This window comes from Streptomyces sp. NPDC002403, from assembly GCF_053593015.1.
In genome coordinates this window covers 91664-148129 of the sequence record NZ_JBSFBQ010000015.1, presented here as the reverse complement: position 1 = coordinate 148129, position 56466 = coordinate 91664, and the positions used below count along the sequence as shown (strand labels likewise).

53 protein-coding genes (1 of these 53 running past the window's edge) are annotated in these 56466 nt (G+C 71.1%); 25 read left to right on the top strand and 28 right to left on the bottom strand.

Going from position 1 to position 56466, the window contains the following annotated elements; genetic code table 11:
• From ACWCPY_RS19040 to ACWCPY_RS19030, 3 genes are all read left to right on the top strand, one after another.
• Positions 1-210, top strand: the 3' portion of a protein-coding gene (locus tag ACWCPY_RS19040) for an LLM class flavin-dependent oxidoreductase (RefSeq protein ID WP_451266332.1). 906 nt of this gene lie to the left of the window's left edge; 210 of the gene's 1116 nt are visible here — the last part of the coding sequence; its start codon lies off the left edge, out of view; it ends in the stop codon at positions 208-210.
• Positions 211-233: 23 nt separating this feature from the next.
• Positions 234-887 carry an FMN reductase gene (locus ACWCPY_RS19035; protein ID WP_451266378.1) on the top strand — a complete coding sequence of 218 codons (654 nt, stop codon included), beginning with the start codon at positions 234-236 and terminating at the stop codon, positions 885-887.
• 119 nt (positions 888-1006) lie between these two features.
• The gene (locus ACWCPY_RS19030) at positions 1007-1429 is read left to right on the top strand and encodes a universal stress protein (RefSeq protein ID WP_266417079.1); all 423 of its coding nucleotides are present in this window, start codon (positions 1007-1009) and stop codon (positions 1427-1429) included.
• Positions 1430-1522: 93 nt separating this feature from the next.
• Here the strand turns inward: ACWCPY_RS19030 and ACWCPY_RS19025 are convergent, their stop codons facing one another.
• Positions 1523-1933, bottom strand: a complete 411-nt coding sequence (locus ACWCPY_RS19025) for a hypothetical protein (protein ID WP_451266330.1) — start codon at positions 1931-1933, stop codon at positions 1523-1525.
• A 119-nt stretch (positions 1934-2052) separates the two neighbouring features.
• Between ACWCPY_RS19025 and ACWCPY_RS19020 the strand changes: the two genes are divergently transcribed.
• The 3 genes from ACWCPY_RS19020 (at position 2053) to ACWCPY_RS19010 (ending at position 6095) form a co-directional block, all read left to right on the top strand.
• Positions 2053-2949, top strand: a complete 897-nt coding sequence (locus tag ACWCPY_RS19020) for a hypothetical protein (RefSeq protein ID WP_451266328.1) — start codon at positions 2053-2055, stop codon at positions 2947-2949.
• Positions 2950-3064: 115 nt separating this feature from the next.
• The gene (locus tag ACWCPY_RS19015) at positions 3065-4015 is read left to right on the top strand and encodes an NADP-dependent oxidoreductase (protein ID WP_451266326.1); all 951 of its coding nucleotides are present in this window, start codon (positions 3065-3067) and stop codon (positions 4013-4015) included.
• Between the two features lie 157 nt (positions 4016-4172).
• Positions 4173-6095 (top strand): FUSC family protein, encoded by a 1923-nt coding sequence (locus tag ACWCPY_RS19010; RefSeq protein WP_451266324.1) that lies wholly within the window; start codon positions 4173-4175, stop codon positions 6093-6095.
• Between the two features lie 33 nt (positions 6096-6128).
• Here the strand turns inward: ACWCPY_RS19010 and ACWCPY_RS19005 are convergent, their stop codons facing one another.
• Together ACWCPY_RS19005 and ACWCPY_RS19000 are read right to left on the bottom strand one after the other, a co-directional pair.
• Entirely contained in the window at positions 6129-6530 is a 402-nt protein-coding gene (locus ACWCPY_RS19005; RefSeq protein ID WP_451266322.1) for an RNA-binding S4 domain-containing protein, read from the bottom strand.
• Positions 6531-6586: 56 nt separating this feature from the next.
• Positions 6587-8230 (bottom strand): hypothetical protein, encoded by a 1644-nt coding sequence (locus tag ACWCPY_RS19000; protein WP_451266320.1) that lies wholly within the window; start codon positions 8228-8230, stop codon positions 6587-6589.
• Positions 8231-8599: 369 nt separating this feature from the next.
• Between ACWCPY_RS19000 and ACWCPY_RS18995 the strand changes: the two genes are divergently transcribed.
• The gene (locus ACWCPY_RS18995) at positions 8600-10150 is read left to right on the top strand and encodes a VWA domain-containing protein (RefSeq protein WP_451266318.1); all 1551 of its coding nucleotides are present in this window, start codon (positions 8600-8602) and stop codon (positions 10148-10150) included.
• On the opposite strand, the gene ACWCPY_RS18990 is transcribed toward ACWCPY_RS18995, so the two are convergent.
• Positions 10084-11295, bottom strand: coding sequence for a sensor histidine kinase (locus ACWCPY_RS18990; protein ID WP_451266316.1), 1212 nt, complete (start codon positions 11293-11295; stop codon positions 10084-10086). The two genes, ACWCPY_RS18995 and ACWCPY_RS18990, sit on opposite strands and share 67 nt — an antisense overlap.
• Positions 11292-11945 (bottom strand): response regulator transcription factor, encoded by a 654-nt coding sequence (locus ACWCPY_RS18985; RefSeq protein ID WP_329820461.1) that lies wholly within the window; start codon positions 11943-11945, stop codon positions 11292-11294. The genes ACWCPY_RS18990 and ACWCPY_RS18985 overlap by 4 nt, the downstream gene beginning before the upstream one ends.
• 148 nt (positions 11946-12093) lie before the next feature.
• On the opposite strand from ACWCPY_RS18985, the gene metG reads away from it, so the two are divergent.
• Entirely contained in the window at positions 12094-13734 is a 1641-nt protein-coding gene (gene metG, locus ACWCPY_RS18980; protein WP_451266314.1) for a methionine--tRNA ligase, read from the top strand.
• Positions 13735-13820: 86 nt separating this feature from the next.
• Here metG and ACWCPY_RS18975 read toward each other — a convergent pair whose 3' ends face one another.
• The 5 genes from ACWCPY_RS18975 to ACWCPY_RS18955 all read right to left on the bottom strand — a co-directional run bounded on the left by ACWCPY_RS18975 (position 13821) and on the right by ACWCPY_RS18955 (position 18247).
• On the bottom strand, positions 13821-14402 hold the full coding sequence (locus tag ACWCPY_RS18975) for a Uma2 family endonuclease (protein ID WP_451266312.1): 582 nt from the start codon (positions 14400-14402) through the stop codon (positions 13821-13823).
• 67 nt (positions 14403-14469) lie between these two features.
• Entirely contained in the window at positions 14470-15297 is an 828-nt protein-coding gene (locus ACWCPY_RS18970) for a L,D-transpeptidase family protein (protein WP_451266310.1), read from the bottom strand.
• Positions 15298-15552: 255 nt separating this feature from the next.
• Positions 15553-16044 carry a GerMN domain-containing protein gene (locus ACWCPY_RS18965; RefSeq protein ID WP_451266308.1) on the bottom strand — a complete coding sequence of 164 codons (492 nt, stop codon included), beginning with the start codon at positions 16042-16044 and terminating at the stop codon, positions 15553-15555.
• Complete coding sequence (locus ACWCPY_RS18960) at positions 16044-17555, bottom strand: ATP-binding protein (RefSeq protein ID WP_451266306.1); 1512 nt, start codon at positions 17553-17555, stop codon at positions 16044-16046. Before ACWCPY_RS18960 ends, ACWCPY_RS18965 begins: the two co-directional genes overlap by 1 nt.
• Positions 17552-18247 carry a response regulator gene (locus ACWCPY_RS18955; RefSeq protein ID WP_451266304.1) on the bottom strand — a complete coding sequence of 232 codons (696 nt, stop codon included), beginning with the start codon at positions 18245-18247 and terminating at the stop codon, positions 17552-17554. The genes ACWCPY_RS18960 and ACWCPY_RS18955 overlap by 4 nt, the downstream gene beginning before the upstream one ends.
• A gap of 134 nt (positions 18248-18381) precedes the next feature.
• Here ACWCPY_RS18955 and ACWCPY_RS18950 point away from each other — a divergent pair, with 134 nt between their 5' ends.
• Genes ACWCPY_RS18950 through ACWCPY_RS18935 form a run of 4 tightly spaced genes read left to right on the top strand, consistent with a single transcriptional unit; the run spans position 18382 to position 22026 of the window.
• The gene (locus ACWCPY_RS18950) at positions 18382-19044 is read left to right on the top strand and encodes a hypothetical protein (RefSeq protein ID WP_451266302.1); all 663 of its coding nucleotides are present in this window, start codon (positions 18382-18384) and stop codon (positions 19042-19044) included.
• Positions 19041-20120, top strand: a complete 1080-nt coding sequence (locus ACWCPY_RS18945; protein WP_451266300.1) for a peptidoglycan-binding protein — start codon at positions 19041-19043, stop codon at positions 20118-20120. The genes ACWCPY_RS18950 and ACWCPY_RS18945 overlap by 4 nt, the downstream gene beginning before the upstream one ends.
• On the top strand, positions 20117-20836 hold the full coding sequence (locus ACWCPY_RS18940; protein WP_451266298.1) for an ABC transporter ATP-binding protein: 720 nt from the start codon (positions 20117-20119) through the stop codon (positions 20834-20836). The genes ACWCPY_RS18945 and ACWCPY_RS18940 overlap by 4 nt, the downstream gene beginning before the upstream one ends.
• Positions 20833-22026, top strand: a complete 1194-nt coding sequence (locus ACWCPY_RS18935) for an ABC transporter permease (RefSeq protein WP_451266296.1) — start codon at positions 20833-20835, stop codon at positions 22024-22026. The genes ACWCPY_RS18940 and ACWCPY_RS18935 overlap by 4 nt, the downstream gene beginning before the upstream one ends.
• Positions 22027-22134: 108 nt before the next feature.
• Here ACWCPY_RS18935 and aspS read toward each other — a convergent pair whose 3' ends face one another.
• The gene (gene aspS, locus ACWCPY_RS18930) at positions 22135-23952 is read right to left on the bottom strand and encodes an aspartate--tRNA ligase (protein WP_451266294.1); all 1818 of its coding nucleotides are present in this window, start codon (positions 23950-23952) and stop codon (positions 22135-22137) included.
• Between the two features lie 162 nt (positions 23953-24114).
• Here aspS and ACWCPY_RS18925 point away from each other — a divergent pair, with 162 nt between their 5' ends.
• Positions 24115-26274, top strand: a complete 2160-nt coding sequence (locus ACWCPY_RS18925) for an ATP-binding SpoIIE family protein phosphatase (protein WP_451266292.1) — start codon at positions 24115-24117, stop codon at positions 26272-26274.
• A gap of 8 nt (positions 26275-26282) precedes the next feature.
• Here ACWCPY_RS18925 and ACWCPY_RS18920 read toward each other — a convergent pair whose 3' ends face one another.
• The 3 genes from ACWCPY_RS18920 to ACWCPY_RS18910 form a co-directional block, all read right to left on the bottom strand.
• Complete coding sequence (locus ACWCPY_RS18920; protein ID WP_451266290.1) at positions 26283-27368, bottom strand: AI-2E family transporter; 1086 nt, start codon at positions 27366-27368, stop codon at positions 26283-26285.
• 81 nt (positions 27369-27449) lie between these two features.
• On the bottom strand, positions 27450-28406 hold the full coding sequence (locus ACWCPY_RS18915) for a pirin family protein (protein ID WP_362441114.1): 957 nt from the start codon (positions 28404-28406) through the stop codon (positions 27450-27452).
• A gap of 142 nt (positions 28407-28548) precedes the next feature.
• Positions 28549-28989 carry an SseB family protein gene (locus ACWCPY_RS18910; protein ID WP_148836880.1) on the bottom strand — a complete coding sequence of 147 codons (441 nt, stop codon included), beginning with the start codon at positions 28987-28989 and terminating at the stop codon, positions 28549-28551.
• Between the two features lie 171 nt (positions 28990-29160).
• Between ACWCPY_RS18910 and ACWCPY_RS18905 the strand changes: the two genes are divergently transcribed.
• The 3 genes from ACWCPY_RS18905 (at position 29161) to ACWCPY_RS18895 (ending at position 35653) form a co-directional block, all read left to right on the top strand.
• A complete protein-coding gene (locus ACWCPY_RS18905) occupies positions 29161-30987 on the top strand; it encodes an acyl-CoA dehydrogenase (protein ID WP_451266288.1) in 1827 nt (608 codons plus the stop codon).
• A gap of 241 nt (positions 30988-31228) precedes the next feature.
• The gene (locus tag ACWCPY_RS18900) at positions 31229-32527 is read left to right on the top strand and encodes a M18 family aminopeptidase (protein WP_451266286.1); all 1299 of its coding nucleotides are present in this window, start codon (positions 31229-31231) and stop codon (positions 32525-32527) included.
• Between the two features lie 204 nt (positions 32528-32731).
• Positions 32732-35653, top strand: a complete 2922-nt coding sequence (locus ACWCPY_RS18895; protein ID WP_451266284.1) for an AfsR/SARP family transcriptional regulator — start codon at positions 32732-32734, stop codon at positions 35651-35653.
• A 41-nt stretch (positions 35654-35694) separates the two neighbouring features.
• Here ACWCPY_RS18895 and ACWCPY_RS18890 read toward each other — a convergent pair whose 3' ends face one another.
• Complete coding sequence (locus tag ACWCPY_RS18890; RefSeq protein ID WP_451266282.1) at positions 35695-37521, bottom strand: NHL domain-containing thioredoxin family protein; 1827 nt, start codon at positions 37519-37521, stop codon at positions 35695-35697.
• 64 nt (positions 37522-37585) lie between these two features.
• On the opposite strand from ACWCPY_RS18890, the gene ACWCPY_RS18885 reads away from it, so the two are divergent.
• Complete coding sequence (locus ACWCPY_RS18885) at positions 37586-38077, top strand: LURP-one-related/scramblase family protein (RefSeq protein ID WP_451266280.1); 492 nt, start codon at positions 37586-37588, stop codon at positions 38075-38077.
• Between the two features lie 32 nt (positions 38078-38109).
• On the opposite strand, the gene ACWCPY_RS18880 is transcribed toward ACWCPY_RS18885, so the two are convergent.
• Positions 38110-38907, bottom strand: a complete 798-nt coding sequence (locus ACWCPY_RS18880; RefSeq protein WP_451266278.1) for a carbon-nitrogen family hydrolase — start codon at positions 38905-38907, stop codon at positions 38110-38112.
• 184 nt (positions 38908-39091) lie between these two features.
• Here ACWCPY_RS18880 and ACWCPY_RS18875 point away from each other — a divergent pair, with 184 nt between their 5' ends.
• The gene (locus tag ACWCPY_RS18875; protein ID WP_451266276.1) at positions 39092-39916 is read left to right on the top strand and encodes a maleylpyruvate isomerase family mycothiol-dependent enzyme; all 825 of its coding nucleotides are present in this window, start codon (positions 39092-39094) and stop codon (positions 39914-39916) included.
• Positions 39917-40021: 105 nt separating this feature from the next.
• On the opposite strand, the gene ACWCPY_RS18870 is transcribed toward ACWCPY_RS18875, so the two are convergent.
• The gene (locus tag ACWCPY_RS18870; RefSeq protein WP_451266274.1) at positions 40022-41332 is read right to left on the bottom strand and encodes an MFS transporter; all 1311 of its coding nucleotides are present in this window, start codon (positions 41330-41332) and stop codon (positions 40022-40024) included.
• On the bottom strand, positions 41329-42024 hold the full coding sequence (locus ACWCPY_RS18865) for a GntR family transcriptional regulator (protein ID WP_451266272.1): 696 nt from the start codon (positions 42022-42024) through the stop codon (positions 41329-41331). Before ACWCPY_RS18865 ends, ACWCPY_RS18870 begins: the two co-directional genes overlap by 4 nt.
• A gap of 218 nt (positions 42025-42242) precedes the next feature.
• On the opposite strand from ACWCPY_RS18865, the gene ACWCPY_RS18860 reads away from it, so the two are divergent.
• Positions 42243-43142: a D-alanyl-D-alanine carboxypeptidase family protein gene (locus ACWCPY_RS18860; RefSeq protein ID WP_451266270.1), complete on the top strand. Its 900-nt coding sequence runs from the start codon at positions 42243-42245 to the stop codon at positions 43140-43142.
• Positions 43143-43211: 69 nt separating this feature from the next.
• Here ACWCPY_RS18860 and ACWCPY_RS18855 read toward each other — a convergent pair whose 3' ends face one another.
• From ACWCPY_RS18855 to ACWCPY_RS18835, 5 genes are all read right to left on the bottom strand, one after another.
• Positions 43212-43646, bottom strand: coding sequence for a VOC family protein (locus tag ACWCPY_RS18855; RefSeq protein WP_451266268.1), 435 nt, complete (start codon positions 43644-43646; stop codon positions 43212-43214).
• A gap of 95 nt (positions 43647-43741) precedes the next feature.
• Complete coding sequence (locus tag ACWCPY_RS18850) at positions 43742-44338, bottom strand: hypothetical protein (RefSeq protein WP_451266266.1); 597 nt, start codon at positions 44336-44338, stop codon at positions 43742-43744.
• Positions 44339-44373: 35 nt separating this feature from the next.
• Entirely contained in the window at positions 44374-44952 is a 579-nt protein-coding gene (locus ACWCPY_RS18845) for a GNAT family N-acetyltransferase (protein WP_451266264.1), read from the bottom strand.
• Between the two features lie 132 nt (positions 44953-45084).
• Positions 45085-45939, bottom strand: coding sequence for a helix-turn-helix domain-containing protein (locus ACWCPY_RS18840; protein WP_451266262.1), 855 nt, complete (start codon positions 45937-45939; stop codon positions 45085-45087).
• Positions 45940-45954: 15 nt separating this feature from the next.
• Positions 45955-46713: a DUF6879 family protein gene (locus ACWCPY_RS18835; RefSeq protein WP_451266260.1), complete on the bottom strand. Its 759-nt coding sequence runs from the start codon at positions 46711-46713 to the stop codon at positions 45955-45957.
• A 256-nt stretch (positions 46714-46969) separates the two neighbouring features.
• Between ACWCPY_RS18835 and ACWCPY_RS18830 the strand changes: the two genes are divergently transcribed.
• Entirely contained in the window at positions 46970-47476 is a 507-nt protein-coding gene (locus ACWCPY_RS18830) for a hypothetical protein (RefSeq protein ID WP_451266258.1), read from the top strand.
• A gap of 71 nt (positions 47477-47547) precedes the next feature.
• On the top strand, positions 47548-48201 hold the full coding sequence (locus ACWCPY_RS18825) for a class I SAM-dependent methyltransferase (RefSeq protein ID WP_451266256.1): 654 nt from the start codon (positions 47548-47550) through the stop codon (positions 48199-48201).
• Positions 48202-48215: 14 nt separating this feature from the next.
• Here the strand turns inward: ACWCPY_RS18825 and ACWCPY_RS18820 are convergent, their stop codons facing one another.
• On the bottom strand, positions 48216-48398 hold the full coding sequence (locus ACWCPY_RS18820; protein WP_451266254.1) for a DUF397 domain-containing protein: 183 nt from the start codon (positions 48396-48398) through the stop codon (positions 48216-48218).
• Positions 48395-49282: a DUF5753 domain-containing protein gene (locus tag ACWCPY_RS18815; protein ID WP_451266252.1), complete on the bottom strand. Its 888-nt coding sequence runs from the start codon at positions 49280-49282 to the stop codon at positions 48395-48397. The genes ACWCPY_RS18820 and ACWCPY_RS18815 overlap by 4 nt, the downstream gene beginning before the upstream one ends.
• A gap of 239 nt (positions 49283-49521) precedes the next feature.
• Between ACWCPY_RS18815 and ACWCPY_RS18810 the strand changes: the two genes are divergently transcribed.
• Entirely contained in the window at positions 49522-50010 is a 489-nt protein-coding gene (locus ACWCPY_RS18810; RefSeq protein ID WP_451266250.1) for an ATP-binding protein, read from the top strand.
• Here ACWCPY_RS18810 and ACWCPY_RS18805 read toward each other — a convergent pair.
• Genes ACWCPY_RS18805 through pdhA form a run of 3 tightly spaced genes read right to left on the bottom strand, consistent with a single transcriptional unit; the run spans position 49997 to position 53572 of the window.
• Positions 49997-51397 carry a dihydrolipoamide acetyltransferase family protein gene (locus ACWCPY_RS18805; protein WP_451266248.1) on the bottom strand — a complete coding sequence of 467 codons (1401 nt, stop codon included), beginning with the start codon at positions 51395-51397 and terminating at the stop codon, positions 49997-49999. The genes ACWCPY_RS18810 and ACWCPY_RS18805 overlap by 14 nt on opposite strands.
• 10 nt (positions 51398-51407) lie before the next feature.
• Positions 51408-52388 (bottom strand): alpha-ketoacid dehydrogenase subunit beta, encoded by a 981-nt coding sequence (locus tag ACWCPY_RS18800; protein ID WP_451266246.1) that lies wholly within the window; start codon positions 52386-52388, stop codon positions 51408-51410.
• 2 nt (positions 52389-52390) lie between these two features.
• Entirely contained in the window at positions 52391-53572 is a 1182-nt protein-coding gene (gene pdhA / locus ACWCPY_RS18795; RefSeq protein WP_451266244.1) for a pyruvate dehydrogenase (acetyl-transferring) E1 component subunit alpha, read from the bottom strand.
• A 340-nt stretch (positions 53573-53912) separates the two neighbouring features.
• Between pdhA and ACWCPY_RS18790 the strand changes: the two genes are divergently transcribed.
• The 3 genes from ACWCPY_RS18790 to ACWCPY_RS18780 all read left to right on the top strand — a co-directional run bounded on the left by ACWCPY_RS18790 (position 53913) and on the right by ACWCPY_RS18780 (position 56353).
• Positions 53913-54572, top strand: coding sequence for a response regulator transcription factor (locus ACWCPY_RS18790; protein ID WP_362441958.1), 660 nt, complete (start codon positions 53913-53915; stop codon positions 54570-54572).
• Between the two features lie 143 nt (positions 54573-54715).
• Positions 54716-55159, top strand: a complete 444-nt coding sequence (locus ACWCPY_RS18785; RefSeq protein ID WP_451266242.1) for a pyridoxamine 5'-phosphate oxidase family protein — start codon at positions 54716-54718, stop codon at positions 55157-55159.
• A 192-nt stretch (positions 55160-55351) separates the two neighbouring features.
• Entirely contained in the window at positions 55352-56353 is a 1002-nt protein-coding gene (locus tag ACWCPY_RS18780) for a phosphotransferase (RefSeq protein ID WP_451266375.1), read from the top strand.
• Positions 56354-56466: the final 113 nt, after the last annotated feature.

Below are 56466 nucleotides of genomic sequence, written 5' to 3'. Positions count from 1 at the left end.
CTGTTCCTGATGGACCACGCGGGACTGCCGCTGAAGACGGTCCTGGAGCAGCTCGACATCCTCGGCGAGGAGGTCGTCCCGGTGCTGCGCAAGGAGTTCGCCGCGCTGCGCCCGGCCGGGGTCCCGGACTCCGCGCCCGTCCACCCGGCCGTCGCCGCCCGCACCGCCACTGCCGCCACTGCCACCGCTGCCGCCACGAAGGAGGCCTGACCACCGTGTCCACCACGTCCGGCGTGTTCGCGACCGAACCCCTGCGCATCGTCGCCGTGTCGGCGGGGCTGAGCAGCCCGTCCTCGACCCGGCTGCTGGCCGAGCGGCTGGCCGGTGCCGCCCGTGAGCGGCTGCTGGCCGAGCAGGACCGCACGGTCGAGGTCCGGGTGATCGAACTGCGCGACCTGGCCGTCGACATCGCCAACCACCTGGTCACCGGGTTCCCGCCGGCCGCCCTGGACACCGCGATCAAGGAGGTGGCGGAGGCGGACGGGCTGATCGCCGTCTCGCCGGTGTTCACCGCCTCGTACAGCGGGCTGTTCAAGTCGTTCTTCGACCTGATCGACAACACGGCGCTGACCGGCAAGCCGGTCGTCATCGCGGCGACCGGCGGCACCGCCCGCCACTCGCTGGTCCTGGAGCACGCGATGCGCCCGCTCTTCGCCTACCTGCGGGCCACCGTCGTACCGACGTCCGTGTACGCGGCCTCGGAGGACTGGGGCTCGTCCGGCGACGAGTACACCGACGGCCTGCCGTCCCGCATCCGGCGGGCGGGCGGCGAGCTCGCGGCCATGATCACGGGCGGCCGGGCGGCGTCCGGGGCACCGAGGACGCCCGGGCTGGACGACGAGGTCGTGCCGTTCGAACAGCAGCTCGCCGACCTCCGCCTGGACTGAGGGACCCGCCTGCGGAAACCTTGTCCGGGTTTGATTAGAGTTACACCGAAAGATGCGTCGTACGAGCCCGTCTCGTACGACGCATCCGCGCACTGAGCCGAACCGAGCTGGAGGCAGTGATGGGCAGGATCGTGGTGGGCGTGGACGGCTCCGAGTCGTCGGTCAAGGCACTGCACTGGGCCGTACGCCAGGCGGAGCTGACCGGTGACACGGTGGAGGCCGTCAACAGCTGGGAGTACCCCGCGACGAGCTGGGCGTCGATGATGCCCGGCATGCCGGAGGACTTCGACCCGCAGGCCCTGGCGACCGTGGCCCTCACCGAGACGCTGGAGGAGGCCCTGGGCGCCGAGGGCGCGGCGGCGGTCAGCAAGATCGTGGTGATCGGCAACCCGGCCCAGTCCCTGCTGGACCGCGCCGAGGGAGCCAGCCTCCTGGTCGTGGGGGCGCGCGGCTACAGCGGCTTCAAGGCGACCCTGCTCGGCTCGGTCAGCCTCCATGTCACCCAGCACGCACCGTGCCCGGTGACGGTCGTACGCGGCTGACGACGAGCCGGGCCGGCGGAACGGCCGCGGACATGAGGGCGGGCCCGCACCGATGGTGTGCGGGCCCGCCCTCGCGTCGTACCTGCGCGGCGCTCACGTCCGCTCGTGCGTGTAGAAGATGTAGAAGGTGGTGATGAACATGCCGAGGCCCACCGCCAGTCCCAGCATCGCGGACCGCAGCACGCTCGAATCGGTCAGCCCGACCAGCAGCCCGATCGCCGCCGCCGTCAGCGCGCCGTAGGCCACCGCCCGCACCAGGGGCAGCATGGTGTGCTGGATCCGGCCCAGCGCGAAGCACAGGACGGCGAGCACCGCCGCCGTGATCAGGCCGTACCAGAACTGCCGGTAGCCGGTCGCGCCGTTGTTGCGCAGGACGAACGAGGCGTAGAGGCCGTACGCCGCACCCAGCGTGACGGGGATCGCCCAGGAGAGCGCGCTGTGCCCGCGTGCGTGTGCCCTCGGCCCGGACCGTCCGCGAGCCGGCGTTGCTGCGTGTGTGGACATGGCGGAGTTCTCCTTCCGTGACTCCTTTTCCTTCCAGGGCACACCCGGCCGCGCCGCCCGGCAACTCGGATGGCGTACGGCCCGGGGCGCGGCGCCCGTCCGCGGGATTCCCTGGGAGGGTGCGGACGTATCTCTCGGCGGGTCTCTCGGCGGTACTGGTGGTGCTGCTCGCCGTCCTCGTCCCCGTCGGCGCGCTGTCCGCCTGGGTGGATCTGGAGATCGACAACACGGACCGTTACGTCGACGCGGTGGCTCCGCTCGCCTCCGACCCCGCTGTGCAGGGCACCGTCACCGACCTCATCACGGACGGGGCGATGAAACAGATCGACGCCGGACCGCTCCAGAACACCGTGCGGAACTTCCTGCACCAGGCGGTGCGGTCCTTCACCACCACCGACGCCTTCCAGGACGCGTGGAACGCCGCCAACCGCACCGCCCACGAGGCCGTCACCGCCGCCCTGAACGGCAACACCGGCGAGGCCGTGACCATCGACCTGGCGCCCGTGACCGAGCGGACCAAACAGAATCTGGAGGAGAACGGGGTGCCGTTCGCCGACCGGATCCCGGTCCAGCACACCGACATCACGCTCATCTCCGCCGACCGCGCCGACCAGCTGCGCCAGACCTTCCGCCTGCTGCGGACAGGCAGCATCCGGCCGGCCGTGGCCACACTCGTGGTCGCCGCCGGGGCCGTGGTCGTGGCCTGGGCGCGCGGCGGCGGCCCGGGGCGCAGGCGCTCCGGGCTCGCGGCGCTCTCCGCCACCGCCGTGGCCGGGCTCGGCCTCGCGCTCGGGGCGCTGCTGCTGCGCGCGGTGGTCGCGTACGCCCGAGGCCGGGTGCTGTCCGGGGTGCCGGACAGCGAGACGGCGGGGGCGGCTGCGGTGTACGACGCGCTCACGGGCTCGCTGCGCACGACGGTGTGGATCGTGTTCGCGGCGGGGCTGGCGGTGGCGCTGTGCGCGGTGCTGGTACGGCGGCGGGCGGCCCGGGGACGGCCCGCGCCGGGCACGGGATGACCCGGGCGCGGCGCCGCACGGCGAGGGCTCCCGGGCTCGACGTGCGGCGGTGGACGGGCCGGGGAAGAGTGGATCTCGTGACTGCCGGATCGGGGGCGACTGAGAGGTCTTCCGCATGCGAGCCATAGCCGTCGGCGCGTTCCGGGCCGACCCCGCACTGGTGGAGATGCCCAAGCCCGAGCCGGAGGCCGGAGAGGTACGGGTCAGGATCGAGTACGCCGCACTCAACCCGTCCGACTGGCAGGCCGCACAGGGGGCGCCGGACGACGGGCCGGCGCCGCGCGTGTTCCCGATGGTCGTCGGCGTGGACTTCGCGGGCCGGGTGGACATGATCGGCAGCGGCGAGAACCGGTTCCGGGTCGGCGACCACGTCTTCGGCCGGGTCGCCCGGCCGAACGCGGCCGGGGGCGGCACGTACTGCGACTACGTGTCCGTGCCCCAGGACTCCGCCATCACCGTCGTCCCGCCCGGCCTCCCCCTCCGGGCCGCGGCCGCACTGCCCTCCGCCGGGATGACCGCCGCCCAGCTCCTGGAGATCGCGGTCCTGCGCGGCCACGAGAGCCTGCTGGTCATCGGTGCGGCGGGCGGCGTCGGCAGCTATCTCACCCAGCTCGCCTCGGCCCGCGACATACGCGTGATCGCCGCCGTGCGCGGCGACGAGCACAAGCGGATGACCGAGCTCGGCGCCGCCGCCACGATCGACATCACCGACCGCCCCCTCGAAGCGGCGGTACGGGAGAGCTGCCCGGACGGCGTCGACGCACTGGTCGACCTGGCCTCCACCACCCCGGACTCCTTCGCCGCCCATGCCGCACCGGTCCGCCCCGGCGGGATCGCGCTCACCACCCGGGGCGTCGCCGCCGGGGCGGCCCTGCCCGCGGGCGTGACCGGCATCGACTTCCGGCTCGAACCCACCCCGGTCCTGCTGGACGTCCTGGCCGCCGGCGCCGTCGAAGGCGTGCTGCGGGTGCCCATCGACATCGAACTCCCGCTGGAGAAGGCCCCGCAGGCCCTCGACCGGAACCGGACGGGCGGCGCCCGCGGCAAGACCGTCATCGTGCTCTGAGCCCTCGGACGGGTCCGGGGCCCGGACGGGCCGTCACCGCTGCGCACCGTCGGAGCACGGCTGCGTACCGTTGAAGCACGGCTCGAACAGCGCCGGGATCCGCACGATTCAGGGGGACGCGTTGACCGATACCGAGGCCCCTTCCGGACGACGCCGCGTGACGCCACCCCCCTGGCTGCTGAGCGGGCTGCGCCCGCAGTCGTCCACGCCCATCGCCTGGGCGGCGGTCGCGCGCGCCGCCGTCTCCCTGGCCACGCCGCTCGCCGTCGGCTTCGCGCTGGACCGGCCCGCGTACGGAGCGCTCGTCTCCATGGGCGCGCTCTCCGGTGTCATCGGCGACACCGCCGACGCGTACCGGATGCGCATCATCAACATCGCCGTGCCCCAGCTCTTCGGCGCGCTCGGCGTCATGCTCGGCACGCTGGTGTACGGAACCGGCTGGGCGGCCGTCGCCGCGCTGACCCTGGTCGGTCTGGTCTCCGGGATGATGTCGACGATCGGCGCCGTCGCCTCCGTGTCCGGGCTGCTCCTCCTGCTCAACGCGGTGGTCGGCGCCGGACTCCCGATGCCGCAACCCTGGTGGGTGGCGCCGCTGCTGCTCACGGTCGGCGGGCTGTTCGTCCTCACCCTGACCCTGCTGGCCTGGCCGCTGCGCCGGAAGCTCCCGGAGCGGGTCTCGGTCGCGGACACCTATCTCGCCGTCGCCGACCTGCTCGCCGCCGCGGGCACCGACGCGTACGAGGACCGACGGCACGCCGTCACCCAGTCCCTCAACACGTCCTACGACCTGATCCTGGCCCGCCGGGCCCGCTACCACGGCCGCAGCAACGCTGCGGTGCGGCTGCTCGCCCAGCTCAATGTCGTCATCCCGCTCGTCGAGGCGGCCCCCGCCGTCCATGTGCGCCGGTGCCCGCTCCCCGACGAGATCCCGGCGGCGGTACGCGAACTGGCCGCCGCCGTCGAGGAGAGCCGTACCGGCCGCCCCGAACTCACCCTGCCCGTACCGGACTCACCCGCCACCCGGGCCGTGGACAGCGCCCTGCGGCACGCGGCGGTCGTCGTGCACAAGGCCGACCCCGACCCGTACAACGTCGACGACCGGCTCGGCCGCCCGGCCGTGCTCGGGGTACGGATCCGGCGGGCCACCCGCGACGTACTGCTCTCCGGGGCCTCCTGGCGCTACGGGCTGCGCCTGGCCCTGTGCATCGGCCTGGCCCAGGCGCTGACCTCGCTGATCCCGGTGCCGCGCTCCTACTGGGTCGCGCTGACCGTCACGTTCGTCCTCAAACCGGACTTCGGCTCGGTGTTCTCGCGGGCCGTGCTGCGCTCGGTGGGCACCGCGGCCGGACTCGTGGTCGCCGCGCCGGTGCTCGCCGCGGTGCCGGTCGGCTGGTGGGACGTGCCGGTGATGGTGGTGCTCGCCGCGCTGATCCCGGCGCTGACGGCGAAGGGCTACGCCTTCCAGACCGCGGCCATCACCCCGGTCATCCTGCTCCTGTCCGACCTGCTGAACCACCAGGGCTTCCACCTGGTCTGGCCGCGGTTCCTGGACAGCCTGATCGGCTGCGCGATCGTGCTGGTGGCGGGCTATCTGCTGTGGCCGGAGAGCTGGCACGTACGGATCGGCCACCGGCTCGCCGACGCCGTCACGGACATCGCCGACTACGTGGCGTACGCCTTCGAGCCGGGCGGCTCCGGCGACCGGGCGGAACGGGTGCGGGCCCGGCGCCGGATCTACCGCGATCTGTCGGTCGTACGTTCCGAGTTCCAGCGCGCCCTGACGGAGCCGCCCCCGGTCGGCACCCGGGCCGCCGCCTGGTGGCCGCTGGTCGTCGCGGTCGAACGCATCGTGGACGCGACGACGGCGGCCCGGGTCCGGGTCAACCACGGAGCACCCGAGCCGCCGCCCGGGGAGGTCGCGGAGGTCCGGCGGCAGTTGCGGGAGCTGGCCGACGGGATCCGGGCGAGCGAGGTCCTGGTGGGGGTGCGCGCCGAACTCCCGGGCGACGAGGAGGGCGTACTGGCCCCGCTGCGCCAGGAGGTGGCGGCGGCGCGGGCGATCGCCTCGCCCCAGCCGTAGCGGAGCGGGGAGCGGGGCGATCGCCCCGAGGCCTCAGTCCGTGGGACCGGCCCCGCGCAGCCGGTCCATCTCGCGCCGGTCCCGCTTCGTCGGCCGCCCCGCGCCCCGGTCCCGGACCGGAACCTGGATCGCCACCTCGCGCGGCGGCGGGGGCGGGCTGTTGTCGATGAAGCACTCCGCCGCGACCGGAGGGCCGACCCTCTTCTTGACGATCTTCGAAACGACCACGACCCGGTCGCGGCCGGCGTGCCGGAGCCGTACCTCGTCGCCGACGCGCACCGCCTGGGCGGGCTTGGCGCGCTCACCGGCGACCTTCACATGACCCGCGCGGCAGGCGGCAGCGGCCTGCGAACGGGTCTTCGTCAGCCGGACCGACCAGATCCAGACGTCGACCCGAACGCTGCCCTCCGCCTGCGGCGCCTCACCGGAAACCATGTGTCCGACTCTAGGGCCTGCCATCGGGTCCGTGGGGTTCGCGAGGGTCGTGGGGATCAGCCGAAGTCGCTGATCACCTCACTCATGTTGTAGCTGTACACCTCGCGCTTGCACGACCCGCACCTGCTCGGCGCGTGCTCGCTGAGCGACCACAGCTGCGGCGCGAAGCCGTCACCGCGCCCGTGCGCGAGGTAGAGGTCCTCGGGCCCGAACGACGACTGCAGCGTCTTCGTGTTGCCGACGAGCCGGGACGTTCCGTCGACGGTGCCGGGCGTGGCCTGGAGCAGCCGGCCGTTGTCGTAGCCGTTGCTGCGGTGGAAGTACCACTTGCCCTCGTACCGCGTGACGCCCTGGATCTTGTGCCACAGGGCCTCGTTGCCGAACGTGGCGCCGGTCGGCAGACCGTAGGCCAGATCGGCGGAGGCGGCCGTGCCGGACGCGCCTTCGACGGCGGCGGTCAGCGCGGTCATCGGGTACGTGCCCACGCGGCCGGGGCTCGTGCCGCCGTTGTTGGTGTTGCAGTACTCACCCAGCACCATGTGGTCGGTGTCGGTGCGGTCCAGCGAGATGTACGAGGCCTTCGGGCGGCCGGTGGCGTAGCACTGGTTCCCGCTGGTGGTCCCGCCGTTCTTCGCCGTGGTGAACTTCAGCGTGGCGACCTGCGGCATGACGTAGCGGTAGCCGTATCCGTACCAGACGTTGCTCTGCCGGCCGATCCGCCTCTTGTCCACGACGTTGCTGACCAGGCCGTCCGGCGTCGGGTCGTCGACGTCGGCGTTGTTGTCCGGGTTGAGGTCCATGATCTTGCGCAGGTCGAAGACCCGCATGCCGTTGGCGGTGTCGGCGACGTACAGATAGTTGCCGTACCAGACCATTCCACCGGCGTGGATGCCGTTCTGCGCGGCGCAGGCGGACGTCACCTCGGTGAGGCACTTGCCCTCGCGCGCGTGCAGCGCGTCGAAGGAGATGTGGTCCTTGGAGTTCATGTACGGCCAGACCAGCAGCACATGGCGGTACATCTTGGTCGCCTGGTTGAAGAAGCTGACCCGGATGCCCTTCTCGTTGCAGGCGTCCGGCACCGGGCTCAGGAGGCAGTTGTCCTTGCCGGAGGCGTAGTCGCTGCGGCCCGGGTTCTCCGCGTCGTAACCGGCCACGGCGATCGGCTCGGAGTTGGACGTGCCCCAGTCCTCGTCCTCCTGCGCGTCCGAGACTCCGGTGATGGCCTGCGGCACCCACTCCGAGGAGGTGGCGTCGTCGCTCTTCCAGCAGACGCGGTGGTTGACCGCCAGATCGGGTCCGTAGATCCCGGCGGCCCCGCAGGCGCCCTCCCAGTCGGCGGGCCGGTTGGCCTGTTCCATCAGCTCGGTGAGGCCCTGCTTGGGCAGTGCGTCGTCCAGCTTGGTGACGAGACCCGAGATGTCGGTGCCCTTCGCCAGCTTGAAGTCGGCGGCCCGTCCCGGGACGGGGGCTGCGGCGAGCGCGGAGCCGCCCGGGGCGGCGGAAGCGGCCCCATCGCCCGCTGCGGTTCCGGTTCCGGTTCCGGCGAAGTCGTCCTGCTCGCCTTCGGATTCATTGTCGAAGCCGTCGTCCGGCATGCCTTCGTTGCCCGGTACGGGGTCGTCGGCGGCCCGCGCCGCGGACGGCGGGACGGACGCCGGGGCGGCGGCGGCACCGGCTGCCGGAACGAGGCCGGAAAGCATCGCCCCTGCCGCGACGGCACAGGCGGCAAAACGCGTTCTACGGGATGGTTTTCCCATGAGGAGCCCTTCTTGACAACGCGGGCGAACAACGGACAACGGTGCACCTGACTTCGCGCCAGGCACACCGTTCGTTCACGTTAACAAGGCAACTCAAGACCTGGTGCGCACATTTGAACGACGTACATCAGGCCCGCACGGCATGCGCACAGGACTCGTTCAGGGATCGGTTCCGGCTCAGTTCCCACACGGGCGGGCCGCGCCACCGAAGGGCCGGATCCGGCCGCTAACCTTACGTATCCGCCCTGGCCAGGGATCAATTCCCGCAGGTCGGACATTTCTCGCACCCAACTCACGCGAAAGGCCTCGCCCATGGGCATTCGGAGCTTGCTGCGCAAGGTGTTCGGCCGTGACCGCGCGGAGCAGGACACGCCGACGGCCACGGTCCCGCCCCAGACCGAGCGCACCGCGCCCGCGGAGTCGGAGCCGGAGTCGGTCAAGGCGACGGAGACGGCGGACGAGCCGGCCCCGGTGCTCGAAACCGCCCCGGCCACGAAGGCCACGGTCCCGGCCCCCGCCTCTCCCCGTTCCGCCGACGACAGCGGTCTGGCCTCGGACCTGGTGGCGGCCGCCTTCGACAAGCCGTCCATCCCCACGGTTCCGTCGCAGGGTTCGGCCCCGAAGCCGGAGTCGACGAAGCCGGAGCCGGAGCCGAAGCCGAAGGCAGAGGCAGAGGCGACGGCGGAGCCGGAGGAGCCGGAGGAGCCGAAGGCAGAGGAGCCGAAGGCAGAGGAGCCGAAGGCAGAGGTCGTGGAGGCTGCGGAGGCGGAGGTCGTGGAGACGCCCGCCGAGGCGGAGCCGGCCGTCGCCGAGGCGAAGGCCGAGTCCGTAGCCGCAGAGCCGGAGCCTGCCGAGGCCGAGGCCGAAGCCGAAGCCGAGCCGGTCAAGGCCGAAGCCGAACCGGAGCCGGTCAAGATCGAGGTCGAGGTCGAAGTCGAAGCCGAACCGAAGCCGGTCAAGATCGAGGTCGAGGTCGAAGCCGAGCCCGAGCCGGTCAAGGCCGAGCCCGAGGGCGAGCCGGTCAAGGCCGAGCCCGAAGCCCCCGCCGAGCCCGAGGCCGCACAGTCCGCCGAGCCCGAGGCGCAGGCGGAACCCGAGCCCGAGCCCACCCCCGAAGCGACCCCGGCCCCGGCCCCGGCATCCGCCTCCACTCCCGCACCCGCCTCCACGCCCAAGCCCGCCGTCACCCTCGCCCGGGTCAAGTCGCGTGCTCCCGGGCTCGTCGACGCGTACAAGGCCGCGCAGGCCGGGCTGAAGGCCCACGGGCTGACCGGGCTGCGGGCCACCGTGTACCTGGTCCTCGACCGCTCCGGCTCCATGCGGCCGTTCTACAAGGACGGCAGCGCCCAGCACCTGGGCGACCGCACCGTCGCGCTCGCCGCGCACCTGGACGAGAACGCGACCGTCCCCGTCGTCTTCTTCTCGACGGACATCGACGGCACCGGCACGGTCGGCCTCGCCGACCACGAGGGCCGGATCGACGAGCTGAACGCGGGCCTCGGCCGCCTCGGCCGTACGAACTACCAGCGCGCCGTCGAAGAGGTCGTCGCGCACTACGAGAAGTCGGAGGCGACCGGCCCCGCCCTGGTGGTCTTCCAGACGGACGGCCCGCCGGACGCCAAGCAGGCCGCCAAGCAGGCGCTGGCCGACGCGGCGCGGCTGCCGCTGTTCTTCCAGTTCGTCGCGTTCGGCGACGAGGACGCCAAGGGCTTCGACTTCCTGCGCAAGCTGGACGCCCCGAACGCCGGGTTCTTCCACGCGGGCCCCGCGCCCCGCGAGGTCGCGGACACCGCGTTCTACCGCGAGGTCCTCGCCGCGCTCCCCGCGTGGATCGCGGCCCGCGACACCGCGGCCGGCGCCTGATCCACCGGCAGACGTACGGTCACGGCGAGCCCGCCCCCCGGGCCCGGCACCGCCGTGACCGTACCGCCGTGCGCGACGGCGATGGAGCGCACGATCGAGAGGCCGAGCCCCGACCCCCGCCCCATCCGGTCCTTGCCCTCACCCCGCCGGAACGGCTCGAACAGCCCGGGGATGTCCGCCGCGTCCACCACGGGCCCGGTATTGCGCACCTCCAGCAGCGCCCCGCCGCCGGCCGTCACCAGCGCCACGTCCACCGTCCCGCCCGGCACGTTGTACGTGACCGCGTTGGCCAGCAGATTCGCCACCAGCTGCGCGAGCAGCATCCGGTTCCCCCGCACCCTGCAGAAGTGGGTGTCGGCCCGCACGCCCGGGTGCCGGGCCGTCTCCTCCGCCACCACCTGCGCGAGGTCCACCGTCTCCCGCTCGCCCTCGGCGAGCCCGCGCTCGCTGCGGGCCAGGACCAGCAGCCCCTCGATGAGCCGCTCGCTGCGCCGGTTGTTGTCCAGGAGCGTCTGCCGGGTCCGTACGAGATCCTCCGGGGACGGGTCGTCCAGACCGATCTGGATCGCGGCCCGCTGGGTGGCCAGCGGGGTCCGCAGCTCGTGGGAGGCGTTGGCGATGAACCGCCGCTGACTGTCGAAGGCCTTCTCCAGCCGGGCCAGCAGCGCGTCGAGCGTGTCGCCCAGCTCCTTCAGCTCGTCGTCCGGCCCGCTGGACGCGATCCGCTCGTGCAGATTGTGCTCGGAGAGGCGGCGCGCCTTCGCGGTCATGGCGTGGACGGGGCGCAGCACCCGCCCCGCGGTCCACCAGCCCACGCCGACCGCGCAGGCCGTCATGACGAGCAGCGAGGCCGCGGACCAGATGAGCAGCTGGTGCCCGGCCGCGTCGCTGACGTGGTCGGTGAGGTCGTAGACGGTGGGCGGGCCGAGACTGCGCCGGGTGACCAGCGGACCGTTCACCGCGTAACCGGGCTGGACGACCGCGGCCGTGCGGGCGATGTCGCGCGCCTGGGAGTCCGTACCGGCGCGGGAGGCGAGGTTGACGGTGGCGAGCAGCGCCGTGCCGAGGATCAGGAACACTCCGCCGTACACGAGCGCGATCCGAGTCCGGATCCTGGAGTGCGGCACCTGCGCGAAGCGCCTCACAGGGCGTACCCCACGCCCTGCACCGTACGGATCAGCGCCGGTTCGCCGAGCTTCCCGCGGAGCTTGCTCATGCAGACGCGGACGGCGCCGGTGAAGGGATCGGCGTTGGCGTCCCAGGCCCGCTCCAGCAGCTCCTCGGCGCTGACGGTCCCGCCGTCGGCCTCCAGCAGCAGCTGGAGCACGGTGAACTCCTTCGGCGAGAGGTCCAGCTCCCGCCCGTCCCGCGCGGCGGTGCGCCGTACGGTGTCGAGCCGGATGCCGTGCCGTTCCAGCTGCGGCGGCACGGGGCGGGCGCTGCGCCGCCGCAGCGCCCGTACCCGCGACACCAGCTCGGGGAACTCGAAGGGTTTGCCCAGGTAGTCGTCGGCGCCGAGGTCGAGTCCGGCGACCCGGTCCTCCATGGAACCGGCGGCGGTGAGCATCAGGATCCTGGTCCGGGAACCGGAGGCGACGAGGCCGCGCGCCACGTCGTCGCCGTGCACCCGCGGCAGGTCGCGGTCGAGGACGACGACGTCGTAGTCGTGCAGCCCCAGGTAGGCGAGGGCGGCGTCACCGCTGTACACCGTGTCGACGGCGAACCCGGCCCGCCGCAGCCCGGTGGCGACCAGCTCCGCCAGGATTTCCTCGTCCTCGGCGACCAGTACCCGCATCGTGATGTCCCCTGCCTCGTACACGCGTGTCCACTCCCTCCCAGGATGCGTCTTTGTTACGGGAAGGGATGTTTCGCAAAGGTCTCCACGGCCGTGGCGGGGTTTATCGGTGTGAGTTGATCTCCCGCAGGCCGTTAGGATTTCGACCATGGCGGCCACTGGATCCGAGAAGCAAGGGGGCGACGGCGTGAAGAGTTTCTACGTATCGACCCCCATCTACTACGTCAACGACGCTCCTCACCTGGGCCACGCCTACACGACCGTCGCAGGCGACGTGCTCACGCGCTGGCACCGCCAGCGCGGCGAGAAGGTGTGGTACCTCACCGGCACGGACGAGCACGGTCAGAAGATCATGCGCACTGCCGAGGCGAACGACGTCACGCCCCAGGAATGGTGCGACAAGCTCGTCGAGGAGGCATGGAAGCCCCTCTGGGAGCACCTGAACATCGCGAACGACGACTTCATCCGTACGACGGAGAAGCGGCACACCGACCGGGTGCAGGAGTTCGTGCAGGACCTGTACGACAAGGGCGAGATCTACAAGGGCGGCTACGAGGGCCCGTACTGCGTGGGCTGCGAGGAGTACAAGCTCCCCGGCGACCTCGTGGAGGGCGAGGACGGCGTCAAGCTGTGCCCGATCCACAAGAAGCCGGTGGAGATCCTCAAGGAGGAGAACTACTTCTTCAAGCTGAGCGCCTACGGCCCGAAGCTGATGGAGTTCTACGCGAACAACCCGGGCTTCATCCAGCCCGAGTCCGCCCGCAACGAGGTCGTGAACTTCGTCAAGCAGGGCCTCCAGGACCTCTCCATCTCCCGCTCGACCTTCGACTGGGGCGTCCCGGTGCCGTGGGACGAGAAGCACGTCATCTACGTGTGGGTCGACGCCCTGCTGAACTACGCCACGGCGGTCGGCTACGGCGCCAACCAGGAGAAGTTCGACGGGACCTTCCCCGCGAACGTGCACCTGGTGGGCAAGGACATCCTCCGCTTCCACGCGGTGATCTGGCCCGCGATGCTGATGGCGCAGGGTCTGCCGCTGCCGGGCCGGATCGCGGCCAACGGCTGGCTGATGGTCGGCGGCGAGAAGATGTCGAAGTCGAACCTGACGGGCATCAAGCCGCAGGACCTGACCTCGCACTTCGGCGTGGACGCGTACCGCTGGTACTTCCTGCGCGCCATCGCGTTCGGCAGCGACGGCTCGTTCTCCTGGGAGGACTTCTCGGCCCGCTACACCTCCGAGCTCGCCAACGACTACGGCAACCTCGCCTCGCGCGTCGCGGCCATGGTCGGCAAGTACTTCGGCGGGACGCTCCCGGAGGCCACCGCGTCGGGTGAGGCCGAGCAGGCGATCCAGGACGGTCTGGCGAAGGCCGTCGCCGCGGCCGACGAGAAGATCGGCGAGGAGCTGGACTTCCAGGCCGGCATCCTGGCGATCTTCGACTTCGTGAAGCAGGTCAACGGCTACATCACGGAGCAGGAGCCCTGGAAGGTCGCCAAGACCGCATTCTCCGGTACTGCTGACGCAGCGGGCTCCCCCGAGGACCAGGCCCGCCTCGCGACGATCCTCTACACGGCCGCCGAGTCGCTGCGCGGTGTCGCGGTCCTGCTCAACGCCGTGATGCCGGAGACCTCGCAGAAGCTGTGGGAGTCCCTGGGCGCCGAGGAGTCCCTGGGCGCCCTGGCCGACCAGCGCGTCCAGGACGCGGGCAACTGGGGCCGGCTCCCGGCGGGCGCGACGGTGACGAAGGGCGCGGTGCTGTTCCCGCGCCTGGAGGAGAAGCCCGCGTAGGCGGGTCTCACACACATGTGGCGAAGGGCGGGACCGCGTGCCGGTCCCGCCCTTCGCCGTGCTGCCGTATGTGCTCCGCCCCCCGGTCAGCGGACCCAGTTCTTCAGCGGCTCGGTGTCCAGTTCGATACCCACCGGGTCGGGCAGTTCGACGTTCTTCCCGAACGGAACCGTCACCACCTGCTCGTACCGCACACCGTCGGGCTGCGAGTGCACCTTGACCTCGCAGGTGTCGCGGTCGATGAGCAGATAGACGGGGATCCCGGTCTCGGCATACGCGCGCGGCTTCTCGACCCGGTCCCGGCGGTCGGTGTCCTCGTCGTACGAGGTGACCTCGACGACCATCAGGACTCCGTCGGCGCTGGCCCATTCGCCTTGGCCGACGAAGGTCCCACTGCGAGCGAGCGCCCCATCGGGCCGGGCGTTCCCCCTGCGGTACGTCTCGATGCGCAGCCCCTGTTCGGCGTAGAGCCAGCGGCCGGGATCAGCCTGCATGCACTGCCGGGTGAGCCACTCGATGATTCGCCCGTGATCCCCGTCCGGCACAGCCTTGACCCCCATTTTCCCGTTCACGAACTCCAGACGCAGTGCTTCCTCGGCGCGTATGGCGTGACGGGCAAGGTCCTCGAAGACCTCCTGTGTCAGCACACCCTCGTCAGTCACGGTCATCACTGCCTCCTGGAACGGAAACGGGCTGCCTCCAGCGTACGGGCCCGCCTCCCGGCCCGTATCCCGTTCACCGCTCCAGTGCCTCCGCGTCGCCCATCACCACGACCGGGTTCTTCGCCGGGTCGAGGGTGCTCAGGAGTTCCCGCATCCGGTCCAGGGGGAGTGAGATGCAGCCCTGGGTCGGGCCGCCGTGGTCGACGTGGATCCAGATGCCGCCGCCGCGTTCCTGGCCGAGCGGGCGTTCGTGGTCGAGGGGGGTGACCCCGGGGGTCCGGTTGTAGTCGATGGCGACGACATAGTCGAAGGACCCTTCGAGCGGCTCCCCGTCGAAGCCCTCGCCGCTCACCACGAACGCCGGGTTCCGGTCATAGGGGAAGGCCGTCTCGGGGGGCTCGAACAGCCCGCCCGCGTAGGACAGCCCGTAGACCCCGACCGGGGAGCGGAGGTCGCCCTCCCAGTGCTCGTCGGTCCAGCCGTTCAGCGCGTTGTGGGCCGGCCAGCGGCTCGTGACGGGCAGCCAGCCCAGGGCCGGGTTGTCGCGGGCGTAGAGGACCGCGGTGGACCGGCTGGAGTCGTAGCCGTCGCCGGTGACGACGAAGACCTGTTTGGAGGAGGCCGGGATCTCGGCCCGGGTCCTCGGCCCGAGCGCGGGGATCTCGCGCGGCCGGACGACCGGCGCCTGCGGCGCCGGGGCGGCCGGTCTCCGTGCCCGTTCGGCGGGCGGGCCCGCGACACCGGCGGTGGCCGTGGCGCCCGCCCGGGCGGCGGGGTCCTTGTGGGCGGCGTTCCCGGAGGTTTCGCCGCACCCGGTGAGCAGCAGCAGCGCGGCGGCACAGGCACCGACAGGGAGGGCGTACGGGGGACGCCGGGGGGCCGACGGGCGGGAAACGGACACAGGAACTCCTCAGCGGTGGTGGGGTGACGGCAGCACGGGCGAGCTCCCCGTCACGCCTCTTGCCGCCGACCCCAGTTAACGCCGCGTCGCGCGAGCGCGAATCCGTACGGGGGCCATACGGCTGTACCGGCCTCCGGACACGCGCGCCGAAGCGGCCCGGAACCGTCTCGTGCATGTAGGTTCCGGGCCCTCCCGCTCCGCGGGGAACGAGGTTCTGAGTACCGGTCAGGAACCGGTGCCGGTGCCGGTGACCGCTCACCCGTCGAGGAACTCCGCGCACCGGTAGGGGCCCATCGCGGGTCCCTCGGACGGGCGCAGGGTGACCTCGACGTCGTCGGTCCTGACCTTCGGTTCGAGTACGGACTGGGCGCGCGCCAGGGTGCACACCAGCTGACCGGTGGCCTGGTCGCGTCCCGACTCCCCGTAGAGGCCCTCCAGCCGCACCGTGACCCGGGTGCCCGAGCCGGTCGCCGAGTAGCCGCCGAGGTGGACGAGGGAGGTGAGCCCGCCCTGATCGGCGGGCGGCGTCCTCGCGCCGAGCAGCTTCACCACGTCGTTGAGGTCGTCGACCTCCTGGTCGATCAGCGGTACCGCGCGCAGCCCGCCGGCCGACGCGTAGTACAGCCGCATGCCGCGCGTCAGCCCGGACGCGGGCTCGCCCGCGCCTATCACCCCGGTCGGCTGGACCCCGCAGCCCGCGAGGGCGGCGCCCAGTACGGCGACCGCGATGCCCTGTCGGCGCTTCATCACTCCGTGTCCTCTCCCGTACGTCGCAGGGGCAGCCGCAGGGTGAACACCGCGCCGCGATCCGGCCCGTCCGCCGCGTCGATCGTGCCGCCGTGCAGGCGGGCGTTCTCCCACGCGATCGCCATGCCCAGGCCGCTGCCCTGTCCGCTGTCGTCGGCCGCGCCGCGCGTGCGGGCCGTGTCCGCCTTGTAGAACCGGTCGAAGACCCGCTCCCCCGCCTCCGGCGGCAGCCCCGGGCCGTGGTCGGCGACGGACAGCACCACCCGTTCGCCGTCCGCGGCCGGGGCCGTCGTGAGGGTCACGGTGACCGGCGGGGCGCCGTGCCGCAGCGCGTTGCCCACCAGGTTCGCGACGATCACGTCGATCCGGCGCCGGTCGACCACCGCCCGTACCCCCTCGTCGAGCTCTGTCCGGACCCGGTCGGTCCAGCCGCGCAGCGCCAGGGACGCCCGTACGGTGTCGGCGAGATCGGTCTCCGCCGCGTTCAGCCGGGCCGCCCCGGCGTCGAAGCGGGAGATCTCCATCAGGTCCTCGACCAGCCGGGACAGCCGGGCCGTCTCCGCGCCGACGGTACGGGCCGCCCGCGCCGCGTCCGGCGGCAGCTGGTCGGCGTCCTCCTCCAGCACCGTCGCGACCATCGTCATCGCGGCGAGGGGCGTGCGCAGTTCGTGCGACACGTCCGCCACGAAGCGGCGCGCCTTCGCCTCCTGCTCGCGCAGATCCGCGTCGGACTCCTGGAGCGCGTCGGCGGTCTCGTTGAACGTCCGCGCCAGGTCGGCGAGTTCGTCGTGCCCGGTGACGGCGACCCGGCTGCCGAGGTCCCCGGCCGCCAGCTCGCGGGTGGCCCGGCCCAGCTTCCGTACCGGCCGCAGGACCGTCCCCGCGGCCAGCAGCGCGAGGACGGCGGCCAGCAGCACCACCGGCACGATGCCCGTCCGTACGGAGTCCAGCAGCGCGGCCGTGTCGTCGCGCTCGGCCCGCAGGTCGGAGATCGCGTAGACCTCCAGCCCGGAGGCGCTGCGGTCCCCGTCGGCGTACGTCACGGGCATGCCGACGACCAGATAGGGCTCGCCCCGCCACCGCACCCGCTGGAACTCGGCGTCGCCGCCGGTCATGACGGCGGTGCGCAGCTCGACGGTGATCCGGGACGTGGTGTCGGCGAACGAGTCGGAGACGGCGGACAGGTCCTGGTAGCGGGCGACCACGATGTTCCCGCCGATGCCCTCGGACACCTTCGCCGCGAACCGGGACAGCGAGCGCTGGTCGGGCGGCAGGTCGAAGTCGGCGGCCACCGCGCCGACCCGCTCCCGGAGGTCGTTCACGGCCGCGTTCTGGGTGCGCTGGAGGACGGCGGTGCGGGCGTCCCGGTAGGCGAGGGCGGTCGCGGTCACCGCGCTGATGAGGGCGACGACGACGAAGGTGACGACGAGCCGGGTGCGCAGCCCGCCGACGAGGCGCAGCGAGCGTCTCCTCGGGGCGGCGGGGCGCCCGGCGCGATCCGTACGGTTCACAGCGGCCCGAAGCGGTAGCCGAAGCCCCGCACCGTCTGGACGTAGCGGGGCTTGGACGGTATGTCCTCCAGCTTGGCGCGCAGCCGGCCGACTGCCGCGTCCACCAGCCGGGAGTCGCCCAGGAAGGTGTGGTCCCAGACGGATTCCAGGAGCTGTTCGCGGCTGAAGACCTGGCAGGGGGAGGCCGAGAGCTCCAGCAGCAGCCGCAGCTCGGTGGGCGGCAGCGGAATCGGGGTGCCGTGCTTGGTGACGGTCAGCCCGGCACGGTCGATCACCAGCCCGGCGAGGTCGGCGCCGGCCCCCTGCGCCGCCGCGGACGGTTCCGCGCGCCGCAGCGCGGCCCGGATGCGGGCCTCCAGGACGGGGGCGGTGACGGGCTTGACGACGTAGTCGTCGGCGCCCGCCTCCAGGCCGGTCACGATGTCCTGGTCGTCGCCGCGCGCGGTCAGCATGATGACCGGCAGGGTCGCCGAGCGGGCACGGATGCGGCGGCACACCTCGAAGCCGTCCATGCCGGGCAGCATCAGGTCCAGCACGGCCAGCTCGACCCGGGCACCCCGCTCCCCGGCCAGCAGGGCGAGGGCCTGCTCGCCGGTGGCGGCGGTGTCCACGCCGTACCCGTGCCGGCGCAGCACGAGCTCCATCCCGTCCCGTACGGACGCGTCGTCCTCGATGAGCAACACATGCGGCATGGGGCCGATTATGGGCATGTCCGGACCGTTCCCGTCGGCTGTGCACGGGGGCGGACGCGCAGGCGGGGGCATTGTTACGTTCCCATCATGCGGCCATGGACGGGCCATCATCTGTGGCGGCGAGCGTGCGGCGCATGACCTTCCTCAGGACGAAACACCGCACGAACCGACCCACCACCGGGCTGCGCATGGCCGCCCTCGTGGCCCTGCCCGTGCTCGCCCTCTCCGTCGGCTGCGGCGGCGGGGACGACGGCACGGGCGGCACGAAGAAGGACGACGCGATCGCCGACGTGCCGCGGACACCGACGGCCGGCGCCACGAAGGACGCGAGCGAACCGAGCGCCCCGCCCGCGGCCAAGAGCGCCTTCTACGACGCCCAGATGAAGTACGTCCAGTGCATGCGCGTCAAGGGCGGCTACAAGGACTTCCCCGACCCCACGCTCAGCGGCTACCTCGACTGGGACAAGGTCAACGAGATCGGCTCCCAGCCGGGCCGCAACGAGGGCATCAAGGGCGGCCGGAACGGTGCCTGCGTGGCCGAGCTGCAGGCGGCCATGTCGGCCGAGCCCGAGCGCGACGAGCAGAAGGCCTACGAGTCGATGCTCGCGCACGCCAAGTGCATGCGGGACAACGGCGTCTCCCGGTTCACCAACCCGACCATGAGCGGCGGCAACGCCCAGCCGGGCGGCGACCCGAACCCGGCGTCCCCGGTCATCGACTCGAACTCGCCGACGTACAAGAAGGCCCGCGAGGCGTGCAGGTCGAAGCTGCTCGACGGTCTGGACGGCATGCAGTGAAGCACCGCGCCGCACTCCTCGCGCTCGGCGCGGTGACCGTCGCCGCCGCCGTCGCCGGGGGCGTCCTGTTCCTCGGCGGCGACGGCGACGCGGGCGCCTCGGGCAAGGGCGGCGACCTGCCGCCCGCCACCGCGGCCGTCGTACGCACCGACCTCGTGCAGTCCAGGACGGTCGACGGCAGGCTCGACTTCGCGCAGCGCCGCGCCGTCAAGTCCGCCGTCGAGGGCACCGTCACGGTCGCCGCTCCCGAAGGGAAGACGCTGACCATGGGGCAGGCGCTGTACGAGCTGAACGACAAGCCCGTCACCCTCCTCTACGGGCCGGTCCCGATGTTCCGCGAGATGAAGCCCGGCGACCGGGGCAGCGACGTGCTGCAGCTGGAGCGCAATCTGCGCGACCTGGGGTACGGATCGCGGCTCTACGTCGACGTCCGGTACGACGAGGACACCGCGGCCGCCGTGAAGCAGTGGCAGAAGTCCCTCAACCGCGAGCCCACCGGCAGGGTCGGCAAGGGCGACGTCGTCTTCCAGCCCGGCCCGGTCAAGGTGGTCTCCGCCGACGCTGCGCTCGCCGACCAGGTCGGCCCGGACGGGCCGGTCCTGACGGTCGCCTCCACCAGACCCGTCGTACGGGCACAGCTCGACCAGAGCGACGGCGCGCTCACCTCACGGGGCACCAAGGTCGAGGTCACCCTGCCGAGCGGGAAGAGCGTCGCCGGGCACGTCGCCGGGACGGTGCGCCCCGAGGCGTCCGCCGCCGGGGGCGAGGCGGCCGCCCAGGACGGCATCACCGTCGAGGTCGTCCTGGACGGCGGGGCGGGCGCCGCTTCCGGCGAGGACACCCGGGCACCGGCGAGCGTGAAGTTCGTCAGCGAGGCGCGCAAGGGGGTCCTCGCGGTCCCCGTCGAGGCGGTCGTCGCGCTGCGCGGCGAGGACGGCGGCTACGGCCTCCAGGTCGTCGAGGGCGCCACGTCGAGGATGGTGCGGGTGGAGACGGGCATGACCGCCGACGGGCAGATCGAGGTCTCCGGACCGGATGTGCGCGAGGGCCTGAAGGTCGGAGTGGCGAAGTCATGACCACGGCCCCGGTCATCGAACTGCGGGACGCCGGCAAGTCGTACCCCGGCGGCGTCCACGCCCTGCGCTCGGTGAGCCTCACCGTCGAGGAGGGCGAACTCCTCGCCGTCGTCGGCCCGTCCGGCTCCGGAAAGTCCACGATGCTCAACATCATGGGCACCCTCGACAGGCCCACCACCGGCACCGTCCGGATCGCCGGCTACGACGTGTCCGAGCTCTCCGACTCCCGGCTCTCCGCACTGCGCGCCCGCCACATCGGCTTCGTCTTCCAGCACTTCCACCTGGCGGCCGGGCGCGACGCGGTGGACAACGTCGCCGACGGACTGCTGTACGCGGGCGTCCCGCCCAGGGAACGGCGTGCCCGTGCGCGGGAGGCGCTCGCCGGGGTGCGGCTGGAGCACCGCGGTTCGCACACGCCGAACGAGCTGTCCGGCGGCGAGAAGCAGCGCGTGGCCATCGCCCGCGCCCTGGTGGGCAGGCCCCGGCTGCTGCTGGCCGACGAGCCGACCGGGGCACTGGACACCACGTCCGGCGGGATCGTCATGGAGCTGCTGCACGAGCTGAACGCGGCCGGCACCACCGTCTGCGTGATCACCCACGACAACGAGATCGCGGACTCGCTGCCGCGCCGGGTCCGCTTCAGGGACGGCGAGATCGTCTCGGACACGCGCTCCGGCGCGCCCCTCGGCCCACGGACGCAGAAGGCCGGTTCATGAAGAACGATCTCAGGCCCGCCCGCCTCTCCCCCCGCGACGTCCTGCGCGTCGGCTCGGTCGGCCTGCGCGCGCGGCGTGCGCGTGTGGTGCTCTCGGCGCTCGGCATCGCCATCGGCATCGCGACCGTGGTCGCGGTCGTCGGGCTGTCCGAGTCGAGCCGCGCGGACCTGATGGCCCGTCTCGACCGCCTCGGCACCAATCTGCTCACCGCCGAGGCGGGCAAGGACGCCATGGGGAACGAGATCAAGCTGCCCAGGAACGCGGTCGCGATGGTCGAGCGCATCGGCCCGGTACGGCACGCCACGGCCAGCGCCGACATCGACGCCCGCATCCGGCGCAGCGACGTGGTCCCCGAGGAGCGCACCGCGGGCGTCACCGCCCAGGCGGTCCGCGCCGACCTGCTCTCCGCGCTCGGCGGCGAGGTCGACAGGGGCACCTGGCTGACCCCGGCCGGCGAACGGCTTCCGACGACGGTGCTCGGCGCGGTGGCCGCACAGCGCCTCGGCGTCACCCGCACCGGCGAGACGATCATGATGAACAACACCCGCGTGGCCGTCGTCGGCATCCTCCGACCGCTCGAACTGGTCCCCAACCTGGACCGGGTGGCCATGGTCGGATTCCCCGCCGCCGAACGCTACTTCGGCTTCGACGGCCACCCCACCACCGTCTTCGAGCGCTCCACGGACGCCTCGGTGGCGGACGTACGGGCGATCCTGGCCCGCACCATCAGCCCCGGCGACGAGATGGGCATCAAGGTCTCCCGGCCCTCGGACGCGCTGGCCGCCAAGGCCGCCACCGACGAGGGCCTGACGACCCTGATGCTCGGCCTGGGCGCGGTGGCCCTCCTGGTCGGCGGGGTGGGCGTCGCCAACACCATGGTCATCTCCGTTTTGGAGCGCCGCCAGGAGATCGGCCTGCGCCGCTCGCTGGGCGCGACCCGGGGAGCGATCCGGCTCCAGTTCCTGACCGAGTCGCTGCTGCTGTCGGCGCTGGGCGGGGCGACGGGCGCGCTGCTGGGCGCGGCGACGACGTACGGATTCGCGTGGTTCCAGGGGTGGACGGCGGTGGTCCCGCCCTGGTCCCTGGCGGGCGGGCTGGCCGCCACGCTCCTGATCGGCGTGGTCGCGGGCCTCTACCCGGCGATCCGCGCCTCCCGTCTCCATCCGACGGTGGCCCTGAACGCGACGTGAGAGGGCCCGGACATGAAACATCCCCCGGCCGAGGTCGGCCGGGGGATGTTTCACGTGGAACCGGGGCGGAACCGGTGACGCTCCGGCCGCCCCGAAGGCCGGTCGGTCCTACTTCGCGCCGGTGTCCCTCGCCACGGAGTCCCTGGCGTCCGCCTTCTCCTTCGCCGTCGCCACCGGCTTGCGGAGCTGGATGTTCAGCTCGCGCAGACGGGTCTCGTCCAGCTCCGTCGGGGCGCCCATCATCAGGTCCTGGGCATTGCCGTTGAGCGGGAAGGCGATGGTCTCGCGGATGTTGGGCTCGTCGGCCAGCAGCATCACGATGCGGTCGACTCCCGGGGCGATGCCGCCGTGCGGCGGGGCGCCGAGGCGGAAGGCGCGGAGCATGCCCGCGAACTCGTGCTCGACGGTCTCGCGGTCGTAACCGGCGATCTCGAAGGCCTTGAGCATCAGCTCGGGCTCGTGGTTGCGGATGGCGCCGGAGGACAGCTCGATGCCGTTGCAGACGATGTCGTACTGCCAGGCGAGGATGTCCAGCGGGTCCTTCTCCTCCAGGTCCTTCAGGCCGCCCTGGGGCATCGAGAAGGGGTTGTGGGAGAAGTCGATCTTTCCGGTGTCCTCGTCCTTCTCGTACATCGGGAAGTCGACGACCCAGCAGAACCGGAAGACGCCCTCCTCGAAGTGGCCGGCGCGCTTGGCGGCCTCGACACGGACGGCGGACATGATCTTGGAGACCTCGTCGAACTCGCCCGCGCCGAAGAAGACGGCGTGGCCGGGGACGAGGGCGAGACGCTCGGTGAGGGTCTTGACGTCCGCCTCGGTGAGGAACTTGGCGATCGGACCCGCCAGGGTGCCGTCCTCGCCGACGCGGACCCAGGCCAGGCCCTTGGCGCCGTGCTGGACGGCGTAGTCACCGAGGCCGTCGAAGAACTTCCGGGACTGACCGGCGGTGTCCGGGACCGGGAGGGCGCGGACGTGCTTGCCGGCGAACGCCTTGAACTCCGAGTCAGCGAAGACGTCGGAGATGTCAACCAGTTCCAGCTTGGCGCGCAGGTCGGGCTTGTCGTTGCCGTACTTCAGCATCGACTCGCGGAACGGGATGCGCGGGAACGGCGAGGTGACGTGGCGGCCGTTGCCGAACTCCTCGAAGAGCTCGGTCATCAGCTTCTCGATCGGCCGGAAGACGTCCTCCTGCTCGACGAACGACATCTCGACGTCGAGCTGGTAGAACTCGCCGGGCGAACGGTCCGCGCGGGCGTCCTCGTCGCGGAAGCACGGCGCGATCTGGAAGTAGCGGTCGAAACCGGAGATCATCAGCAGCTGCTTGAACTGCTGCGGGGCCTGCGGCAGGGCGTAGAACTTGCCCGGGTTCAGACGGGACGGGACGACGAAGTCACGGGCGCCCTCGGGGGAGGTCGCGGTGAGGATCGGGGTCGCCATCTCGTTGAAGCCGAGGGCCACCATCTTGGCGCGGATGGCGGCGATGACCGCCGAGCGCAGCATGATGTTGCGGTGCATGCGCTCGCGGCGCAGGTCGAGGAAGCGGTACTCCAGGCGCCGCTCCTCGTTGACCCCGTCCTCGGCGTTGATCGTGAAGGGCAGCGGGGCGGCCTCGCCCAGCACCTCGACCTCGGTGACCTCGATCTCGATCTCGCCGGTCGGGAGCTCCGGGTTCACGTTGTCGGCGCCGCGCGCGGAGACCTTGCCGTCGATCCGTACGACGGTCTCCTTGGTGAGCTTCGCCAGCGCCTCGTTGCCGGGGGTGCCCGGGCGGGCGACGAGCTGCACCAGACCGTAGTGGTCGCGCAGATCGATGAAGAGGATGCCGCCCAGGTCTCGGCGATTGTGCAGCCAGCCGCTCAGCCGGACGTCGGTGCCGACGTCAGAGGCGCGGAGCTCGCCGCAGGTGTGGGACCTGTACCGATGCATCGTCGTTCATCCAGTCTTCGCGGTTCGGGGTGGATTCAGCCTCCCCAGGCTACCGCCCGCACCCGCACCGAATCATTGACATTGACATTTCAAGATCATCCGGGGGCCGGTGAGGCCACCCCTCGGTGGCGTCCACGGAGCAGATCTTCTTAAAGTAGGGCAATGCGCACCGAGGACGTCCTGGCCGCGACCGCGACCGGTCTGTGGCGCTGGGACAACACAGCCGGGACCGTCACGCTCGACGCGGAGGCGGCCCGGCTGCTGGAGCTGCCCGCCGCGGCCGGTGTCTTCCGCGAGTCCGCGGTGCGTTCCCGTTTCCACCCCGTCGACTGGAACGAGATCTACGGGGTGGTGAACCTCGCACGCGCCGAGGGCACCCTCGCCGAGGCCCGGCTGCGGATCGTGGACGGGAGCGGCCGGGTGCTGCGCATCGTGCGCAGCCGTTCCAAGCCGCTCCCGGCCGACGCGGCGGACCGCGCGAACTACATACTGGTCGGCACCCTCCAGGAGGTCGCCGAGCCGCAGCCCGGCACCACCGGGGCGCACACCCCCATCACCGGGGACTGGCGCCGCTCCCGCGAGGCCTTCCTGCTGGACGCGGGCCGGGCGCTGGCCGAGGCCAGGTCGACCACGGAGGTGCTGCGGGTCGCCGCCTCGCTCTCCATGCCGGGCTTCTCGCCGGACGGCCTGGCGGTCTTCGGCGTCTCGGGCGAGCGGCTGACGGTCATCGGGCACCACGGGCACAGCGTGGGCGACGAGGACCCGTTCACCGACATGCCGCTGGAGACCGACTACCCGGCCGCCGAGGTGGTGCGGACGGGGCGGGCGATCTATCTGCCGTCGCCCGACGACTACAGCCGCCGCTACCCGGTCACCTGGCCGCTCGCCAGCGGTTTCGGGCGCGAGTCCTGGGCCTTCCTGCCGCTGATCGTCGCGGGGCACACCATGGGCGCCTGGATGGCGGGCTTCAAGCACCCGGTGTCGTTCTCACCGGACGAGCGGTCCGTACTGACGACCGTGGCGCGGATGCTCGCGCAGGCACTGACCCGGGCCGGGGTCGCCGAGACCGAACGGGAACTGTCGCTGGGGCTCCAGCGCTCGATGATGCCGACGCTCGGCCCCGACATCCCCGGGATGACGGTCGCCGCCCGCTACATCCCGACCGGCGGCGGACTCCAGGTCGGCGGCGACTGGTACGACATGATCCCGCTCCCCAACGGCCGCATCGCCCTGATCATCGGCGACGTCCAGGGCCACGACGTGCGGGCCGCCGGGCTGATGGGACAGCTGCGGATCGCCCTGCGCGCGTACGCCTCCGAGGGGCACCGCCCGGACGCGGTGCTCTCGCGCGCCTCGCGCTTCCTCTCCGGGCTGACGGACGCGTACGAGGACGGGGAGGCGACCGGACCGCGCTTCGCCACCTGCCTGTACGCGGAAGTCGACCCGGAGAGCGGCACTCTGGACATCGCACGGGCCGGCCACCCCGACCCCGTGGTGACCACCGCCGACGGGACCGCGATGATCCGCCAGACCGAGGGCGGACTGCCGCTCGGCGTCGAGGAGGACGCCGACTATCCGACGAGCCGGCTCACCCTGGAACCCGGAGAAACGATCATGCTCTGCACGGACGGGCTGATCGAGACCGGCGGCCACGACATGTTCTCCGGCTGGGACCGGCTGCGGCCCGTCCTGGAACAGCACACCACCGACCTGGAGAAGCTCGCCGACGCCCTCGTCCAGGCCGTGCACGGGCCGACGTCGCACTACACGACCGGGCCACTGGCGGACCGCCGGGAGGACGACATCGCACTGCTCCTGCTCCGGTGCGACGGAGGGACCGGTCGCCGGCCGGCGACCAGGCGCATCGCGCTGACCATCGCGCAGGCCCAGCCGGAACGGATCGCCTCGGCCCGGCAGCAGCTGCGGGACCTGCTGCACGACTGGGCGGATCCGGAGCAGGTCGACGCGGCGGTGCTGATGATCTCCGAGATGGCCACCAACGTCCTCGTCCACACGGACGGGGACGCGCTGATGCTCGCCCAGGCGACGGGGGAGCAGGGCGAGCGGCTGCTGCGCGTGGAGGTGTCGGACGGCAGCGACGAGCTGCCGCACAAGCGCCGCCCCGGGGAGATGGCCTCCAGCGGCCGGGGCCTGGTGCTGATGGAGATGCTCGCCGACGCGTGGGGAGTGGATCCGCGGGGCGCGGGCAAGTCGATCTGGTTCGAGCTGAACGAGTCGGGGACGAAGGGGCCGGAGGAGTCCGAGGGGGCGCGGGGGCCGGAGCGGGCCGAGGCCGGAACGGAAGGCGTCCCCGCGGCCTGAACCGGCCCTCAGGCCCCGGACGCGGCGCCCGGCGGCTCGTCCCCGGACGGCGGCCCCGGGCGGTCGCCGCGCAGTTCGCCGAGCACACCGAAGGCCGCCGCGCAGAGCGGGACCGCGAGCAGCATGCCCAGCAGCCCGGCCACACTGGCGCCCGCCGTGATCGCGATCATGATCATGGCGGGGTGCATCTGCACCGTTCGGCTCTGGATCAGCGGCTGCAGCACATGGCCCTCCAGCACCTGCACGGCGAGCACCACCCCCAGCGCCCAGAGCGCGATCACGAACCCCCGGTCGGCGAGCGCGACCAGCACCGCGACGGCGCCCGAGATGAAGGCCCCGAGGTACGGGATGTAGGCGCCGACGAAGACCAGCGCACCCAGCCCCACCGCACCGGGAACGCGCAGGATCAGCAGCCCGACGGTGATGCAGACGGCGTCGATCAGCGCGATGAACGTGGTGCCCCGCATGAAGCCCTCGACGGCCTCGAAGGCCCGCCGCCCCATGGCCTCGACCAGCTCCCCGGTCCCGCGCGGGGCGATCGAGTGGGCGAGCTGCGCGGCCCGGTCGGAGTCGCGCAGGAAGAAGAAGGTCAGCAGCAGGGCGAGGACGCTGGTGGCGATGAGCGAGCCGATCAGGCTGAGCCCGGAGAGCAGCCCGCCCGCGGCGCTCGCGCCGAACTTCTCGACGAGCTTCTGGGCGTTGGCCACCAGATCGTCCACGCTGGTGTTCTTGCCGATCCCGAAGTGGTCGACGATCCACTGCGCGGTGTCCTTCAGCGACCGGACGATCTGGTCGCCGGTGTCGACGAGCGCGGTGACGACGATGTACCCGGCGCCGCCGACCACCGCGACGAGCAGCACACAGGTGAGCCCCGCGGCGAGCGAGCGCTTCAGCCCGCGGGCGGTCAGCCGGCGGTGGACGGGACCGAGCAGCGCCGTACCGAGCAGCGCGAGCAGCACGGGAGTGACCGCCGTCTTGAAGACGATGCACAGCCAGACGGCGACCGCGGCGACCCCGGTGACGAGGAGGACCACGCAGCACCAGGCGGCGGCACGGCGCGCGCCGTCGGGCAGGAGGGGCTTGTCGGTCTGCACCCTCCCACCCGATCACGGCGCGGGAGCCGTGTCCCGCTTGCGCGGCCGTACGGGTGACGATCCGTCACCCGACGGCGGCGGTCACATCCCGTGGACGGCGGGCACGGTGCCGAGGCGGCCGGCCTGGAAGTCCTCGAAGGCCTGCTTCAGTTCGGCCTGGCTGTTCATCACGAACGGCCCGTAGTGCGCCATCGGCTCGCGGATCGGGCGGCCGCCGAGCAGCACGACCTCCAGGTCCGGGGCGTTGCCGTCCTGCTTCTCGTCCGCACGGACGGTCAGCGCGGAACCGGCGCCGAAGACCGCGGTCTGCCCCATGTGGACGGGGCGGCGCTCCGCGCCGACGGTGCCGCGGCCGGCCAGCACGTACGCGAGTCCGTTGAAGTCCTCGCGCCACGGCAGGGTCACCTCGGCGCCGGGGCGCACGGTGGCGTGGATCATCGTGATCGGGGTGTGGGTGATGCCGGGGCCCTCGTGCCCGTCGAGCTCACCGGCGATGACGCGGAGCAGCGCGCCGCCGTCCGGGGAGGCGAGGAGCTGGACCTGGCCGCCGCGGATGTCCTGGTAGCGGGGGTCCATCATCTTGTCGGCCTTGGGCAGGTTCACCCAGAGCTGGAGGCCGTGGAAGAGGCCTCCCGACATCACGAGGGACTCCGGCGGGGCCTCGATGTGCAGGAGGCCGGAACCGGCGGTCATCCACTGGGTGTCGCCGTTCCTAATGGTGCCGCCGCCACCGTTGGAGTCCTGGTGGACGAAGGTTCCGTCGATCAGGTACGTGACCGTCTCGAAGCCGCGGTGCGGGTGCCAGGGGGTGCCCTTCGGCTCACCGGCCGCGTACTCCACCTCGCCCATCTGGTCCATCATGATGAACGGGTCGAGGTACTTGTAGTTGATCCCGGCGAACGCGCGGCGAACCGGGAAGCCCTCGCCCTCGAATCCGCTCGGCGCCGTGGTGACGGCGAGCACGGGACGGTCCGCTGCGTCGCCCTTGGCGGCGACCTTGGGCAGGGTCAGCGGGTTTTCGACAGTCACTGCGGGCATGGGAGCCACCTCCGGGATCGTTCTGCCTTCAATTTAGTTGAATGGTGAACATCCTGCAAGGGGCCATCCATTCCCTCAGCCGTCCGGAGCAACAGAAGGGGCCCGCACCGAGCGGTGCGGGCCCCTTGCGAAGGATCGGATCTCAGCCGTACATACGGCGCATCGCGAAGTCGACCATCTGCTCCACGGCCTTCGCATCGAAGACCATGCGGTGCTCGCCCTCCATGTCGAGGACGAAGCCGTAGCCGGTCGGCAGCAGGTCGATCACCTCGGCCCCGGTGATCACGAAGTACTTGGACTCCTTGCCCGCGTACCGCCGCAGCTCCTTGAGCGTGGTGAACATCGGGATCACCGGCTGCTGGGTGTTGTGCAGCGCCAGGAACCCGGGGTTGTCGCCGCGCGGGCAGTAGACCTTCGACGTCGCGAAGATCTGCTGGAAGTCCTCGGCGGACAGCGAGCCGGTGGTGAAGGCCCGTACCGCGTCACCCAGGGACGGCGGCGAGGGTTCGGGATACAGCGGCTGCTCGCCGTAGCCGCCACCCATCTGCTGCTGTGCACCCGGGTTCTGGTCGTAGCCGTACATAGCGCAAAGAGTAATCGGACACATCGGGGCCTTGAGGGGTTGCGCCTTATTACTGACGGGTAGCATCATCGTGGAGGTCAGCTGATATACGCACCGCCAGCTCGTCGCCCGCCCGGCCCACACCCCGTCCCGGGGCACTGCGCGCCACTGCTATTGATTACGGAGCCTTCCATGGGGCACTACAAGTCGAATCTCCGCGACATCGAGTTCAACCTCTTCGAGGTCCTCGGGCGCGACAAGACGTACGGCACCGGCCCGTTCGCCGAGATGGACGTCGAGACGGCGAAGAGCATCCTCGACGAGGTCAACCGCCTCGCGGAGAACGAGCTGGCCGACTCCTTCGCGGACGCCGACCGCAACCCGCCGGTCTTCGACCCGGAGACCAACACCGCGCCGGTCCCGGCGGCCTTCAAGAAGTCGTACCAGGCGTTCATGGACTCCGAGTACTGGCGCCTGGGCCTGCCCGAGGAGATCGGCGGCACCACCTCGCCGCGCTCCCTGATCTGGAGCTACGCGGAGCTGCTGCTCGGCTCGAACCCGGCCGTGTGGATGTACTCCTCCGGCCCGGCGTTCGCCGGCATCCTCTTCGAGGAGGGCAACGAGGCGCAGAAGAAGATCGCCGAGATCGCCGTCGAGAAGCAGTGGGGCTCGACGATGGTGCTGACCGAGCCGGACGCCGGTTCCGACGTCGGCGCGGGCCGCACGAAGGCCGTCGAGCAGGAGGACGGCTCCTGGCACATCGAGGGTGTGAAGCGCTTCATCACCTCGGGCGAGCACGACATGTCCGAGAACATCATCCACTACGTGCTGGCCCGCCCCGAGGGCGCCGGCCCCGGCACGAAGGGCCTCTCGCTCTTCATGGTCCCGAAGTTCCACTTCGACTGGACCACCGGCGAGCTGGGCGAGCGCAACGGCGTGTACGCGACGAACGTCGAGCACAAGATGGGCCTCAAGGCCTCCAACACCTGCGAGATGACCTTCGGCGACCAGCACCCCGCCAAGGGCTGGCTGATCGGCGACAGGCACGACGGCATCCGCCAGATGTTCCGCATCATCGAGTTCGCCCGCATGATGGTCGGCACGAAGGCCATCGCCACCCTGTCGACCGGCTACCTGAACGCGCTGGAGTACGCCAAGGAGCGTGTCCAGGGCACCGACCTGTCGCAGTTCATGGACAAGACCGCCCCCAAGGTCACCATCACGCACCACCCCGACGTGCGCCGCTCCCTCATGACGCAGAAGGCGTACGCGGAGGGCATGCGCTCCCTGGTGCTGTACACCGCCACCGTCCAGGACGCGATCCAGGAGAAGGAGGCCGCGGGCGAGGACGCGAAGGCGCTGCACGGCCTCAACGACCTGCTGCTCCCGATCGTCAAGGGCTACGGCTCCGAGAAGTCCTACGAGCAGCTGGCGCAGTCGCTCCAGACCTTCGGTGGCTCCGGGTACCTCCAGGAGTACCCGATCGAGCAGTACATCCGTGACGCCAAGATCGACACGCTGTACGAGGGCACCACGGCGATCCAGGGCCAGGACTTCTTCTTCCGGAAGATCGTCCGCGACCAGGGCGCCTCGCTGAACGCCCTCTCCGAGGAGATCAAGAAGTTCCTCTCCGGCGCCCAGGGCAACGAGGAGCTGGCCGGCGCGCTGGACTCGCTCGCCAAGGCGGCCGTGGACCTGGAGGCGATCGTCGGCACGATGATCACCGACCTCACCGCGACCGGCGAGGACGTCAAGAACATCTACAAGGTCGGCCTCAACACCACCCGCCTGCTGATGGCCTCCGGCGATGTCGTCGTCGGCTACCTGCTCCTCAAGGGTGCGGCCGTCGCGGCGGAGAAGCTGCGAGACGCCTCCGCGAAGGACGTCGCCTTCTACCAGGGCAAGATCGCCGCCGCGAAGTTCTTCGCCGCGAACGTCCTGCCGGGCGTCTCGACCGAGCGCGCGCTCGCCGAGTCCGTCGACAACTCGCTGATGGAGCTGGACGAGGCCGCGTTCTAGGCCCCCGTTCGAGATCACCGGCACGCACCGCCACCCGGACACGCTTTCGGGTGGCGGTGCTGTCGTATCAGCCGGGCGGTACGCCGGGGCCGGCATCCGGAACCTCCGGCTCGTCGAGATGTCCGCGAGCGGCCGGGGCGGCGGCCCCGCTCGTGGGCTGCGCGGACGGGGGCGAGAAGGCCGAGGCCCCGCGCCCGACGGCGGTGAGGCCGCCCGGCCCGGTCTCGTTACAGTGAGGAACATGAGTTCCTCCCTCCGCTTCGACCGCGGTCACACCGACGACCTGATGGCCTTCCTGATGGCCTCCCCCTCCCCGTACCACGCCGTGGCCACCGCGGCCGCCCGGCTGGAGAAGGCCGGTTTCCGGCAGGTCGAGGAGACCGCGGCCTGGGACGGGACCGCCGGGGGCAAGTACGTCCTGCGCGGCGGTGCGATCGTCGCCTGGTACGTGCCGGAGGGCGCCGAGGCGCACACCCCGTTCCGGATCGTCGGCGCGCACACCGACTCGCCGAACCTGCGGGTCAAGCCGCTGCCCGACACCGGGGCGTACGGCTGGCGGCAGGTCGCCGTGGAGATCTACGGCGGGACGCTGCTCAACACCTGGCTCGACCGTGACCTCGGCCTGGCCGGCCGGATCTCGCTGCGCGACGGCACCCACCGGCTGGTGAACATCGACCGGCCGCTGCTGCGCGTGCCGCAGCTGGCCGTGCACCTGGACCGGTCGGCCAACCCCGACGGGCTCAAGCTCGACCGCCAGAAGCACATGCAGCCGATCTGGGGCCTCGGGGACGTCGAGGAGGGCGACCTGATCCGGTTCGTCGCCGAGGAGGCCGGTGTCGACGCCGAGGACGTGACCGGCTGGGACCTGATGCCGCACGCCGTCGAGCCGCCCGCCTACCTGGGCCGGGACCGCGAGCTGCTGGCCGGGCCCCGGATGGACAACCTGCTCTCCGTGCACGCGGCGGCCGCCGCGCTCGGCGCCGTCGCCGGACAGCCGGACGAGGAGCTTCCGTACATCCCGGTCATGGCCGCCTTCGACCACGAGGAGAACGGCTCGCAGTCCGACACCGGCGCCGACGGGCCGCTGCTCGGCACGGTCCTGGAGCGTTCGGTCTTCGCGCGCGGCGGTACGTACGAGGACCGCGCCCGGGCCTTCGCCGGGACCGTCTGCCTCTCCTCCGACACCGGTCACGCGATCCACCCCAACTACGCCGAGCGCCACGACCCGACCCACCACCCGGTGGTCAACGGCGGACCGATCCTCAAGACCAACGTCAACATGCGGTACGCGACCGACGGCAGCGGCCGGGCCGTGTTCGCGGCGGCATGCCAGAAGGCGGGCGTGCCGTGGCAGACGTTCGTCTCCAACAACTCGATGCCGTGCGGCACCACGATCGGCCCGATCACCGCCGCCCGGCACGGGATCCAGACCGTGGACATCGGTGTGGCGATCCTGTCGATGCACAGCGCCCGTGAGCTGTGCGGGGCGGACGACCCGTATCTGCTGGCCAACGCGCTGACGGCGTTCCTGGCGGGCTGATCCCGCCTGCCGCCAGGCCGTCGACGGGCCGGCGTTCCGGTGCGCGAGACGCTCCGGAGCGCCGGCCCGCCGTCGCTCGGCGGCCGTTCCGCGCGCACCCCGCCGGTCGGGCACAACCCGTCGTCGGCTCCCCGGCACCCCCGATATCCTGGGACTTTCCCGTGCCCGACCCCGGGCGCATCCCGCCCGGAAGGGAAGCCGCTCGTGGAGTTCCGGCTGCTCGGCACCGTCTCCGTCGACACGTTCACCGGGCCGCTGCCGCTCGGCCCCGCCAAGCGCCGCAGTCTGCTCGCCGCGCTGCTGCTGTCCGCCAACACCCCCGTCTCCATCGCCAGACTCACGGACTCGCTCTGGGACGACACACCGCCGCTGCACGCCCGCAGCGTCATCCAGGGCCATGTCTCCCGGCTGCGCGCCCTGCTGGTGGGTGCGGACGCGGAGGCGTACGGGGTGGAGCTGGTCACCCTCGGCGACGCGTATGTGCTGCGGCTGCCGGAGACCCTGCTGGACTCGCAGCGCTTCGAGGAACTGCTGACGCTGGCGCGGGGGCAGCGCAGCCCCGCCGACGCGGTGCTGATGCTCAAGGAGGCCCTGTCCCTGTGGCAGGGGCCGGCGCTCAGCGGCGCGTTCGCCGGACGCCCGCTCCAGGCGGCCGCGCACTCGCTGGAGGAGTCGCGGCTGGCGACCGTCGAGCAACTGGCGCGCGCCTACGCGGCGCTGGGGGAGCACAACCGGGCGGCGTCGGTGCTGCGGGCGGAGGCCGTCGCGCATCCGATGCGGGAGTCGCTGGCGGCGGCCCTGATGACGGCGCTGTACCGGGCGGGGCGTCAGTCGGAGGCGCTGGACTGGTTCCACCGCACGCGGCGGCTGCTCGCCGATGAGCTGGGCATCGATCCCGGACATGAACTCGCCGACGCGTACGCGCTGATCCTGCGCGGCGATCCCGGGCCGGACGCCGGACGGGAAGGCGGACGGAACGCACCCGACGGGCAGGGGGCCACGGCCCGCGGCCCGGTCCGGAACGGTGGCGGTGACGGCAACGGGACCGTGCCCGCGGCCCGCCCGGTGGCTGACCCGGGGACCGGAACGGACGGCGGGTCCGCGGCACGGCCGGCCGCCCCGACCGGCGGAACGGGCAGCGGTACGACCGGCGCGCCCGGCACCGCCCCGCCCCGCCCCCTCCCCGTGCCGTCCCTGGCCGGCGATCCGCATCCCACCGATCTGCTGCCCCGCGCACCCCGCGGCTTCCAGGGGCGGACCTCCGAGCTGGCCGCGCTCACCCGGGCCGCGGCGGGCGAGGCACCCGTCTGCCTGGTCACCGGGCCGGCCGGGGTGGGCAAGACCGCGCTGGCCCTGCAATGGGCGCACCGCACCCCGGCCGCCTTCCCCGACGGGCGGCTCTTCGCCGATCTGCGCGGGTTCAGCGACACCGGCGAGCCCGCGCTCATCGAGGTCCTGCGCGAGTTCCTGCTGGCGCTCGGCGTCGCGCCCCGCCGCGTCCCGGAGTCCGTCGCGGCCGCGGCCGCGCTCTTCCGGTCCCTGACCGACCGGCGCCGTCTGCTCGTCGTACTCGACAACGCCCGCCACTCCGCCACCGTCCGGCCGCTGCTGCCGGGCGGCACCGACTGCGTCACGCTGGTCACCAGCAGGCACCGGCTGGAGGGCCTCATCGCCTCGGACGCGGCCCGGCCGGTCCCGCTCGACGTGCTCGAACCGCCGGACGGCACGGCCCTGCTGGCCGGTGTGCTCGGCGAGGACCGGGTGCTCGCCGAACCGGTCGCGGCCCGTCGGCTCGCCGAACTCTGCGGGGGACTGCCGCTGGCGCTGCGGGTCACCGCGGCACGGCTGGCCGGGCGCCCGACATGGACACTGGCCGGTCTCGCCGACGAACTGGCCGACGAACGCAGTCGGCTGACCTACCTCGACGTGGACGACACCGGTGTCTCGGCCGCGCTGCGGCTGACCGTGCAGCAGCTGCCGCAGGACGCCGTCCACCAGCTCGCCCGGCTCGGCCACCACCCCGGCAGCCACTTCGACCCGTACACGGCCGCCGCGCTCGCCGGCACCGACCCGGTCGTCGCCACGGCGGCGCTGGAACGGCTCGCCGCCGCCCATCTCGTCACCGAGGCGGCGCCCGGACGCTGGGTGCTGCACGATCTGGTGCGCCTCTACGCCCGCGGCATGGATCCCGAGGGAGGGTCCGAGGCGCTCATCGGGGTCCTCGACCACTACATCGCCACCGCGCTGGCCGCCGCCGACACGGCCGAGCCCGGCGGCGAGCCCTGCTTCGTCCTGCCGGAGGACTACCACCGCCCGGTCGCCGTGCGGGACTTCGTCGACCGGGCGACGGCGATGCACTGGCTGGCGGCCGAACGCGACGATCTGGCGCTGGCCGCCGACGCCGCCCGGAGCGCCGGACTCCACGACCGGGCGTGGCGGATCATCCTGCTCCAGTGGCCGCAGGTGGTGTGGCGGGTGCGGGACAACTGGGCCCCGCTGCTGGAACTGGCGCTGGACTCGGCGCGCGCCCACCGCGACGCGTACGCCGAGTCGAGGGTGATCAATCTGCTGGGCTGGGTGCTGGCCGAGGAGGGCAGGACCGCCGAGGCCGTCGCCCTGCTGGAGCGCTCGCCCGGACTGGCCCGGCAGGCCGGCGACCGGCTCGGCGAAGCGACCGCGCTGATCAACCTGGCCGTCGTCCAGACCGAGCAGGGGGCACTCGACACCGCTCTGGAGGGGTGCGGACGGGCTGTCGCGCTGGCCCGTGAGGAGCAGGACGCGCACACCGAGATGCTGGCGCTCCAGCACCTCGCCCGGATGCAGCTGGCCGCGAACCGGCCGCACGAAGCCCTCGCATCCACCCGGACCGCGCTCGACCTGGGGCCCGAGCACGAGGAGATCGCCCGCCGGGTGCTGCTGCTGACCACCAGCGGCGAGGCCCGTCTGGCGCTGGGCGAGGAGAACGACGGGATCCGGCTGCTGGACCGGGCGGCCGGGGAGGCGGAGCGCGCCGGTTACGACGAGGGCGCGGTGCGGGCCCTGCAGGCGCTGCTGCGGGTGACGGCCGGGCCGGAGTACCGCAAGCGGTACGAGGAAGCGGTCCGCCGGCTCACCGACGACGGGTGAACCGCTCCGGGCCCGGTCGCGCGACCGGGCCCGGCAGCCTCTCAGCCCTGCTCGTCCATTCCCGCCAGCACCAGCGGCAGCCGGGCCGTTCCCGCCTCGCTCACGCGGACGGGGACGCCCCAGTCCTGCTGGTGGACATGGCAGGCCGGGTACTCGTTCGCCGGGTCGTCGTCGCAGGACGCCGCCATCGCCGACACATGCAGGACGCCCTCGGTGACGTCGTCGGCCAGGACCAGGTCACGGAACAGGTCCGTCCCCGGCCCCGCGCCCTCCACCAGCAGCTCCGGCGGGGTCGCCGAGACCAGCAGCCGGGTCGAGGGGCCGTACCGGGTGTCCAGCTTCTGCCCGGCGGGCGCCTGGAAGACCACATCGAGCCGGAGCGTGCCCGGGGCGATCCCGGTGGCCGCGCGCTGTGTGCGGTGCGCCCGGTCGGCGACGCGTACGGCCTCCTCGGGCAGCCGCAGCCGGGTCAGCCGGTGCCGGGCGGACTCGACGACGACGAGATCGCCGTCGACCAGCACCGCGTCGCTGGGCTCGCGCAGATCCGTGGCCAGGGTGGTGACCTCATCGCTCGCGGGGTCGTAACGCCGCAGCGCGTGGTTGTACGTGTCGCAGACGGCGACGGACCCGTCGGGCAGGGCGGCCACCCCCAGCGGGTGCTGGAGCAGGGCCTGTCCGGCGGCGCCGTCGCGGTGCCCGAAGTCGAAGAGTCCGGTGCCGACGGCCGTACGGACGGCGAAGCCGTCCCCGTCGCGCTCGACGTAGCGCAGCGCGGACGTCTCCGAGTCGGCGACCCAGAGCCGCTCCCCGTCGGCGGAGGTCGCGAGCCCGGACGGCTGGGCGAACCACGCCTCGGCCGCCGGTCCGTCGACCAGGCCCTCGTTGGTGGTGCCCGCCGCGACCTCGACGGTCCCCGTCGCGGGGTCGTACGTCCACAGCTGGTGCACCCCCGCCATGGCGATCCACAGCCGGCCGGCGAACCAGGCGACGTCCCAGGGGGAGGAGAGGGCGACCTCGCGGGCCGGTCCGGAGGTCGGCGAGCCCTGCCACCACTGGCGGCCGGTGCCGGCGAGCGTCGTCGTCTCCCCGGTGGCGAGGTCGAGGGCGCGGACGGCGTGGTTGACCGTGTCGGCGACCGCGATCCGGCCGTCGGGCAGCACGGCGAGCCCCTGCGGCTCGGAGAACCGGGCCCCGTCGGGCCCGCCGTCCGCGAAGCCCCTGTCCCCCGTACCGATGTGACGGCGAACCGTCTCGCTGTCGCGTTCGATCTCGACCAGGCGGTGGCGGGTGGTGTCGGAGACGAGGAAGCCGCCGTCCGGCAGGAGCAGGGCCTTGCCGGGGAAGCGCAGATGGGTGGCGACCGGTTCGGGCGCGACATAGGGGCCGTCGCCGCGGCGCAGTGTGCCCTTCGCCGCGTGCTCGGCCTCCAGCTCCTCGACCAGCTTCGCGATCGCGTGCGCATGGCCCTCGCCGGCGTGCTGGGCGACGACATAGCCCTCGGGGTCGATGACGACCAGCGTGGGCCAGGCCCGTACGGCGTACTGCTTCCAGGTCGCCAGTTCCGGGTCGTCGAGGACCGGGTGGTGGACCTCGTACCGCTCGACGGCGTCGACGACGGCCTGGTGCTCGGCCTCGTGGACGAACTTCGGCGAGTGCACCCCGATGATCACCAGGGTGTCGCGGTGCTTCTCCTCCAGCTCGCGCAGCTCATCGAGGACATGCAGACAGTTCACACAGCAAAAGGTCCAAAAATCCAGGACCACAATGCGTCCCCGCAGGTCAGCGAGGGTGTACTGCTGGTCGCCTGTATTGAGCCAGCCGCCCTTGCCGATCAGCTCGGGGGCCCTGACGCGCGCACGTGTTGCCATGTGAACAGTCAACATCACCGTGGCGTCCACGCATTCCGCAGGGACCTCGGGGAACCTGTGAGCCATGAGATTCCTGGTGCGTGAACGACTCTTCGCCGTCGGTGACGACTACTGGATCGAGGACGCGGACGGCCGCAAGGTGTTCCTCGTCGACGGCAAGGCCATGCGGGTGCGGGACACCTTCGAGCTGAAGGACGCACGGGGCCGGATCCTGGTCGAGATCCGGCAGAAGCTGCTCAGCCTGCGCGACACGATGCTCATCGAGCGCGACGGCGAGCAGCTCGCCAGGATCAAGCGCAAGCGGCTGTCGCTGCTGCGCAACCACTACCGGGTCACGCTGGTCGACGGCACCGAACTCGACGTCAGCGGCAAGATCCTGGACCGCGAGTTCGCCATCGAGTACGACGGGGAGCTGCTGGCCCAGATCTCCCGGCGATGGCTGACCGTCCGGGACACCTACGGCATCGACGTCGTACGGGAGGACGCCGACGCGGCGCTGCTCATCGCCGTATCGGTCTGTGTCATCGTGCTCGCGGACAAGGAGCGCGAGGACTGATCCGCCCCGGTTTCACGTGAAACGAAGCGGTCCTAGCGGAGCCCGGGCGGAGCCAGTCCCAGGCGGCGGTCCTTGAGGGCCGGGAACTGCTCACGGGTCGCCGCCACCTTCGCCGGGTCGAACTCCACGTCGAGCACCTCCTCGTCCGAGCCCGCCTCCGCGAGCACCTCGCCCCACGGGTCGACCACGATGCTGTGCCCGGCCTGCTGGACTCCGGCATGGGTGCCCGCGGAGCCGACGGCCAGGACGTACGACTGGTTCTCGACGGCGCGGGCCTGCGCCAGCAGCGTCCAGTGGGCGCGGCGCCGCTCGGGCCAGCCCGCCGAGACGATCAGCGTGCCGGCGCCCGCGTCGACCAGGCCGCGGAACATCTCCGGGAAGCGCAGGTCGTAGCAGGTCGCGAGGCCCAGCGTGGTCTGCGGCAGGACGACCGTGACCAGTTCCTCGCCGGCGCCCATCATGACCGCCTCGCCCTGGTCGAAACCGAAGCGGTGGATCTTGCGGTACGCGGCGGCCCGCTCGCCCTCGGGCGTGAAGACGAGCGAGGTGTTGTAGAGGGTGCCGTCGGCGGCGCGCTCGACGAAGGAGCCCGCGTGCAGCCAGACCCCGGCGTCGGCCGCGGCCTTCGCCATGATGTCGTGGGTGGGCCCCTGAAGCGGTTCGGCCTCGTCCGCGAAGGCGTCGTAGGCGAACGCCCCGACCGGCCACAGCTCGGGAAGGACCACCAGATCAGCGCCTCGCCGGCCCGCGATCAGCGAAGCCGCACGCTGTCTCCGGGCACTGACGGATTCGTCCGGGTCTACTGCGATCTGGATGAGGGAGGCGCGCACACTACCACCGTCCTGGCATTCGAGCCGTCAACACGGGCCTACGATCGTCACACGAAAGCACTGCCGGGGTGCCTGCTCGCAGCGTAACTTAGCGACCGAACCTCCCACGCAGACCGCCGCCCGCAGACCGCCGCCCGCGCCCAGCTCTCCAGCCCATGCACCGCAGAACCGCACGAGGGGTCCCGTGACCGTCCATCCCAGCCTCCAGACCTACGCCGATGCCTGGACCCACTCCATCGAGTCGATAGCGGAGCTGGTGAAGCCGCTCGCCGAGGGAGAGTGGAACCGCCGTACGCCATGCCCCGCCTGGTCGGTGCGTGACATCGTCTCGCACGTCATCGGCATGGAGTCCGAGCAGCTCGGCGACCCGCGCCCGATCCACTCCCTGCCCCGCGACCTCTACCACGTACAGAGCGACTTCGCCCGCTACATGGAGATGCAGGTCGATGTGCGGCGTCACCACACCGCGCCGGAGATGACCTCCGAGCTGGAGTACACGATCATCCGCCGGGCGCGTCAGCTGCGCAACGAGACACGTGACCCCGAGACCATGGTCCGCGCGCCGCTCGGCGCCGAGCAGACCCTCGAACTGGCGCTGCGGATGCGCGCCTTCGACGTCTGGGTGCACGAGCAGGACCTGCGGGCGACGCTGGGGCAGCCCGGCAATCTGGACTCCCCCGGCTCGACGATCGTGCGGGACACCCTGCTGGAGGCGCTGCCGAAGGTGGTCGCCAAGGACGCGGGGGCGCCCGCCAGTTCGGCGGTCGTGCTCGATGTGCACGGCCCGCTGGAGTTCCTGCGCACCGTCAGGGTCGACGCGGAGGGCCGTGGTTCGGTGGACGGTTCACCCTCGCTCGGGCCCGTGGTGACGCTGGCGATGGACTGGGAGACGTACTTCCGCCTCGCCTGCGGGCGGGTGCGCGCGGCCGCGGTCGCCGAGCGGATCAAGGTCGAGGGCGACGAGGACCTGGCGACGGCGATCCTGCAGAACTTCGCCGTGACGCCGTGAGCCATGACGGCGTGACGGTGTGACCGGCTCAGCGCCGTGACGTCATGATCGGCGGCGCCCGTCGCACGAGGGACGGGCGCGCCGCCGATCCGGCGCGACGAGCGGTCACACGGGTACGTGCACGGCCTCCACGCGGCTGACCACATGGTGGTTCCGCTCGCGGTGCGTGGCCCTGGAGTGCAGCCGCAGGATCTGTACGACGCCGAGCGCCTCCAGCACGAAGACCGAGGCGAACGCGATCCGGTAGTTGTCGCCGGTCGCGTCCAGCAGCACACCGACGGCGAACAGCGTGGTCATCGAGGCGATGAAGCCGCCCATGTTCACGATGCCCGACGCGGTGCCCTGCCGCTCCGGCGGGTTGGCCGGCCGTGCGAAGTCGAAGCCGATCATCGAGGCCGGGCCGCAGGCGCCGAGCACCACGCACTCCACGATCAGCAGCCACATCGGCGCGTGGTCGCCCGGGTAGAAGATGGCCGACGCCCAGAGCAGCGCCGTCACCAGGACCGTGCCGAGGGCCAACGGGGCGCGGGCCGCGTGGTGGCGGGCGATGATCTGCCCGTAGACCAGCCCGAACGCCATGTTGGAGAGCACCACCAGGGTGAGCAGCTCACCTGCGGTGGACCGGCTGAGCCCCTGTGCCTCCACCAGGAACGGCAGTCCCCACAGCAGCAGGAACACCATGGCCGGGAACTGCGTGGTGAAGTGCACCCACATGCCGAGCCGGGTTCCGGGCTCCCGCCAGGCCGCGGCGATCTGCTTGCGCACATAGGCGGCGCCCGCGTGCTCCGCGGGTGGCGGCTCGTGGCCCTCGGGGTGGTCCTTCAGGAAGAGCAGCAGCAGAACGAGGACGACGACCCCGGCGGCGGAGCTGCCGACGAACGTGGTGGTCCAGCCGAATCCGTGCAGGGCCCGCGCGATGAAGAGCGTCGAGACGAGGTTGCCCGCCATCCCGAAGAGCGCGGCGACCTGGCCGATCAGCGGGCCGCGCCGGGCCGGGAACCAGCGGGCGCCGAGCCGCAGCACGCTGATGAACGTCATCGCGTCGCCGCAGCCGAGCAGCGCCCTGGACGCCAGCGCCATGCCGTACGAGGGGGAGAGCGCGAAGCCGAGCTGCCCGAGGGTGAACAGCACGGCCCCGAGGGTGAGGACCTTCTTGGTGCCCAGCCGGTCGACCATCAGGCCGACGGGTATCTGCATGCCCGCGTAGACGAGCAGCTGGAGGATGGAGAACGTGGAGAGCGCGGAGGCGCTGACGTGGAACCGGTCGGCGGCGTCCAGCCCGGCGACGCCCAGGCTGGTGCGGAAGATGATCGCGACGAAGTAGACGGCGACCCCGATGCTCCAGACCCATGCGGCACGCCGGCCGCCGGGTGGATCGCCGGGCAGGGACAGGGTGGGAGCGGCGGCAGAACTCACCGGTCCTCACCCCTGACCAGCACCTTGACCCGGCTGACATGGCGCCGCACGACCTGCGCGGCCCCCTCCGCGTCCCCGGCCCTGATCGCCTCCAGCAGCTCACCGTGCTCGGTGATGTTGGCGGCGATCCTCCCCGGGTGCGCCTCCATCACGGCGACGCCCATCCGCAACTGCCGGTCGCGCAGCTGGTCGTAGAGGCGCGAGAGGATGTCGTTGCCCGCGTTGCGCACGATCTCGGCGTGGAAGCAGCGGTCCTTCACGGACACCTCCGCCAGGTCTCCGGCCTCGGCCAGCCGGCGCTGCTCCTCCAGGAGTTCTTCGAGCCGGCCGATCAGCTGCGCGGAGGCGGGCACGGCCTTGCGCGCCGCGAACTCCTCGACCAGCAGCCGGGTTTCCACCACGTCCGCGATCTCCTGGGCGGAGACGGCGAGAACGAGGGCGCCCTTCTTCGGGTAGAGCTTGATCAGCCCCTCGACCTCCAGCCGCAGCAGCGCCTCGCGCACCGGCGTACGGGAGACGCCGACCGCCTCCGCGAGGTCTCCTTCGGTCAGGAGGGTGCCGCCCTCGTAACGGCGGTGCAGGACCGCCTCCTTGATGTGGGTGTACACGCGCTCGGCGGCGGGCGGCTGCTTGACGGCGGACTTCATGGACGACTTCGGGGCAGGCTTCACGGCTGGGGGTGCGGCAGGCATGCACACAGCATAGATACAAGATGCGTGCATGACGAAACGGGTCCGCGATACGGGACGCGCACCCTCCGGCCCGCACCACTTCACCCGACCGTGGCAGGAATCACCCGTATCCCTGAATTGCCTCAGGAATCAGCACATCCATCGGGCAGTCTCATGAGTCTCACCACCGAGCGGCACCTTCATGTGGCCGCATTCCAGGGGCATTTGGAGTATTCAAGTTGAAAATCGGCATTAAGGGCATAAGCCGCGCCACTGCCACGGCCACCGTGGCCCTCACGGCCGGTGCCGTCATCGCGGGCAGCGTCTTCGCCTCCACCGCGCAGGCCGCCACGCTCGCCACCCCGAAGATCACCGCCGCCGGCGGATTCACGATGAACAACGGCTCCGCGAAGACCCTGTTCTCCAAGGCCGCGGACACCCGCCGTTCCACCGGCTCCACCACCAAGATCATGACAGCGAAGGTGGTGCTGTCGCAGAAGAACCTGAACCTGGATTCCAAGGTCACGATCCAGAAGGCGTACAGCGACTACATCGTCTCCAAGGGCGCCTCGTCGGCCCGCCTCATCGTGGGCGACAAGGTCACGGTCCGCCAGCTGCTGTACGGCCTGATGCTGCCGTCCGGCTGCGACGCCGCCTACGCCCTGGCCGACAAGTTCGGTTCCGGCTCCACCCGCGCGGCCCGCGTGAAGTCGTTCGTCGGCAAGATGAACGCCCAGGCCAAGTCCCTCGGCCTGAAGAACACCCACTTCGACTCGTTCGACGGCATAGGGAACGGCTCGAACTACTCGACACCGCGCGACCTGACGAAGCTCGCCAGCAGCGCGATGAAGAGCTCCACCTTCCGCACGGTCGTCAAGACCAAGTCGACCAAGCAGAAGGTCACCACGAAGTCCGGCGGCTACCGCTACATGTCGTGGTCCAACACCAACACCATGCTCAGCAGCTACAGCGGCGCCATCGGCATCAAGACCGGCTCCGGCCCGACGGCCAAGTACTGCCTGGTCTTCGCCGCGACCCGCGGCAGCAAGACGATCGTCGGCACGGTGCTCGCCTCCACCAACGCGACCAACCGCTCGGCGGACATGAAGAAGATCATGGACTACTCCTTCAAGAAGTAGCCCGCCCGGCAAGCACGCACAGAGGGGGCCCGCACCGCGCGGGCCCCCTCTCGCCGTACCGGAGAGTGCTCAGTCGAGGCAGAACTCGTTGCCCTCGACGTCCTGCATGTTGATGCAGGACTCGTTGTCCTCGTCGGCGTACAGCACCTTCGTGCACACCGCACCGAGCGCCACCAGCCGATCGCGTTCGGCCTCCAGCACGGCCAGCCGCTCCGCACCCACGAGCCCGGTGCCGGCCCGCACGTCGATGTGCACCCGGTTCTTGGCGACCTTCCCTTCGGGAACGCGTTGGAAGTACAGGCGCGGGCCCTCGCCCGTGGGATCGGAGCACGCGAACCAAGCCCCCCGCTCCTCGGGCGGCAGCGAGTCGTTGTAGGCGTCCCAGGAGTCGAACCCCTCCGGAGGCGGCGGTGCGACGTACCCCAGCACCTCGCACCAGAATCGAGCGACGCGCTCGGGGTCCGCGCAGTCGAAAGTGATCTGGATCTTCCTCACCGATGCCATTCGGCCACCCTAACAGCGGGCCCTCGCCAGCCAGTTCCTATTTTTGGGCACGGGATTCCGAGCGCCCTTCCAGACGGGCGTCGGTGTCTCGCCGCTCAGCGAAGACCGCGCTTCTCGCGTTCGGCTTCGGTCAGCTCCTCCATGAGTTCCTCCGGGTCCACCGTGTACTCGGTGTCATCGAGGGCGTCGTGGTCCTGGGTGCTCAGCGGTAGGCCGAGTCCGGCGAGTTCGGCGGCCAGCTGTGTGAACGCGATCCGCTCGTCGGGCTCGTCCTGGTAGTGCGCCCGCTCGGCGGCGACCCCCTCGGTCAGGGTGAGGCCGGCCAGGCCCCAGAAGGTGAACTCGGTGTCCAGCTCGATGAGGTGCCAGGCACGATCCGCAGGTTCGTCAGGGTGCAGCCAGTAGCCGATCCACCCTTTTCCGCCCTTCGCCACGAGCTTGACGTACTCGGCCATCTCCGTGGCTGCGGCGTTGACGGCCTGCATCTCCGGGTCCGCGAGTTCCTTTTCGCTCAGATAGCTGGTGTCCAGGAGCGGGTGGACCTCTCCCGTCTCGAAGAAGTCGAGGTCGAGGAGGCGGGTGAAGTCGGTGCGTCCTTCCCACTGCGCCACCAGCAGCACGCGCAGGTCGTCGGGTATCGGACGGCCGTCCAGCCGCTCGCGGGAGAACTCGACGAGCCGTTCGTCGTGCATGCGCCGTCTCCAGAGGTCGGAGCGAGATCCTCGCGTCAACGTAACAACGGTGTCCGACAAGAGGTCGCGGCTGACCGGGTCGCCGCCGCATAACACCGGACGGTCACCTTCTGCTCCAGGCTCCACTGCTGTTCGACCGTGGCCAGCAGCTGCCAGCCGAGCCGCTCGTACAGAGCTGCTGCCGCAGTGTCCGAAGCCAGCACGTCGAGCACCGGATGCAGGCCGCGATCCCGCGCTTCTGCGACAGCCTGCCCCATCAGCAGCGCACCGATCCCGTGGCCGCGGGCCCACGGGGCGACGAACAGTCGGTTGACCACGGCGGTCGCGTCGATGCTCAGCCCTGCGCGAGCGCTCCACAGCACGGGAGCCGCGTCTCCCGTGCCGCTCCGGGACAAGCCGATATGACCGGCCACGCGGCCGTCCAGTTCCGCCACCCATGAGGCGATGAGCGATGGCGGTGTGAGCCATGCGCCCGGGGAGTCGGGCCAGTTCACCGGATAGCCGTCGTGCTCATGGACCTCTGCCAGTACCCGCGCACAGTCACCGAGCTCGCGATCGGTCCGCTGTCGGACACTCGGGGGTACACCCGCGCCGGACACGCTCTCGCTCTTCACTGCGGCATGGAAACACAGCCCGAAGGCCAGTGGACAGCGACCTTCGCGACAGGCGCCGGCCGGCCGGGCCGGGTCAGTCCGACGACCGGACCAGCCCGGCCCGGAAGGCGTCCCAGGCGGCGGGATCGGCGATCAAGACCGGGGCGAGAGGGTCCGCCGTACCGCGCTGATGAGGTTCTGCGCGTCGGCACCGTACACAGCGGATTTCCTCAACGTCTCCCAGGTACGCAGATATGTGCTGACGCTCGTCTCGTCGTCGATCCACAACTCCGCATGCCAGTTCTCGACGATGACCTGTCGGTCGCCGTAAATCCAGAATGCGGTGGCAGGGGGAATCCTGAGCGAAGCAGACAACGGAACGATCCCCAGCTCCACCGTGTCCAGCCCGATGGCCCCTACGAGGCGATCGAGCTGAGCGGCCAGCACCGACGGCGGGCAGATCAACGCGTGAAGGGCGGCCTCCCACAGGACGAGGTGGAAGTGCTTCGAGGAGTCGTACAGCGCCTCCTGCCGCTTCATGCGGGACCGTACCGCCTCCTCCGTGTCGGACGGCGATCGCTGCAATTCCGTGTATCTCGTGAAGACCGACCGGGCATAGTCCGGGGTCTGGAGAATCCCGAAAACCATGGAGGACTCCCAGCCACGGAAGACGGAGGAACCGGCATGAGCCCTCAGGTGGGTGTCCTGGACCGCCCTGTGCCCCGAGGCCAACTGCCGCCGCCAGGAGCGTATGTGCGACTCGAAGCCGCGTAGGCGCGCGAGCAGTTCGTCGTAGCTCTCAGGCCCACCGGTCTCATCCGCCCACCTGCGCAGGTCGTCGGACGTAGGAGTCTGTCTGCCGTTCTCCAGCCTGCTGACCTTGGACTTGTTCCACCCACACCGTTCTGCGAGCTCCATACCGGTGAGCCTGCCGCCGACAGCCGAGAGCCGGAGCTCGCGCAACCGTACCCCGAGTGCTTCTCGTGCCTGCTGGTAGTCCGTGCTCACCGGTACGCGCCTGCCTCAGCCTCTCTGCGCGGCCCGACCTGCCGCGAACGCGTCGTACGGGACAGCATGGTGCATCGCGGCGTCACGCACCATTGCGTAGCTCAGCACCGCCGCAGGTTCCGTGATCAGCTCGACGTCGACCAGGTTGTCGGCAGCGTCGAAGTTGAGCAGGGCGACCAGCCGGGAGTCGAAGATCCAGAAGTCTTCGTCGGGCAGCCCGACAAGGTCGGCATCAGCGCGCCGGAGGTTGAGAATCGTCTCGCCGACGGCACTGTTGCGACGCGCGTTGTCGAGCAGGTAGAGCTGGCCGACCGTGGGGGGATCGTCGGTAACGCGCACACGCTCGAACCGCTTGCCGAGTGCGACCTGCTCGCGGCGCTCCGCGCACCACTCGGTGTCGGTCCCCTCCCAGTTGACCGGATGGCCCGATACGAACTGGGCATAGGCGTCGGTGAGTTCGTCGGACGCGTACCGGCGGCGAGTCTCCAGGCGCCATGCCGTGTGCTTGAACTGGGTGAAGAGCCGGTCGAACTCTTCCAGCCCAATGATGTTCCGCTTGCGGGTGACCTCCCTGGGGGCGAAGTCGACCAGAAGCTCACGAGGCACCACGATGGGTACCTCGCCTTCGCTCAGGTGGCGGAGCTGTGCGATGTCGTCCGGGTCGGTGAGCGCGGGGCCGTGCACGATCACCTCTCCGGTATCGAGGTCTTCGTGAATGGACGGGCATCCGTTGACGCCGCTGCCCGTGCCGGTGAAACGCAGCCGCCGGGTCATGATCACATCCTTCCTCGGAAACTGGTCCCTCAGGCTTCCACAGGGACGAAGTCTCACGCCTCGGGCTGCGTGAGCCTGAATCAGCAACCTCAAGCAACTCCGCCCACAGGAGGCGCAACTTCGCGCAACTTCTGTGGTGTTCCAGGGCTTCCCCTCCTTACCGTCGCGCTCGGAGTCCGCAGCTCCTGTCCCGCGCTTCCCAAAGCGGGGCGGGCGCGAATCGATACGGCACAGCCTGTCTCCGAAGGAGTAGTCCATGACCGTCGCACTCGACCCGCTTGCCCGTACCCACACGCGCACGCGTGACCCGAAGGAGCTCCTCAACGCCGCACAGTCGCACGTCGGGCACCTGACGATGAACGTGCTGGGCAACGGAATGACACTCTGGGACCGCGAGATCGCCCTGCTGTTGCGCGATCACACAATGGTCCGTGACATGGCCGAACGGATCCTCGGCAACGCTGTCATCTACACCATCGGATGCATGGAACATCCCGAGGTCCACCTCGGGGTCGGCAAACTCGTCGACATCGGCGTCCACCAGCTGATCCTCGACACGCCCGTGTGGTGGGCCCTCTGCGACGCGTACAACGAAGGCCGGTACAAGCACCACGCCCCGTTCATCGCGCGGCGCCGCGACGGCCTGTGTCTGCGCACGGCGGACTTCCTGAAGTCCGTCGGCTTCGATATCGACGAGGAATTGTGGGCGATCGACGGCACGGACTGCTCCCCGTGCGACGACAAGGTCCCCGACAGCCACTGAACGATCCTGCGCCGGCCCCTGCCCTCGGCTCCCCGAAGGACAGGGGCCGGCCTGTTCGGAGAGGAATCAACTTGCCCGCGCAACACGACATCGCCGCCGAGACCGAACTCTGGGACGCCTACGCCGCTTCCGCCTTCAAGGACGGCCTGGAGCCGGTCTTCTGCTGGACCCAGTACGCCGGTCACGGGCCCGGCCCAGAATTGCTCGGCAGCCCGCATTCCGTGCTGGAGATCGGCTGCGGCACCGGGCGCGCTCTCGCCCACCTCGCTCAGCTGGGTATTGCCGCCCGAGGGGTCGACTTGTCCCCGGCCATGGTCGAGAAGACCTCCGCGAGATGGCGCGACAGCGGCGCGGAGTTCGTGTGCGCGGAGGTCCTGGACCACCTGAGCGAGGTCGGGGACACGTACGACGCCGTCTACTCCATCTTCGGAGCAGCCTGGTTCACCGACCCGGGCCGCCTCTTCCCGCTCATCCGCCGACGGCTCACCCCTGGAGGGGTCTTCGTCTTCTCGCAGCCACCGGCCATCCCCGGCGCGTACGGACCGCAGGGCATGTACAAGGGCGGCTTCGCGGGCAGGGCGATGTTCACCTACCGCTACAGCTACCTCCCCGCCGTGTGGGAGCGTCTGCTCACCCGCGCCGGGTTCGCCACGGCCGACGCGTGGGTCCTGGACGCCCCCTGTCCGGGTCACATCGGGACGCTGCTTGTACGCGCGGTTGCGTAGATGGACGGGCCGGGTCAGTCCGCCCGGACCAGCCCGGCCCGGAAGGCGTCCCAGGCGGCGCGGCCGAGGACGATGACGGGGCCGTCGAGCTGCTTGGAGTCGCGGACGGCGACGGTGTGGGGGATGTTGCGGGCCACTTCGACGCACTCGCCGTTCGGCTCGCTGTAGCTGGACTTCCTGAAGCGGAACTCGGTCACTCGTTCATCCCCTTGGCAATGCTCTCCATGGCCCGCAGCGAGTCGTACGGTGACAGGCTCATGGCACAGGTGCGCGCGAACAACTCAGTGTAGGCGGCGCTCTCTTCGACCCCTTCGACCCAGTTGGTGGACCGCAGTCCGTCCATGTGCACCACGTCCAGAGCGCCGGACTCGACAAACGACAGGATGTTGAAGGGCCCGCCGCCGCACGAGTGCACCCCCGCCCTGAACGGAAGCACCTGCACGTTGATATTGGGCATCTCGGCCAGGGAGCGCAGATGCTCAAGCTGTTGCCGCATGACCTGCGGGCCGCCAATCATCTGTCGCAGTGCCGCCTCCCAGATCACCGCGTGAACTCGTAGCGGGTTGTCGCCATGCAGGCGCCGCTGGCGGCGTACTCGCACGTCGACCAGACGCTCGACCTCGTCGATCCGGTCGGGCGAGACGGCCGCGACCGAGAGGGCCCTCATGTACTCGGGTGTCTGAAACAAGCCCGGGATCAGAGCGAGTTGCCATGTACGCAGCCTGAGCGCCACATCCTCCATGGCGATGTACTCGCGCAGGCTTCCCTGCGTCAGGGAGGTGACCCACCAGCCCTTTGCCCTCCGCCGTTCCCGGTCCAGCTTGGCCAGCCGAAGCAGAGCATGCACCGTGTCCGGACTGTCGACTCCGTACGCCGCGCAGAGCGCCACGACGTCCGGGTCCCGGAACGGAACCCAGCCATGTTCCATCTTGGCGATCTTGGACGCCTGAGCACTGAGTGCCTGCGCGGCCTGCGTCTGGTTCAGTCCGGCGGCTTCTCTGAAGCTCAGCAGCTGACTGCCCAATTGACGTGCAAGGACCGTGGACACACGGTTCCCCATGTCTGCGCGCGGCTTCGCCACAGCTCGACACCTCCTGTTGTCGGAAACAGTCTCCAACTGGCGGGCGGCAGCTCACAATCACCCTGGGGATAATTATCTCCGAGATGTTGTGTGGCACACCTCGAATCGCTACGTTCGGCGCACAGCCGCTCGCACAGCGGAGCCGACACCGGCGGAAGTGCACCACCCTGCCCCGCGCCGGAACCGGCGCCCCGCAGGCGCGGCATCGCCACCGCCCCCTCACCGAGAGGTACGCGACCATGACCTCAGCCCAGGAGAAACCCCCCGCCCCCGTCCTCCGCGAGGACCGGCTCGACTTCACCCCCACCGCCCGCAGCGTCTCCTTCTCCCGGCGCCGCACCGCGCGGCTCGTGCGGGAGTGGGGGTATCCCGGCCTGGCCGGCGACGCGTCGCTCCTGGTCAGCGAGTTGGCGACCAACGCACTGCTGCACGGCGCCATCGAGGACCGCCTCTTCCGCGTCCACCTCACGCTCACCGCGACCACGCTCCGTATCGCGGTGAGCGACGCGCGCGGCGAACGGCTGCCCGGTCTGCGCGAGGTCGGGGATGAAGAGTGCTACGGGCGGGGGCTCCTGATCGTCGCGCGGATCGCGGACCACTGGGGTGTCGAGCCGCGCACCGTCGGGAAGACCGTGTTCGCCGAGCTCGCCGTGCGGCAGGGGCCGGACATGCCGATGGGCCCGCGCGGGGTTCGCGCGGGCCCATCTCGTACAGCTACGCCCAGGTGATCAGCCGCTTCGGCTGCTCCAGGATCGCGGCGACGTCCGCCAGGACCTTGGAGCCGAGCTCGCCGTCGACCAGGCGGTGGTCGAACGACAGGGCCAGCGTGGTGACCTGACGGGGCTTCACCTTGCCCTTGTGGACCCACGGCTGGAGCTTGATCGCACCGACCGCGAGGATCGCGGACTCGCCCGGGTTCAGGATCGGCGTGCCCGTGTCGACGCCGAAGACGCCGACGTTGGTGATGGTCACCGTGCCGCCCGCCATCGCGGCGGGGGAGGTCCGGCCCTCGCGGGCCGTGGAGACCAGCTCGCCCAGGGACGCGGCCAGCTGCGGGAGCGTCTGCTCGTGCGCGTCCTTGATGTTCGGGACGATCAGTCCGCGCGGGGTCGCGGCCGCGATGCCCAGGTTGACGTAGTGCTTCTGCACGATCTCCTGGTTCGCCTCGTCCCAGGCGGCGTTGACGCCCGGGTTCCGCTTGATCGCGACCAGGAGGGCCTTGGCGATGATCAGGAGCGGGTTGACCCGCACCCCCGCCATGTCCTTGTCCTCCTTGAGCTCCGCCACCAGCTTCATCGTGCGCGTCACGTCGACGGTGACGAACTCGGTGACATGCGGGGCCGTGAAGGCGCTGCCGACCATCGCCTGGGCGATGGCCTTCCGTACGCCCTTGACCGGGATGCGGGTCTCGCGGGCGCCCACCGTGGTGACCACGGCCGGAGCCGGGGCCTCGGTGGCGGGAGCGGCTTCCGCCACGACGGGCGCCGGGGCCTGTGCCGGTACGGGCGAGGCGGCCGCGCGCACGTCCTCGCGGGTGATGATCCCGCCCTCACCGGTCGGGACGACCGTCGCCAGGTCGATGCCCAGGTCCTTGGCCAGCTTGCGGACCGGCGGCTTGGCCAGCGGCCGGCTCTCCGGGACCACGGTGGCGTGGCCGTTCATCTCGCCCTGGATCGCCGCCGCGGCGGCCGGCACGGAAGCGGCCGCACCCTTGCGGGCACGCCGCTTGGTCGAGCTCTCGGAGACGCCGTACCCGACCAGCACCGGCTGACGACCCTTGGGGGCCTCCGGCTCCGAGGGTTCCGGTTCCGCGGCCGGCGCCGGGGCCGCGTCACCGCTGCCCGGTGCCACGTCCACCGCGATGATCACCTGGCCGACGTCGACGGTCGTGCCCTCGGGGAAGCGCAGCTCGTGCACCACCCCGTCGAACGGGATCGGCAGCTCCACGGCCGCCTTCGCCGTCTCGACCTCGCAGACGACCTGGCCGTCGGTGACGGTGTCGCCGGGCTGGACGTACCACTTGAGGATCTCGGCCTCGGTGAGTCCCTCGCCCACGTCGGGCATCTTGAACTCACGGAAGCGAGCAGCGTTGGAAGTGTCGGTCATCGTTGTCACGTCCCAGTCCTCAGTACGCCAGCGAGCGGTCGACGGCGTCGAGCACACGGTCGAGACCCGGCAGGTACTCGTCCTCGAGCCGCGCCGGCGGGTACGGGGCGTGGTAGCCGCCGACCCTCAGCACCGGTGCTTCCAGGTGGTAGAAGCAGCGCTCGGTGATCCGGGCGGCGATCTCGGCCCCGGAGCCGTAGAACACCGGCGCCTCGTGGACGACGACGAGCCGGCCGGTCTTCTCGACCGAGGCCTGGATGGCATCGAAGTCGATCGGGGACATCGAGCGCAGGTCCAGGACCTCGATCGACTTGCCCTCCTCCTCGGCGGCCGCGGCGGCCTCCAGGCAGACCTTCACCATCGGGCCGTACGCGACGAGGGTGAGGTCGGTGCCGGTCCGGGCCACCGAGGCCTTGTGCAGGGGGCCGGGGATGGAGTCGGTCTCGACCTCGCCCTTGTCCCAGTAGCGGCGCTTCGGCTCGAAGAAGATGACCGGGTCGTCGCTCTGGACGGCCTGCTGCATCATCCAGTAGGCGTCGCTCGCGTTCGACGGAGAGACCACCTTCAACCCCGCGACGTGCGCGAACAGCGCCTCGGGCGACTCGCTGTGGTGCTCGACGGCGCCGATGCCGCCGCCATACGGGATCCGGATGACGACCGGCAGCTTGATCTTGCCGAGCGCGCGGGCGTGCATCTTGGCGAGCTGCGTGACGATCTGGTCATACGCGGGGAAGACGAAGCCGTCGAACTGGATCTCCACGACGGGCCGGTAGCCGCGCAGGGCCAGGCCGATCGCCGTGCCGACGATGCCGGACTCGGCGAGCGGGGTGTCGATCACCCGGTCCTCGCCGAAGTCCTTCTGGAGCCCGTCGGTGATCCGGAAGACGCCGCCGAGCTTGCCGACGTCCTCACCCATGATGAGGACCTTGGGGTCGGTGTCGAGGGCCTTGCGCAGCGACTCGTTGAGAGCCTTCGCAATGGACATCTTTTCCATGGCCATGGCTACTTGCTCTCCTCGGCGGTGTCTGCGAACGATGCCTGGTAGGCGGCGAACTGGGCGCGCTCCTCGTCGACGAGCGGGTTCCCGTCGGCGTAGACGTTGTCGAAGATCGCGATCGGGTCGGGGTCGGGCATCGCCCGTACCGCCTCGCGCACCCGCTTGCCGAGGGCCTCGCTCTCCTCGTCCAGCGCGGTGAAGAACGCCTCGTCGGCGGCGCCCTCCTTCTCCAGGTAGGCGCGCAGCCGCTGGATCGGGTCCTTGGCCTCCCAGGAGGCCCGCTCCTCGTCCGCCCGGTACTTCGTCGGGTCGTCGGAGGTGGTGTGCGCGCCCATCCGGTAGGTGAACGCCTCCACGAGGGTGGGCCCTTCGCCCCGGCGGGCCCGCTCCAGCGCCGATCTGGTGACGGCCAGGCAGGCGAGTACGTCGTTGCCGTCGACCCGGACACCGGGGAAGCCGAAGCCCTGCGCGCGCTGGTAGAGCGGGACGCGGGTCTGCTTCTCGGTCGGCTCGGAGATCGCCCACTGGTTGTTCTGGCAGAAGAAGACGACCGGGGCGTTGTAGACCGCGGAGAAGGTGAAGGACTCGGCGACGTCTCCCTGGCTGGAGGCGCCGTCGCCGAAGTACGCGATCACGGCCGAGTCCGCGCCGTCCTTGGCGACGCCCATGGCGTAGCCGGTGGCGTGCAGGGTCTGCGAGCCGATGACGATCGTGTACAGGTGGAAGTTGTTGCTGTTCGGGTCCCAGCCGCCGTGGTTCACGCCGCGGAACATTCCGAGCAGATTGGTCGGGTCGACCCCCCGGCACCAGGCGACGCCGTGCTCGCGGTACGTCGGGAAGACGTAGTCGTCGTCGCGCAGGGCCCGGCCGGAGCCGATCTGGGCGGCCTCCTGGCCGAGCAGCGACGCCCACAGGCCCAGCTCGCCCTGGCGCTGCAGGGCGGTGGCCTCGGCGTCGAAGCGGCGGGTCAGGACCATGTCCCGGTACAGACCGCGCAGCTCGTCCGCGGTCAGGTCGATCGAATAGTCCGGATGCTCCACGCGCTCGCCCTCGGGCGTCAGCAGCTGTACGAGCTCGGGCTCGGAACTCTGTGGCGTCTTCGCGGACGTCTTCGCGGTCGTTTTCACGGCGCTGGTCCGCTTGCTGCTGCGTCGCGGTTTGCGCGCGGCAGTGCTCTCCACGGTCACGTGCGTGCTCCTCCGTCGGTCCGGCCCCCGGGGTCTGCCGGGAAGCCAGTGCGGCTCGCCTGTGTCCGTACCCGTGCACGGGGTGGGTGCCGCTCGGTCCGGGAACAGGCGTGACAGGTGCCCCGGCGAGCGTCCTGCCAAAAGCACGTTACCCAGTACGCCGCATAACTGCGAAACCCTATCTGACCTGCGATTTTGCTTGGATTTCCAAGTAAATCGAAAAAGTCGGGAACTCTCGCTGGTCACAGCACTGGTAACAGCCTCGCAGGCTGCCGGAACAACGGCACGTTATCCCGCCGTTCGGCGGCAGGGAAGAGGCGAGTGTGTGAGACTGCGTTTTGTGCGCGAACAAGGAAAAATCACCGTTTTTCTGCTGGACGACCACGAAGTCGTCCGACGCGGAGTCCATGAATTGCTCTCGTCCGAGGACGACATCGAGGTCGTCGGCGAGGCCGGCACCGCGGCGGACGCCCTGGTCCGCATCCCCGCGACCCGGCCCGATGTGGCGGTGCTCGACGTACGGCTGCCCGACGGGAGCGGGGTGGAGGTCTGCCGGGAGGTCCGCTCGGGGGACGAGAACATCAAATGCCTGATGCTCACCTCGTACGCCGACGACGAGGCGCTCTTCGACGCGATCATGGCCGGTGCGTCCGGTTATGTACTGAAGGCGATCCGGGGCAACGAACTGCTGAGCGCGGTACGCGACGTGGCGGCCGGGAAGTCGCTGCTGGACCCGGTGGCAACCGCCCGGGTGCTGGAGCGGCTGCGCGACGGCAAGAAGGGCCGGGACGAGGACAAGCTCTCCGGTCTCACCGAGCAGGAGCGCAAGATCCTCGACCTGATCGGCGAGGGGCTGACGAACCGGGTGATCGGCGAGCGGCTGCACCTCGCCGAGAAGACGATCAAGAACTACGTCTCCAGCCTGCTCTCCAAGCTGGGCATGGAACGGCGCTCGCAGGCCGCCGCGTACGTGGCCAGGCTGCAGGCGGAGAAGCGCTGAGGCGCCGCACCCGGGCGACCGGGACGGCGCGGGAACGGGGACGAAGGGGCCGCGTGCCCCGGCGGCCTTCGGGACTTTGGTCCCGGAGCAACCGGGGCCGCGGCCTCTTTCTGTGACCTCCCGGGTGACGGAGAGTGGAGGGCATGTCCTCCGAGGAACTCCAGGCGATCGAACTGCTCGCCCGCGTCCGGTACGGCCGGCTGGCGACGAGCATGCGGGCCCTCCCGTTTCTGTCGGTGGCCCGCCACGTCGTGATCGACGGTCGCGTGGTCCTGCGGATGCACAGCGGTTTCGGGTACCACAACGCGTGCGACGGCACGGTCGTGGCGTACGGCGCGGACAACTTCAGCACCGCCGGTCCGGGCGGCGCCGGTCCGGGGGGCGACGGCGATCTGTGGGCCGTGCAGTTCACCGGCACCGCCGAGATCGTGCACCCGGCGCCCGGCCAGCGCGAACTGTTCGGCGACGGTCCCGCGCGGGTGAACGGCGAGCCCTTCGATCCGGCGTACCTCAGGCTCGAACCGCACTTCGTCTCCGTGCACACTCTGGGCTTCGACGCAAGTCAGCCGATCGGAAACACAGCGTGATCTAACATCTGGTGAGTGCCGCGCTCATTTGTCACCCTTCCGCCCGTTCCGTCGGCCGGCGAGGTGCTGTTCCCGTCCGTACCCGCTCAGCCCGTGTCCCCGGTGGACAAGGTGCTCCTCCCACCCATGTCCCCGGTGGACAAGGTGCTCCTCCCGTCCGTGCCCCGGCCGCCCGTGCCTCCGGTGAACGAGGTGCTGCGCCGCTATCCGGACGCCGGTGAACCCCTGAGTTGCAAGCCCATCACCAAGGGCCTGCTCAACCACGGCTACCGCGTCTCCACCACCCGCGGCTCCTACTTCCTCAAGCACCACCTCGACGACTCCACCGGCGACCGCGCCACGATCGTCCGCCAGCACCGCGCCACCCAGCGGCTCCAGTCGCTGGGCGTGCCCGTCGCCCCGCCCGTGCAGGACACCGAGGGCGACACGGTCACCGAGATCGGCGGCCGGTGCTACGCCCTGCACCCGTGGGTGGACGGGCTGCACCGGGCGGGTGCCCAGCTCAGCACCGCCCAGTCGGAGCGGCTCGGGGCGCTGCTCGGGGCCGTGCACACCGGGTTGGAACAGGTCATGGGGTCGGGCGCCGGGCTCGCGCACCGCCCCGTCGGGTCCGCCGGGTACCGGAGCCCCGACCCCGCCGACACCTTCGCGGTGATCGACGACCTGCTGGCGGCCGCGCGCCGGCGCCGCCCCCGGGACGCCTTCGACGAGCTGGCCGAGCACCGCCTCCTGGAGCGGCGCACCCTGCTGGAACAGCACGCCGACCGCAGACCCCCCACCCCCGGCGCCCCGGCCACCGGCTGGGTGCACGGCGACTTCCACCCGCTGAACGTCCTGTACCGGGGCGGCGACCCGGTCGCGATCCTCGACTGGGACCGGCTGGGGATCCAGCCGCGGGCGGAGGAGGCGGTGCGGGCCGCGGCGATCTTCTTCGTGCTGCCGGCCGGGAAGCTGGAGCTGGAGAAGGTACGGGCGTACGCGCGGGCCTACCGGCGGGCAGCCGGGGCGGGGGCGGCGGAACTGGCCGCCGCGGTGCACCGGGTGTGGTGGGAACGGCTCAACGACTTCTGGATACTGCGCTGGCGGTACTGCCTGCACGACCAAAGGGCCGACCCGCAGTTCCCTGCGGTGTCGGCCCTGGCGGTCTGGTGGACGCGCGAGTACGAGACGGTGTGCGAGGCGTTCACGGGCTGATTCCGCTCGTGAACGGCCGGGGCGCTGCCGGCTCAGTGCCGGGTCAGGGGATGGTGCCCGTGCCGGTCCCGGTCGTCGCGGACGTACCGGTGGTGGCGGCGCCACCGTCCGTG

Coding starts and splice junctions, on each gene's coding strand:
- ACWCPY_RS19030 (WP_266417079.1), top strand. CDS start 1,007: ATGGGCAGGATCGTGGTGGGCGTGGACGGCTCCGAGTCGTCGGTCAAG.
- ACWCPY_RS19025 (WP_451266330.1), bottom strand. CDS start 1,933: ATGTCCACACACGCAGCAACGCCGGCTCGCGGACGGTCCGGGCCGAGG.
- ACWCPY_RS19015 (WP_451266326.1), top strand. CDS start 3,065: ATGCGAGCCATAGCCGTCGGCGCGTTCCGGGCCGACCCCGCACTGGTG.
- ACWCPY_RS19005 (WP_451266322.1), bottom strand. CDS start 6,530: ATGGTTTCCGGTGAGGCGCCGCAGGCGGAGGGCAGCGTTCGGGTCGAC.
- ACWCPY_RS19000 (WP_451266320.1), bottom strand. CDS start 8,230: ATGCTTTCCGGCCTCGTTCCGGCAGCCGGTGCCGCCGCCGCCCCGGCG.
- ACWCPY_RS18995 (WP_451266318.1), top strand. CDS start 8,600: ATGGGCATTCGGAGCTTGCTGCGCAAGGTGTTCGGCCGTGACCGCGCG.
- ACWCPY_RS18985 (WP_329820461.1), bottom strand. CDS start 11,945: ATGCGGGTACTGGTCGCCGAGGACGAGGAAATCCTGGCGGAGCTGGTC.
- metG (WP_451266314.1), top strand. CDS start 12,094: ATGGCGGCCACTGGATCCGAGAAGCAAGGGGGCGACGGCGTGAAGAGT.
- ACWCPY_RS18975 (WP_451266312.1), bottom strand. CDS start 14,402: ATGACCGTGACTGACGAGGGTGTGCTGACACAGGAGGTCTTCGAGGAC.
- ACWCPY_RS18965 (WP_451266308.1), bottom strand. CDS start 16,044: ATGAAGCGCCGACAGGGCATCGCGGTCGCCGTACTGGGCGCCGCCCTC.
- ACWCPY_RS18955 (WP_451266304.1), bottom strand. CDS start 18,247: ATGCCGCATGTGTTGCTCATCGAGGACGACGCGTCCGTACGGGACGGG.
- ACWCPY_RS18950 (WP_451266302.1), top strand. CDS start 18,382: ATGACCTTCCTCAGGACGAAACACCGCACGAACCGACCCACCACCGGG.
- ACWCPY_RS18940 (WP_451266298.1), top strand. CDS start 20,117: ATGACCACGGCCCCGGTCATCGAACTGCGGGACGCCGGCAAGTCGTAC.
- ACWCPY_RS18935 (WP_451266296.1), top strand. CDS start 20,833: ATGAAGAACGATCTCAGGCCCGCCCGCCTCTCCCCCCGCGACGTCCTG.
- aspS (WP_451266294.1), bottom strand. CDS start 23,952: ATGCATCGGTACAGGTCCCACACCTGCGGCGAGCTCCGCGCCTCTGAC.
- ACWCPY_RS18925 (WP_451266292.1), top strand. CDS start 24,115: ATGCGCACCGAGGACGTCCTGGCCGCGACCGCGACCGGTCTGTGGCGC.
- ACWCPY_RS18915 (WP_362441114.1), bottom strand. CDS start 28,406: ATGCCCGCAGTGACTGTCGAAAACCCGCTGACCCTGCCCAAGGTCGCC.
- ACWCPY_RS18910 (WP_148836880.1), bottom strand. CDS start 28,989: ATGTACGGCTACGACCAGAACCCGGGTGCACAGCAGCAGATGGGTGGC.
- ACWCPY_RS18905 (WP_451266288.1), top strand. CDS start 29,161: ATGGGGCACTACAAGTCGAATCTCCGCGACATCGAGTTCAACCTCTTC.
- ACWCPY_RS18900 (WP_451266286.1), top strand. CDS start 31,229: ATGAGTTCCTCCCTCCGCTTCGACCGCGGTCACACCGACGACCTGATG.
- ACWCPY_RS18890 (WP_451266282.1), bottom strand. CDS start 37,521: ATGGCAACACGTGCGCGCGTCAGGGCCCCCGAGCTGATCGGCAAGGGC.
- ACWCPY_RS18885 (WP_451266280.1), top strand. CDS start 37,586: ATGAGATTCCTGGTGCGTGAACGACTCTTCGCCGTCGGTGACGACTAC.
- ACWCPY_RS18865 (WP_451266272.1), bottom strand. CDS start 42,024: ATGCCTGCCGCACCCCCAGCCGTGAAGCCTGCCCCGAAGTCGTCCATG.
- ACWCPY_RS18855 (WP_451266268.1), bottom strand. CDS start 43,646: ATGGCATCGGTGAGGAAGATCCAGATCACTTTCGACTGCGCGGACCCC.
- ACWCPY_RS18850 (WP_451266266.1), bottom strand. CDS start 44,338: ATGCACGACGAACGGCTCGTCGAGTTCTCCCGCGAGCGGCTGGACGGC.
- ACWCPY_RS18835 (WP_451266260.1), bottom strand. CDS start 46,713: ATGACCCGGCGGCTGCGTTTCACCGGCACGGGCAGCGGCGTCAACGGA.
- ACWCPY_RS18830 (WP_451266258.1), top strand. CDS start 46,970: ATGACCGTCGCACTCGACCCGCTTGCCCGTACCCACACGCGCACGCGT.
- ACWCPY_RS18810 (WP_451266250.1), top strand. CDS start 49,522: ATGACCTCAGCCCAGGAGAAACCCCCCGCCCCCGTCCTCCGCGAGGAC.
- ACWCPY_RS18800 (WP_451266246.1), bottom strand. CDS start 52,388: ATGGCCATGGAAAAGATGTCCATTGCGAAGGCTCTCAACGAGTCGCTG.
- ACWCPY_RS18785 (WP_451266242.1), top strand. CDS start 54,716: ATGTCCTCCGAGGAACTCCAGGCGATCGAACTGCTCGCCCGCGTCCGG.